Source organism: Mucilaginibacter angelicae (genome assembly GCF_042434235.1).
Classification (GTDB): Bacteria; Bacteroidota; Bacteroidia; order Sphingobacteriales; family Sphingobacteriaceae; genus Mucilaginibacter; species Mucilaginibacter angelicae.
This window is the reverse complement of sequence record NZ_JBHLTS010000072.1, coordinates 57,672-115,008: the sequence shown is the minus strand read 5'-3', so window position 1 is coordinate 115,008 and position 57,337 is coordinate 57,672. Positions and strand designations below refer to the sequence as shown.

At 42.8% G+C, this 57,337-nt stretch carries 57 protein-coding genes and 1 pseudogene (1 of these 58 running past the window's edge); 31 read left to right on the top strand and 27 right to left on the bottom strand.

Going from position 1 to position 57,337, the window contains the following annotated elements; translation table 11 throughout:
- A protein-coding gene (locus tag ACFFGT_RS23795; protein ID WP_377025010.1) for a SusC/RagA family TonB-linked outer membrane protein crosses the window boundary here: on the bottom strand, nt 1-3,242 show its 5' portion. Its footprint begins 34 nt before the window's first position; 3,242 of the gene's 3,276 nt are visible here — the first part of the coding sequence; it begins with the start codon at nt 3,240-3,242; its stop codon lies off the left edge, out of view.
- 228 nt (nt 3,243-3,470) lie between these two features.
- Here ACFFGT_RS23795 and ACFFGT_RS23790 point away from each other — a divergent pair, with 228 nt between their 5' ends.
- The 3 genes from ACFFGT_RS23790 (at nt 3,471) to ACFFGT_RS23780 (ending at nt 8,495) form a co-directional block, all read left to right on the top strand.
- Complete coding sequence (locus ACFFGT_RS23790) at nt 3,471-3,803, top strand: PadR family transcriptional regulator (RefSeq protein WP_091209926.1); 333 nt, start codon at nt 3,471-3,473, stop codon at nt 3,801-3,803.
- Between the two features lie 25 nt (nt 3,804-3,828).
- Entirely contained in the window at nt 3,829-5,511 is a 1,683-nt protein-coding gene (locus ACFFGT_RS23785) for a PspC domain-containing protein (RefSeq protein ID WP_377025009.1), read from the top strand.
- A gap of 536 nt (nt 5,512-6,047) precedes the next feature.
- Complete coding sequence (locus ACFFGT_RS23780) at nt 6,048-8,495, top strand: TonB-dependent receptor domain-containing protein (RefSeq protein WP_377025008.1); 2,448 nt, start codon at nt 6,048-6,050, stop codon at nt 8,493-8,495.
- A 140-nt stretch (nt 8,496-8,635) separates the two neighbouring features.
- Here ACFFGT_RS23780 and ACFFGT_RS23775 read toward each other — a convergent pair whose 3' ends face one another.
- On the bottom strand, nt 8,636-11,143 hold the full coding sequence (locus ACFFGT_RS23775) for a M14 metallopeptidase family protein (protein WP_377025007.1): 2,508 nt from the start codon (nt 11,141-11,143) through the stop codon (nt 8,636-8,638).
- 297 nt (nt 11,144-11,440) lie between these two features.
- Between ACFFGT_RS23775 and recQ the strand changes: the two genes are divergently transcribed.
- Both recQ and ACFFGT_RS23765 read left to right on the top strand, forming a co-directional pair.
- Nucleotides 11,441-13,612 (top strand): DNA helicase RecQ, encoded by a 2,172-nt coding sequence (gene recQ, locus ACFFGT_RS23770; protein ID WP_377025006.1) that lies wholly within the window; start codon nt 11,441-11,443, stop codon nt 13,610-13,612.
- Nucleotides 13,613-14,012: 400 nt separating this feature from the next.
- Complete coding sequence (locus tag ACFFGT_RS23765; RefSeq protein ID WP_377025005.1) at nt 14,013-15,371, top strand: UDP-N-acetylmuramoyl-tripeptide--D-alanyl-D-alanine ligase; 1,359 nt, start codon at nt 14,013-14,015, stop codon at nt 15,369-15,371.
- A 121-nt stretch (nt 15,372-15,492) separates the two neighbouring features.
- Here the strand turns inward: ACFFGT_RS23765 and ACFFGT_RS23760 are convergent, their stop codons facing one another.
- The 5 genes from ACFFGT_RS23760 to ACFFGT_RS23740 form a co-directional block, all read right to left on the bottom strand.
- Entirely contained in the window at nt 15,493-17,853 is a 2,361-nt protein-coding gene (locus ACFFGT_RS23760; protein ID WP_377025004.1) for an ABC transporter permease, read from the bottom strand.
- Between the two features lie 319 nt (nt 17,854-18,172).
- Nucleotides 18,173-20,542, bottom strand: a complete 2,370-nt coding sequence (locus ACFFGT_RS23755) for an ABC transporter permease (protein WP_377025003.1) — start codon at nt 20,540-20,542, stop codon at nt 18,173-18,175.
- A gap of 209 nt (nt 20,543-20,751) precedes the next feature.
- A complete protein-coding gene (locus ACFFGT_RS23750; protein WP_377025002.1) occupies nt 20,752-21,027 on the bottom strand; it encodes a hypothetical protein in 276 nt (91 codons plus the stop codon).
- 4 nt (nt 21,028-21,031) lie between these two features.
- Nucleotides 21,032-21,823, bottom strand: a complete 792-nt coding sequence (locus ACFFGT_RS23745) for an SDR family NAD(P)-dependent oxidoreductase (RefSeq protein WP_377025001.1) — start codon at nt 21,821-21,823, stop codon at nt 21,032-21,034.
- The gene (locus ACFFGT_RS23740; protein WP_377025000.1) at nt 21,820-22,806 is read right to left on the bottom strand and encodes an NAD-dependent epimerase/dehydratase family protein; all 987 of its coding nucleotides are present in this window, start codon (nt 22,804-22,806) and stop codon (nt 21,820-21,822) included. Before ACFFGT_RS23740 ends, ACFFGT_RS23745 begins: the two co-directional genes overlap by 4 nt.
- A gap of 80 nt (nt 22,807-22,886) precedes the next feature.
- Here ACFFGT_RS23740 and ACFFGT_RS23735 point away from each other — a divergent pair, with 80 nt between their 5' ends.
- Complete coding sequence (locus ACFFGT_RS23735; protein WP_377024999.1) at nt 22,887-23,300, top strand: TM2 domain-containing protein; 414 nt, start codon at nt 22,887-22,889, stop codon at nt 23,298-23,300.
- 8 nt (nt 23,301-23,308) lie between these two features.
- Here the strand turns inward: ACFFGT_RS23735 and ACFFGT_RS23730 are convergent, their stop codons facing one another.
- On the bottom strand, nt 23,309-23,470 hold the full coding sequence (locus tag ACFFGT_RS23730; protein ID WP_377025020.1) for a Txe/YoeB family addiction module toxin: 162 nt from the start codon (nt 23,468-23,470) through the stop codon (nt 23,309-23,311).
- 91 nt (nt 23,471-23,561) lie between these two features.
- On the bottom strand, nt 23,562-23,759 hold the full coding sequence (locus ACFFGT_RS23725; RefSeq protein WP_377024998.1) for a DUF2683 family protein: 198 nt from the start codon (nt 23,757-23,759) through the stop codon (nt 23,562-23,564).
- Nucleotides 23,760-23,833: 74 nt separating this feature from the next.
- Here ACFFGT_RS23725 and ACFFGT_RS23720 point away from each other — a divergent pair, with 74 nt between their 5' ends.
- The 3 genes from ACFFGT_RS23720 to ACFFGT_RS23710 are packed head-to-tail and all read left to right on the top strand — an operon-like array spanning nt 23,834 to nt 26,149.
- A complete protein-coding gene (locus ACFFGT_RS23720) occupies nt 23,834-24,931 on the top strand; it encodes a Nif3-like dinuclear metal center hexameric protein (protein ID WP_377024997.1) in 1,098 nt (365 codons plus the stop codon).
- Nucleotides 24,931-25,674 carry a zinc ribbon domain-containing protein gene (locus ACFFGT_RS23715; RefSeq protein WP_243484745.1) on the top strand — a complete coding sequence of 248 codons (744 nt, stop codon included), beginning with the start codon at nt 24,931-24,933 and terminating at the stop codon, nt 25,672-25,674. Before ACFFGT_RS23720 ends, ACFFGT_RS23715 begins: the two co-directional genes overlap by 1 nt.
- Complete coding sequence (locus tag ACFFGT_RS23710) at nt 25,640-26,149, top strand: ribosomal maturation YjgA family protein (RefSeq protein ID WP_377024996.1); 510 nt, start codon at nt 25,640-25,642, stop codon at nt 26,147-26,149. Before ACFFGT_RS23715 ends, ACFFGT_RS23710 begins: the two co-directional genes overlap by 35 nt.
- Here ACFFGT_RS23710 and ACFFGT_RS23705 read toward each other — a convergent pair.
- The 7 genes from ACFFGT_RS23705 to ACFFGT_RS23675 are packed head-to-tail and all read right to left on the bottom strand — an operon-like array spanning nt 26,146 to nt 30,306.
- Entirely contained in the window at nt 26,146-26,517 is a 372-nt protein-coding gene (locus ACFFGT_RS23705; RefSeq protein WP_377024995.1) for a type II toxin-antitoxin system VapC family toxin, read from the bottom strand. The genes ACFFGT_RS23710 and ACFFGT_RS23705 overlap by 4 nt on opposite strands.
- On the bottom strand, nt 26,492-26,677 hold the full coding sequence (locus ACFFGT_RS23700) for a hypothetical protein (RefSeq protein ID WP_377024994.1): 186 nt from the start codon (nt 26,675-26,677) through the stop codon (nt 26,492-26,494). Before ACFFGT_RS23700 ends, ACFFGT_RS23705 begins: the two co-directional genes overlap by 26 nt.
- Before the next feature lie 46 nt (nt 26,678-26,723).
- Nucleotides 26,724-27,794, bottom strand: a complete 1,071-nt coding sequence (locus ACFFGT_RS23695) for a PA0069 family radical SAM protein (RefSeq protein WP_377024993.1) — start codon at nt 27,792-27,794, stop codon at nt 26,724-26,726.
- Nucleotides 27,795-27,823: 29 nt separating this feature from the next.
- Entirely contained in the window at nt 27,824-28,465 is a 642-nt protein-coding gene (locus ACFFGT_RS23690; protein WP_377024992.1) for a response regulator transcription factor, read from the bottom strand.
- On the bottom strand, nt 28,431-29,261 hold the full coding sequence (locus ACFFGT_RS23685; protein WP_377024991.1) for a sensor histidine kinase: 831 nt from the start codon (nt 29,259-29,261) through the stop codon (nt 28,431-28,433). Before ACFFGT_RS23685 ends, ACFFGT_RS23690 begins: the two co-directional genes overlap by 35 nt.
- Nucleotides 29,222-29,881 (bottom strand): hypothetical protein, encoded by a 660-nt coding sequence (locus tag ACFFGT_RS23680; RefSeq protein WP_377024990.1) that lies wholly within the window; start codon nt 29,879-29,881, stop codon nt 29,222-29,224. The genes ACFFGT_RS23685 and ACFFGT_RS23680 overlap by 40 nt, the downstream gene beginning before the upstream one ends.
- A gap of 53 nt (nt 29,882-29,934) precedes the next feature.
- Entirely contained in the window at nt 29,935-30,306 is a 372-nt protein-coding gene (locus tag ACFFGT_RS23675) for a hypothetical protein (RefSeq protein WP_377024989.1), read from the bottom strand.
- A gap of 151 nt (nt 30,307-30,457) precedes the next feature.
- On the opposite strand from ACFFGT_RS23675, the gene ACFFGT_RS23670 reads away from it, so the two are divergent.
- Both ACFFGT_RS23670 and ACFFGT_RS23665 read left to right on the top strand, forming a co-directional pair.
- Nucleotides 30,458-30,802: a hypothetical protein gene (locus ACFFGT_RS23670; RefSeq protein ID WP_377024988.1), complete on the top strand. Its 345-nt coding sequence runs from the start codon at nt 30,458-30,460 to the stop codon at nt 30,800-30,802.
- A 59-nt stretch (nt 30,803-30,861) separates the two neighbouring features.
- Nucleotides 30,862-31,542 carry a hypothetical protein gene (locus ACFFGT_RS23665; protein ID WP_512700658.1) on the top strand — a complete coding sequence of 227 codons (681 nt, stop codon included), beginning with the start codon at nt 30,862-30,864 and terminating at the stop codon, nt 31,540-31,542.
- A 96-nt stretch (nt 31,543-31,638) separates the two neighbouring features.
- Here ACFFGT_RS23665 and ACFFGT_RS23660 read toward each other — a convergent pair whose 3' ends face one another.
- From ACFFGT_RS23660 to rsfS, 3 genes are all read right to left on the bottom strand, one after another.
- Nucleotides 31,639-32,277, bottom strand: a complete 639-nt coding sequence (locus ACFFGT_RS23660) for a LutC/YkgG family protein (RefSeq protein ID WP_377024987.1) — start codon at nt 32,275-32,277, stop codon at nt 31,639-31,641.
- Nucleotides 32,278-32,333: 56 nt separating this feature from the next.
- On the bottom strand, nt 32,334-34,448 hold the full coding sequence (gene ftsH, locus ACFFGT_RS23655; RefSeq protein ID WP_377024986.1) for an ATP-dependent zinc metalloprotease FtsH: 2,115 nt from the start codon (nt 34,446-34,448) through the stop codon (nt 32,334-32,336).
- A gap of 90 nt (nt 34,449-34,538) precedes the next feature.
- Entirely contained in the window at nt 34,539-34,913 is a 375-nt protein-coding gene (gene rsfS, locus ACFFGT_RS23650; protein ID WP_110586341.1) for a ribosome silencing factor, read from the bottom strand.
- 47 nt (nt 34,914-34,960) lie between these two features.
- Here rsfS and ACFFGT_RS23645 point away from each other — a divergent pair, with 47 nt between their 5' ends.
- From ACFFGT_RS23645 to pfkA, 4 genes are all read left to right on the top strand, one after another.
- On the top strand, nt 34,961-35,734 hold the full coding sequence (locus ACFFGT_RS23645; RefSeq protein ID WP_377024985.1) for a biotin--[acetyl-CoA-carboxylase] ligase: 774 nt from the start codon (nt 34,961-34,963) through the stop codon (nt 35,732-35,734).
- Nucleotides 35,735-35,753: 19 nt separating this feature from the next.
- Entirely contained in the window at nt 35,754-36,206 is a 453-nt protein-coding gene (locus ACFFGT_RS23640; protein WP_377024984.1) for a protein-disulfide reductase DsbD domain-containing protein, read from the top strand.
- A 23-nt stretch (nt 36,207-36,229) separates the two neighbouring features.
- On the top strand, nt 36,230-37,987 hold the full coding sequence (locus tag ACFFGT_RS23635; protein WP_377024983.1) for a protein-disulfide reductase DsbD family protein: 1,758 nt from the start codon (nt 36,230-36,232) through the stop codon (nt 37,985-37,987).
- A 144-nt stretch (nt 37,988-38,131) separates the two neighbouring features.
- Nucleotides 38,132-39,109 (top strand): 6-phosphofructokinase, encoded by a 978-nt coding sequence (gene pfkA / locus ACFFGT_RS23630; RefSeq protein ID WP_377024982.1) that lies wholly within the window; start codon nt 38,132-38,134, stop codon nt 39,107-39,109.
- Nucleotides 39,110-39,187: 78 nt separating this feature from the next.
- Here the strand turns inward: pfkA and ACFFGT_RS23625 are convergent, their stop codons facing one another.
- On the bottom strand, nt 39,188-39,724 hold the full coding sequence (locus tag ACFFGT_RS23625; RefSeq protein ID WP_377024981.1) for a 5' nucleotidase, NT5C type: 537 nt from the start codon (nt 39,722-39,724) through the stop codon (nt 39,188-39,190).
- A gap of 231 nt (nt 39,725-39,955) precedes the next feature.
- Here ACFFGT_RS23625 and ACFFGT_RS23620 point away from each other — a divergent pair, with 231 nt between their 5' ends.
- The 12 genes from ACFFGT_RS23620 (at nt 39,956) to ACFFGT_RS23565 (ending at nt 46,644) form a co-directional block, all read left to right on the top strand.
- Complete coding sequence (locus ACFFGT_RS23620) at nt 39,956-40,477, top strand: 30S ribosomal protein S16 (protein WP_377024980.1); 522 nt, start codon at nt 39,956-39,958, stop codon at nt 40,475-40,477.
- 119 nt (nt 40,478-40,596) lie between these two features.
- Entirely contained in the window at nt 40,597-41,124 is a 528-nt protein-coding gene (rimM, locus tag ACFFGT_RS23615) for a ribosome maturation factor RimM (RefSeq protein WP_377024979.1), read from the top strand.
- Between the two features lie 160 nt (nt 41,125-41,284).
- Nucleotides 41,285-41,755 (top strand): hypothetical protein, encoded by a 471-nt coding sequence (locus tag ACFFGT_RS23610; protein ID WP_377024978.1) that lies wholly within the window; start codon nt 41,285-41,287, stop codon nt 41,753-41,755.
- On the top strand, nt 41,752-42,189 hold the full coding sequence (locus ACFFGT_RS23605; RefSeq protein WP_377024977.1) for a hypothetical protein: 438 nt from the start codon (nt 41,752-41,754) through the stop codon (nt 42,187-42,189). The genes ACFFGT_RS23610 and ACFFGT_RS23605 overlap by 4 nt, the downstream gene beginning before the upstream one ends.
- Nucleotides 42,186-42,386 carry a helix-turn-helix transcriptional regulator gene (locus ACFFGT_RS23600; RefSeq protein ID WP_377024976.1) on the top strand — a complete coding sequence of 67 codons (201 nt, stop codon included), beginning with the start codon at nt 42,186-42,188 and terminating at the stop codon, nt 42,384-42,386. The genes ACFFGT_RS23605 and ACFFGT_RS23600 overlap by 4 nt, the downstream gene beginning before the upstream one ends.
- Before the next feature lie 16 nt (nt 42,387-42,402).
- On the top strand, nt 42,403-42,792 hold the full coding sequence (locus ACFFGT_RS23595; RefSeq protein WP_377024975.1) for a VOC family protein: 390 nt from the start codon (nt 42,403-42,405) through the stop codon (nt 42,790-42,792).
- A gap of 155 nt (nt 42,793-42,947) precedes the next feature.
- Nucleotides 42,948-43,319, top strand: a complete 372-nt coding sequence (locus tag ACFFGT_RS23590) for a VOC family protein (RefSeq protein WP_377024974.1) — start codon at nt 42,948-42,950, stop codon at nt 43,317-43,319.
- Nucleotides 43,320-43,389: 70 nt separating this feature from the next.
- Nucleotides 43,390-44,256, top strand: a complete 867-nt coding sequence (locus ACFFGT_RS23585; RefSeq protein WP_377024973.1) for a hypothetical protein — start codon at nt 43,390-43,392, stop codon at nt 44,254-44,256.
- Between the two features lie 75 nt (nt 44,257-44,331).
- Complete coding sequence (gene trmD, locus ACFFGT_RS23580) at nt 44,332-45,015, top strand: tRNA (guanosine(37)-N1)-methyltransferase TrmD (RefSeq protein WP_377024972.1); 684 nt, start codon at nt 44,332-44,334, stop codon at nt 45,013-45,015.
- Nucleotides 45,016-45,290: 275 nt separating this feature from the next.
- On the top strand, nt 45,291-45,857 hold the full coding sequence (locus ACFFGT_RS23575) for an RNA polymerase sigma factor (RefSeq protein ID WP_377024971.1): 567 nt from the start codon (nt 45,291-45,293) through the stop codon (nt 45,855-45,857).
- 44 nt (nt 45,858-45,901) lie between these two features.
- Nucleotides 45,902-46,393, top strand: a complete 492-nt coding sequence (locus tag ACFFGT_RS23570; RefSeq protein WP_377024970.1) for a hypothetical protein — start codon at nt 45,902-45,904, stop codon at nt 46,391-46,393.
- Nucleotides 46,394-46,398: 5 nt separating this feature from the next.
- The gene (locus tag ACFFGT_RS23565) at nt 46,399-46,644 is read left to right on the top strand and encodes a hypothetical protein (protein WP_377024969.1); all 246 of its coding nucleotides are present in this window, start codon (nt 46,399-46,401) and stop codon (nt 46,642-46,644) included.
- Between the two features lie 512 nt (nt 46,645-47,156).
- Here ACFFGT_RS23565 and ACFFGT_RS23560 read toward each other — a convergent pair.
- Entirely contained in the window at nt 47,157-47,927 is a 771-nt protein-coding gene (locus ACFFGT_RS23560) for a MerR family transcriptional regulator (protein ID WP_377024968.1), read from the bottom strand.
- Between the two features lie 239 nt (nt 47,928-48,166).
- Between ACFFGT_RS23560 and rplS the strand changes: the two genes are divergently transcribed.
- Nucleotides 48,167-48,514 carry a 50S ribosomal protein L19 gene (gene rplS, locus ACFFGT_RS23555; RefSeq protein WP_090532282.1) on the top strand — a complete coding sequence of 116 codons (348 nt, stop codon included), beginning with the start codon at nt 48,167-48,169 and terminating at the stop codon, nt 48,512-48,514.
- 1,220 nt (nt 48,515-49,734) lie between these two features.
- On the opposite strand, the pseudogene ACFFGT_RS23550 reads toward rplS, so the two are convergent.
- The 4 genes and pseudogenes from ACFFGT_RS23550 to ACFFGT_RS23535 all read right to left on the bottom strand — a co-directional run.
- A pseudogene (locus tag ACFFGT_RS23550) lies at nt 49,735-50,388 on the bottom strand (phosphatidylserine decarboxylase family protein); the annotation flags it as partial.
- Between the two features lie 26 nt (nt 50,389-50,414).
- Nucleotides 50,415-51,221, bottom strand: coding sequence for a phosphatidate cytidylyltransferase (locus ACFFGT_RS23545; protein ID WP_377024967.1), 807 nt, complete (start codon nt 51,219-51,221; stop codon nt 50,415-50,417).
- Complete coding sequence (locus tag ACFFGT_RS23540; protein WP_377024966.1) at nt 51,218-51,430, bottom strand: putative signal transducing protein; 213 nt, start codon at nt 51,428-51,430, stop codon at nt 51,218-51,220. The genes ACFFGT_RS23545 and ACFFGT_RS23540 overlap by 4 nt, the downstream gene beginning before the upstream one ends.
- Nucleotides 51,431-52,375 (bottom strand): CPBP family intramembrane glutamic endopeptidase, encoded by a 945-nt coding sequence (locus ACFFGT_RS23535; protein WP_377024965.1) that lies wholly within the window; start codon nt 52,373-52,375, stop codon nt 51,431-51,433. It lies immediately after the preceding gene.
- A 39-nt stretch (nt 52,376-52,414) separates the two neighbouring features.
- On the opposite strand from ACFFGT_RS23535, the gene dusB reads away from it, so the two are divergent.
- Nucleotides 52,415-53,407 carry a tRNA dihydrouridine synthase DusB gene (dusB, locus tag ACFFGT_RS23530; RefSeq protein WP_377024964.1) on the top strand — a complete coding sequence of 331 codons (993 nt, stop codon included), beginning with the start codon at nt 52,415-52,417 and terminating at the stop codon, nt 53,405-53,407.
- A gap of 45 nt (nt 53,408-53,452) precedes the next feature.
- Nucleotides 53,453-53,839 (top strand): Co2+/Mg2+ efflux facilitator ApaG/CorD, encoded by a 387-nt coding sequence (gene apaG / locus ACFFGT_RS23525; protein ID WP_377024963.1) that lies wholly within the window; start codon nt 53,453-53,455, stop codon nt 53,837-53,839.
- Between the two features lie 139 nt (nt 53,840-53,978).
- On the opposite strand, the gene ACFFGT_RS23520 is transcribed toward apaG, so the two are convergent.
- Both ACFFGT_RS23520 and ACFFGT_RS23515 read right to left on the bottom strand, forming a co-directional pair.
- A complete protein-coding gene (locus tag ACFFGT_RS23520) occupies nt 53,979-54,917 on the bottom strand; it encodes a YXWGXW repeat-containing protein (RefSeq protein ID WP_377024962.1) in 939 nt (312 codons plus the stop codon).
- 204 nt (nt 54,918-55,121) lie between these two features.
- Nucleotides 55,122-55,853 (bottom strand): zinc metallopeptidase, encoded by a 732-nt coding sequence (locus tag ACFFGT_RS23515; RefSeq protein WP_377024961.1) that lies wholly within the window; start codon nt 55,851-55,853, stop codon nt 55,122-55,124.
- 144 nt (nt 55,854-55,997) lie between these two features.
- Between ACFFGT_RS23515 and ACFFGT_RS23510 the strand changes: the two genes are divergently transcribed.
- Nucleotides 55,998-57,137, top strand: a complete 1,140-nt coding sequence (locus tag ACFFGT_RS23510; protein ID WP_377024960.1) for an NAD(P)/FAD-dependent oxidoreductase — start codon at nt 55,998-56,000, stop codon at nt 57,135-57,137.
- Nucleotides 57,138-57,337: the final 200 nt, after the last annotated feature.

Below are 57,337 nucleotides of genomic sequence, written 5' to 3'. Positions count from 1 at the left end.
CGGGTTGGAGGCAACTGGTAAGTGTTGATAATACCTGTACCGTTACCTGATGTTGCTGCGAACTCAGGATCGGAGAAGGTATTTGATTTTGGCCTGATCATAACAAGGTTTCTGCCTATGATACCAAATGAAGCCCTTTTGATAAACTTCACTGATTTTGTCCATTGTGAAATATCAAAGCTTAAGTTAGCTTCACGCAGTTTCCAGAAAGCAGCACTTGATGTATAAGCAGCAATAGAGTTATAATAAGCACCTGCATTCCAGAAACCCTGGTTACCATCAACAACAGTAGTGCTGGTGTTTGGTACATATACACCCGGAGATGTTTGGATCACAGAATTAGGATAGATGAATGCCTGGCGATCGGCAGATGCAGAAAGGTAAGATACACCTGCTGCTGTTGCTGAAGCTATGCCCTGGTTGTATACTACATAACCACTGCGGTATTCGCTCACTGCAGTAAGGGTAATAAATTTCCAGCTTGCAGTTGTTGTTAAACCTAATATATATTTAGGTGTTGTACGGCCTAAGTTAACCAGGTTTGAGTTGGTAATAGCATAACCTGTAACCGGGTCAACAACAACATGGCCTTGCGGGTCGCGTGTTACATCGGTACCGTATAATACCGGGAAAGGCTGACCAACCACCGCCTGGATAGCGGCTGCACCTTGTGATGCTACAGTAATTGATGATAAACCGGCAAATAATGATTTAACTTTTGAATTTTGGATAGCTAAGTTACCGCCAACATTCAGGTAAAAACCGTTTGATTCTTTAGTAAGCGCAGTTACATCTAATTTAAACTCGTAACCTGTATTTTCAACCTCGCCAATGTTTACAGTAGCATTGCTATAGCCTGTTGTTGGCGATGTTGTAATTGGCAGTGTTTGGTTAGTGGTATTACTTTTATAATAAGTAAAACCTGCATTGATCCTGCTGTTCAGGAAGCCCAAATCAGTACCAAACTCAATTTCTTTGGTTTTCTCCGGCTTAATAGTAGGGTTATTTAAGGTTGTGCTTACAGTTAAACCACCTGTGTTACCATATGGGAAACCAGTAGTTGGATTGAAGGTGTTAACCGTGCTATATGGTGCTACGTTGATATCACCCACCTGGCTGTATGAAGCCCTTAATTTACCATAGTTAATGATTCTATTGTTCTTTAACGCAGGAATAGCTTCGGTGAAAACAAATGAACCTTTTACTGATGGGTACCAGAATGAACGGATGCCGCTGGCCAGCCTTGAATCGTGGTCATTACGTATAGTACCTTCAATAAAGGCGAAGTCTTTGTAACCGATGGTTAAATCAGCAAAGTAACCTATCTGGCGTATTTTGCCTTCGGTTCTTGAGGTTGCCGGTGTACCCAGGATACTGCCAATGTTATAAAAATTATCAACCAGTAAGTTGGTACTGTTGTTTTGAACATTGTTATAATAAGCCTGCCATAATGAACTACCTACCAACAGGTTTGTTGTAAAGTCGTTAAAGAACTTTTTGTGGAAGGTTAAAAAGAAATCCTGCTGTAAACGTGAGTAACCTTGCGGGCCAGCTACAGCATTATTTGTACCTGCAGCCGGGTTGGTTATAGAACCGTCACCAAACTGGGTGATGTTTTGTACCTGACCAGGGATATAACCTGTTGAACCTCCGTATGATTGGCCCTGCGTGCCAAAACCGCCTGCAAACACATGATCAACACCATAATAACCTGCAGTTGGGTCAATCAGGTTACCATCAGCATCCTTTGTCTGGCCCAGCGCATATTTGCTGAACTGTACAGATGACCTTCTGTATTGTTGCTGACCGGTACCAAAGTTACCTGATAAACGGTAGCTTGCATCTAACCAGGTAGTTGGCGAGTAAGTACCGCCAAAGCTGCCGTTAAAGTGATCGGTACGGGTATCCACACGGTCATTTTTGATGATCCAGTATGGGTTTACACCGTATGAGTTAAAGTATGTGTTAACATCAGCAAACGGTTTTGTCGGGTCGCTGAATTTAGTTAACGGCACCCATGATGGAGTGTTGAAGATAGTGCTGTATAATGAACGGCCGCCATCTAATGTAGCACCGTCATAACCACCGCTGCCTACAGTATTGGTATAATCCTGTACATAGCTGGCGGTGAACTCGGCCTTAAACTTGTTATAAGTTTTTGCTGCCGATACACGTACACTGCTCCTTTTGTATTTATCATCAGGCAATACACCTGTTTTAAATAAATGGTTGGCAGTTAAGTTAAAGCTGTTGTTGGCATCACCTGATGAGTAAGAAAGGTTATTCTCTTCGCTGTGACCTGTATTGAAGAAAGCCAATCTTGGGTCAGTCTTGGGGGTCATGTAAGGGTAGCTTTGAGTAGTACCATCTTCCAACGGAATACCTAACTGCTGCATGTGACCATCATAAGCAGGGCCGTATGATTGGTTTTCGAAAGGAGCAGTAGCGGTAATGAAACCGGTAATAGGGTCCTGGAACGGATAACCTTCACCACCGTAACCACCAAACTTGGTTTGGAATTTAGGGAAGTAAGAGATTTTCTCTAACAGGTAGTTGTTGGTGTAAGTAACCTGTGGCGCACCAGTTGGGCTACCTTTTTTGGTAGTGATGATCAATGCACCGTTTGACGCATCCGAACCGTAAAGTGCGGCTGCACCGGCACCGTTAAGGATGTTCACAGATTCGATATCGTCAGGGTTGATGGTGTTTACCTCATTTGGAGAGATCGGCGTACCGTTTAATACAACCAGTGCATAGTTGTTACCAATAATGTGACGGCTGCCACGCAGGGTAAAACGGGTATTAGGGTTAACACCGTTATTGAGGGTACTTACCACCAAACCAGGTACCTTAGCAGTTAAGCCGTTGGTAAAGTTGGTTGGGTGTGCTTCGGTTAAGCTTTTTGCACTTACAGTTGTAGCTGCTGCACCTTGTTCTTTAGCCTGGCGTTTGATACCCAAAGCGCCTGTTACAACAACCTCGCCTAATGAACGGGCCGATGTTTCTAAAACAACGTTTACTGTGCTGCCTGTTGCTGATTTTTCAATGGTGGTGTAGCCGATGAAGCTAAAAACGAGGGTGGCATTTGCCGGTACACTGAGTACATACTTACCGGCCGGATTGGTTTGGGTACCGATGGTGGAGCCCTTTACCTTTACTGTTACTCCCGGAATGGGTAGGCCGTCGTCTTTGGCCGTAACCGTACCAGTAACTGTACGGTTTTGTGCGAATACTTGCGTCATAGACAACACAAGTAAGCACAAACTTACGAGTAGAAGTTTTTTCATTTCGTTAATAATAAGATCAGTTAATAGTTAATTAATCATAAAAGTAATGTTACGTTATCAAAAAGTCAAGTAATTTCTTTTAAAACGTCATTTTTTTTTCAAAAATCCAAGTTTTAGCTAAAAGAATAATAATTATAGTACTATGTATTGCATAATACAATCTAAAACATATATCTTTGTATTATGATCGTCGAAAACACCCAAACCCAAATGAGGAAAGGCATACTGGAGTATTGCATTCTCTCTATCATAGCAAAGGGCGAAACATATGCATCAGACATAATTGCTGAACTTAAGAAAGCCCAACTGCTTGTAGTTGAGGGTACTCTGTATCCTCTTTTAACCCGTTTAAAAAACAATGGCCTGCTCACCTATAACTGGGTGGAGTCAATTTCCGGGCCGCCCCGAAAGTACTATGTGCTCTCGGACGAAGGCCGCGCAGTACTTGAACAATTAGATAAAACCTGGCAGGAGCTGGTATTTGCTGTTCAAACAGCTATCGGAGAAAGAAAATAGAAAAACCTACAAATTCACTATAATCATGAACAAAACAATTATCATAAATATAAACGGCATGGTTTTTCATATTGAAGAAGATGCCTACGAAGTGCTGAAGAACTATATGACGGATGTAAAGCGTCATTTTTCTACTTCGGCCGATAGCCTGGAGATCACAACCGACATTGAAAACCGCATTGCCGAAATGTTTAACGAGATCCTGGCACGCGATGCCAAACAAGTTATTGTTGAGGCTGATGTTAAGGAGGTTACTGAGCAAATGGGCAGTGTGCAGGATTTTGAAACTGCAGAAACCGATGCCAAAAGCACAGGCGGCAATCCGTTTGAATATAATACCGAACGCCGCAGGCTTTTCCGCGATCCTGATGATCATCTTGTAAGCGGTGTATGCGCAGGTATTGCTAATTATTTTGATATTAACCCGGCCTGGGTACGGCTAACCTTTGTTATCCTGGTGCCTTTTGCCGCAATGGGCCTTATTATATATAGTATATTATGGATGGTGGTGCCCAAAGCCATTACCCGTGCCGACCGCATGGCCATGAAGGGCGAAAAGCAGGACCTGAAAGGTTTTAAAAAGAATTTTGAAGAAGAGTTAAGCACCGTACGTGAAAACCTTCAAAACTTTAAACACGAAGCCAAACCTTTTATTTACCAGGTGCGCGACCTCATCAGCGATATTTTTGAACACCTTGGCGCCTTTTTAAAAGGCACCGGCAGTTTACTTGCTAAACTACTGGCTGCAGCTGTTTTACTAACCTGCCTCGGCCTTACCATAGCGCTCATCGTTTCGCTTATCGCTTTATTTGCAGCAGGTAACATGGGCATCTATAACCTGTTCCCTTTCAATATAGCTAACCACCAGGCTAACGGCATATTTATGATAAGCGGCTTTTTGGTACTAACCATACCTTTATTAGCTATCATTTTATCAACAATCGGCTTCCTGTTTAAAAAAGCTTCATTTAACCGTTCAATCGGTACTACCTTATTATGTATCTGGCTGGCTTCATTAGGGGCGGTTTCTTACTACGGCGTAAAAACTGCCGCCGGCTTTCGCGAAGGTGGTAAATTCACGCAAACCATTAAGCTTAAGCCAACAGCTAATAATACCTATTATCTGCAGCTGAACGATACCAAGTATTTAAGTAACGAGGATAGTACCCGACTTAAAATAAATGAGCGCTTTAAAGGTATGATCATTTTAGATGATGACTTTAACGGCGATGACATGCCAAATCATAACGTTACCATCGATATTGAAAAAAGCGACGTGCCACAGCCTGTATTGATCGAAACTTTCAGCGCACGCGGCACCAACCTGGAGGAGGCGCTGATCAACGCACGCAGTGCGGCTTACCGTTTTGAGCAAAAAGATTCGGTATTGAATTTTGACCGTCACCTGGAAATGCCCCAGGGCTTTTTATGGCGCGGACAGGAATTGCACCTTACCCTAAAAGTACCGCTTAACGCTAAAATCATTATTGATCAAAAGCTCGACCGCAATATCAACTTTAATATATACGACTGCAAAGATCAGGGTAACAACAATAACGGTATCACTACCGCCACCTATATTATGACTGCAAACGGCCTGGAATGCAAAACCGATACCAGCAATATAACTGCCGACAAGATCATGGAAAAGATAAAAGCATCAAAAGACGCAGGAGTGCCTGATACAACCAATGCACCGGAACATTAAAAACCAACTGCCTGTGAAAGCCATTTTTAAATATATAAGCCTGCTAATTTTTAGCGGGCTTATTATACCTTTTTACTTTCTGTTTCAAACAAACGGCAAATCGCTTTTAAACAGCAGGATAAATAATGCCGGGACAAGCATTCCTGGTAAAAATGAAATGCCAATTACCTTCCGGATTATTAAGGATCTGGCAAAAAATTTAATGCCTGCATTAAAAAGTGAAAATAATCTGTAACCTACACCCCTGTTTTTGCATCTTAATGTAAAAGCAACACAATTACCATTTCCGGGTAATCCGGCAATATAAATTTAATAAACTTTAAAAAATGGCTTAAAGGCCAGGTGGGATTGCTTTGCCTAATTTTTAAATCAAAAAACAGGAACACTATGAAAACAATCGCCTATATCTCATAACTACTAAACACCAAACGCCGGAAAAACACGCCGGAAACTAAAAAAGCTTATTTACAAATTTTAAAAAAGAAGCAATTCTTTTAATGGCATTGTATTGCCCTTAATTCTAAACAACTCCAAAAATGAAAACTATCATACACAACATATTTTATACACTGCTGCTTGTTGCTATCAGCTGCAGTGTATCCTTTGCCCAGCAGGCCGCACCTGCCGCCAAGGTATCCGGGGCCTTACTCAACGAACAGGGCAAACCACTTGATTACGCCTCAGTAAGCCTTTTACGCGCAGCCGACTCAACCGTAGTTAAAGGTGCGCTCAGTAACGATGCCGGTGTTTATGTTTTTACCAACATTAAAGCAGGCAATTATATTATTAAAGCCACCGTGGTTGGATATCAAAAGGCAGTGAGCAAAAGCTTTACTGTGCCTGCCAATTCATCGCAGGTTACAGCACCAGCTTTAAATATGCATGCCGGCAGTACTGAGTTAAAGGCCGTTACCATTACCGCCACAAAACCCCTTATTGAGCGCAAGATTGACCGCACAGTAATGAACGTTGAAAACAGCGTACTGGCAGCAGGAAATACCGCCATGGAAATTTTAGAACGCGCGCCCGGCGTTACTGTTGATAAAGACGATAACATCAGCCTGAAAGGCAAACAGGGCGTAACCGTAATGATCAATGATAAGTTAACCTATCTTACTGCTGCACAACTGGCTACTTTGTTACGTTCAACCGATGGCAATACTATTAAATCTATCGAGATCATTACTAACCCATCGGCAAAATATGATGCGGCGGGTAATTCAGGGATCATCAACATCAAATTAAAAAAGAATACGCAATCGGGCACAAACGGCAGCCTTACCGTGGGCGGGGCAAAAAGCCAGTACTGGCGCGATAACAGCAGCCTTAACCTTAATCACAAACAGGGCAACCTCAATGTATTTACTTCGTTAAGCAGGGGCGATAACAAACGCGACCACGATATTGGCATCAACCGGATCATTACCGATACGCTTGGCAACAAAACTTATTTCAACCAAAAATCAAGCTTGCCAAGTGTCAACCATTATAATAACTATCGTTTAGGTGCCGACTATGACCTAACCCCAAAACATACTATCGGTTTTGTGGTGAGTGGTTATTCAAACAGTGAAAAGGCCCTTAATGATAACAGAACCATCATCGGTAAACAATTTGGAGTGGCCGATTCATCATTGCATACTACTTCGGATATCAGACAAACCTATAAAAACTTCGCCCTTAATCTTAACGACAGGTTGAAGCTTGATACCAGCGGCCAGGAACTGAGCATTGATTTGGATTATTCTAAATTCAAGAATAACTCAAATGCCATGTATAATACTGATTATTTTTTGCCGGATGGAAGCGTACAGCATGCACCGCAGATGCTCCGTAACCAAAGCCCATCAACCATAAGCATTTATACCGGCAAAGCCGATTATACCAAACCACTTACCAAAACCATTAAGCTGGAAGCAGGCGTGAAATTCAGCAGCGTTAAAACTGATAACGACCTGCAGGCCCAGATCTATGATAACGGGGCATACCGAAATGACACCACCCGTACCAACCGTTTTATTTACGACGAAAAAATTAGCGCCGGGTACTTAAACCTGAACAAGCAATTCAAAAAATTCTCGGTGCAATTAGGTTTACGTGCCGAGCAAACCCGGTCGACCGGTAACCTGATCGGCAGCACCCCGGTTAAGAGGAGTTATTTAAACCTGTTCCCAAGCGTATTCATTAACCAAACCCTTAATGATAAAAATGAGGTAAGCTTTTCATACAGCCGCCGTATCGACCGTCCTGGCTATGACGATCTGAACCCTTTCATTTATTACCTTGATCCATACACCTATTCGCAAGGTAACGCGTTCCTGAACCCGCAATACACTCAAAATTTTGAACTTAACTACACCTATAATAAAACCATCAACGTAAGCCTTGGCTACAGCCATACTACCGATGCTATCACCGAACTGATATTAACCGAAGGTAAACGCTCGTTCGAAACACACCAGAACCTGCAGACCCAAACAGGTTACAATATCAATATCAACACCCCGTTCACCATTACCAAATGGTGGGAAGGCAATGTTAACGCAACCGCGTTTTACCTGGGCTTTAAATCAGATACCCTTGCCGGACAGAAATTTAACGATGGGCAATGGGCATTCCAGGGCCGTACAACACAAACATTCAAATTTGCCGGCTACCGCTTTGAAGTAACGGGCGATTATCAATCGGCATTAACTTACGGCATTTACAAGATCAGGCCGCGTTACTCAGTAGATATGGGTGTCAGCAAATCATTCATGGAAAAGAAATTTAACATCAAAGCTTCATGCGATGACATCTTCAACATCCGCCGTAATGATTTAAGCAGCCAGGTGGTAAACAATAACTTTACCATCAAACAAAAGAATGATACCCGCGTAATGCGCCTCACTTTTACTTATAACTTCGGCAACAACTCCATCAAAATGCGCGAACACCGCAGCGGCGCCGATGACGAAAAAGGCAGGGTGAAGGGGAATAATTAATTAGCCCCCCAACCCCCTAAAGGGGGAGCTTTCGATTAGCATGTTGCAATGAATACAAAAGGCCTGATTCCAAATGGAACCAGGCCTTTTAATTATGAAAGCGATGTAGCTGCTCCCCCTTTAGGGGGCAAGGGGGGCAATTACTGCCCTACCATAAATACTGCGTTACTGAACAACAGCTTGCCGTTTTCCCAGAAACTGCGGAACAGCGGGTCATCAACCATATAAACTACCGAACCGCGGCCCATAGGCTGTACGCCAAGCAGCAAACCGTTGGTGATCTTCTTTTTTGATTCGGCGCCTACAAAGCCTGATACATAACCATCTTTTTTAATAGTGCCTACGTTCCAGCCATCATCGCCGGCAAAAAGATCATAGATATCGTCATTTAATTTTAACGAATAATAATAATCCGGCAAACCGAAACCAAGCGGATGGGTATTATCAAGGTTCAGCTTATAAATAGCGCCGGGGATAGATTCACTAAGCGCTAAGCGGTCGCGGTCGCCATAAAGCTTAACTATCTTATCCTTGTCCTTTTCTTTATCCTTGTCTTCTTTTTTCTCTTCCTTGTGTTTAATCAGGAAGCCCTTTTTATCAACCAATAAGGATACGGCGTTGTCAATCGCTATCAGCTTGCCACCGTCGCGGATCCAGTTCTGTAATTTATCCGAAGGAAAATCCTCATAACGGCCATCAGGACAAACCACCACATCAAAATCACCTAATTTGGTGCGGCCTAAATCCTGGTACCTTATTAAAGTAATGGGGTAACCTATTTGCGCTTCAAACAAATGCCAAACCTCACCCATGGCTTCAGAGTTTATACCATCGCCGGCAATTAAAGCAATTTTGGGTTGATGGATATACCTTACCGCATCCGAACCGATATCCGAACCTTTATCAACAAAACCTGTTGAAATTGGGGTGATCTCCTGGTTAAGTGATGCTGCCGTTTGCGTAACAACCTGGTCAAAATCGGCCTGGTCATTACCGGCACGGGTAACTATTAACGAACCTGCTGTAAACTGTTTACCTCCTGCTTCAAATGGTTTTTCGGCATAGCGTACTTTGATCTTCTTTTTAAGCAAAGCTGCCAGGAATTTGACATCATTAACCGATTGCCATGCCGATACATAAGCATAGGCATGCGTATTTACCAGGGGCTTAGGCTCGGCTACACTCCACTCGGCACTGGCTGGCTTAAAGGATTCCTTTAAGCCGTAAGCCTTTAAACCATATGCATATGGAAGCGACCATGCCGTAATATCATAAGTATTGGAGTCGGGGATAAATGTTTTGGGCTCCAGCAGCACATGCAGCAATACCGCTTTAGGCTGATAGGCATTAATTACCAGGTCATTGGCGCCCACATTATATTGCTCTGTTTTTTGGGTAACATAATTAAAGCCTAAAACTGCTTTATTAGCTAAACCAAAACCATACTGAATGCCATTGCGGCTCAGCATTTTTGCCAGCGCATTAATTTTATTGTTGTTATCGTTTTTGATAACGTAAGTTTTATAATCGCCCGGAGGGTTAGCGCGGCTGTTATCAAAAAACTTTTTGTATTCATCCAATAACTTTTGAGTATTCAACGAGGCTATTTCAAGCGTGCTTAAACTTGTTGAATGGTGATGGGCTACACGCTGCACTAAAGTAAGGGTATCACCGCTGCGGGTAACCACGGCCAAGCCTGCACTAATGCCGCCCTGCTCATACGTCATGCCGATGGAGCCGTTATATAAAGGATAGGTATCGCCATAAGATGGATACAACAAATCGAACTCATATTTGGTAAAATACATCCAGCCGTTTTGATCAAAATATTTGGCGTTGTTTTTACCAATGGTGATCTGAAACTGGCGCTGCCATGCGGTAATATCTTTATGATATGGTTCGGCGGCAGGGGCAAAATAATATGGCGCATTATAACCCTGCTCATGGTAATCAACATGTACCTGCGGCAGCCATTGGTTGTACAGCCCTACACGTGCCTGGGTTTCTTTTTGCTGCTGCCAGGCCCAGTCGCGGTTAAGGTCAAAGTAAAAGTGGTTCACCCTGCCGCCCGGCCATGGTTCAGCATGCTCACGCGATGTTGGGCTGGCATCGGGCGCAGCGCCAACTACCGAATTATAGAAATTCACATAACGGTCGCGCCCGTCGGGGTTTAAACATGGGTCGATAACAACTACCATATTTTTTAGCCAGGCTTTGGTAGCGGTATTTTCCGGATCAACCATGTCAAACAAAGTCCACATGGCAGCCTCACTTGATGCAGGTTCATTGCCGTGCACATTATAGCTTAGCCAGGTAACAACCGGCATGGCAGTGCTGCCGCCGCCGCTTTCAATCCCGGCCAGTTTAAGGTTATTATGACGAATCTCTTCCAGCCTGCCAATATTCTCGTCAGATGCTATAAACATAGCCAGCAATGGCCTGCCCTCATTGGTAGTACCAAACTGCTGCAGCTTTACATTTTTGGATGCCGATGCTACGTATTTAAAATATTCAACAATGCGGTAATGTGGCGTAAAATGCTCACCCAGCTTATACCCCAGGAACTCCTGCGGCGACTGAATTTTTTGCGCAAAAGTTGGGCAAAAAAAGCTTATAAATACGAAAAAGAGTAAATGTCTTTTTATCATAAATAAATAATAAATGTGTAGGAGAAAAGAGATAAGCTAATATGCATAAAATATTGGCAGATGTGCAAATTTCAAATGTGCAGATTATTTGAATGTGCAGATGTGCAGATTTCAGATTACCTGTACTACCACATATTAATGATAAGATATTTACTCATCTATCATTTGAAATTTGCACATCTGTAATTTACCCACCTATCATTTGCATATCTGCACATTTGCACATCTGTAATTTAAACTTTTTCATCTGAAATCTGCACATTTGCATATCTGCACATTTGAAGCTTATCTACAAACATGACACCTATCCAGGCCCTGCAAAAATATTTTGGTTATAGTGCCTTCAGGCATGAGCAGGAAGCTATTATTCAAAATATACTCAAAGGGCAGGATGTAATGGCGCTGATGCCTACCGGGGGCGGCAAATCGTTGTGTTACCAGCTGCCTGCAGTTTTGCTCGAAGGCCTAACCATAGTGATATCGCCGCTTATCGCCTTGATGAAAGACCAGGTGGATAGCCTTAATGTTAATGGTATCCCCGCAGCTTTCCTAAACTCCTCCTTAAATCCCGAAGAAACAAGGATCCTGGTAAACAGGCTCCGGAATAACGAGATCAAACTGCTTTACCTGGCACCCGAACGTTTGTTCAGTGCCGAAAGCAAGGAAAATAAGGAAAACAAGCTCATCCCCTTTTTAAAAACCCTGAAAGTTGCGCAGATAGCTATCGACGAGGCCCATTGTATCTCATCATGGGGGCATGATTTCAGGCCCGAATACCTGATGCTGGCCGGTTTAAAACTGGAGTTTCCGGGTGTGCCGGTCATAGCACTTACCGCTACGGCCGATAAACTCACTCAAAAAGATATCCTTGAAAAGCTGAACCTCACAAAGCCGGCAGTTTTTGTATCCTCATTTAACAGGGCAAACATCACATACCGCGTATCGCCCAAAAAGAACAGTTTTAAACAGCTCATCGCTTTTTTAAATGAGCATAAGGATGAATCGGGGATTATCTATTGTCTTTCCCGTAAGTCAACTGAAGCTTTGGCGGAAGATTTAAAAGATGAAGGCTTTTCTGCCGAGGCTTACCATGCCGGATTAACTAATGATGTGAAAGCCCGCAACCAGGAAGCTTTTTTGCGCGATGATATAAAGATCATTGTGGCTACTATAGCTTTTGGCATGGGCATCAATAAATCAAACGTGCGCTATGTGGTGCATGTCGATCTGCCTAAAAATATTGAAGGCTATTACCAGGAAACAGGCAGGGCAGGGCGCGATAGCTTACCATCCGAAGCCTTACTGCTTTACTCGCCCGGCGATGCTATGAAATTACAGGCATTTGCAAAGGTGGAGGGCAACGAACAGCAAAGTCGCATTATGCTTAACAAGCTTAATGACATGGTGAAATACTGCCAGCTGCTTTCCTGCCGCCGCCAATACCTGATGAGATATTTCGATGAGGAATTTCCGGCCAAGTGCGGCTCATGCGATGTTTGCCTTACCGAGTATAAACGTTTTGATGGCACGCTGATCGCTCAAAAAGCACTCTCGGCAGTGGCCCGGCTAAATGAGCGTTTCGGTGCCAATTATGTTATAGATTTTTTACGGGGATCAAAGAGCGATAAGATCCGCGAGGAACATAAACAGCTTAAAACCTACGGCATTGGTGCCGATATTAGCAAGGCCGACTGGCAGCACCACATCCGCGAGCTGGTAACCATGGGCTACCTGCAAACTGCGGGCGACGAATACCCGGTTTTAAAGCTTACCGCACTGAGTACGGATATTTTAAAAGGGGGACAAAAGGTTGAATTTATTGAGATAGAAAAGGTTGAAGAAGTACATCACGAAGAAAGCCTGCCATTTGAAGCCGAGCTGCTTAACCAGCTTAAGGAGGTTAGGCGCGGTATCGCTATCAATGAAAATGTGCCTGCCTATATTATAGTGTCAGACGCCACTTTGCAGGAAATGGCAACCTACCTGCCTCAAAGTTTAGATGAGCTGCGTTTGATCTCCGGCTTTGGCGACATTAAACTGGCCCGTTACGGGCGCGAACTGCTGGAGCCCGTTAAAACTTATTGCGCCGAAAAAGGCCTCGGTTCAAAAATAAAACAGAAATCGCCGAAACGGGAGCGGAAAGTAAAATCGCCTGGACAGACCAAATCTTCTTCGCGAAGCACTGATACCAAAGCCGAAACGTTTAATCTATATCGTTCCGGAAAAACCATTGCCGAAATAGCTGCCGAACGTGGGTTCACTACATCTACCATAGAAACACACCTGAGTTATTATGTGCAAAACGGGGATCTGGATATAACCGAAATAGTACCACAGCAAAAAATAGCTGCTATTTCCGATGCTGTTGAAAGTTACGGAGCAGAAAAGCTATCACCATTAAAAGAGATTTTAGGCGAGGATTATAGCTATGGCGAGATCAGGGCTGTGATAGACTGGATGAAGAGGTAGGAATAATTTAAATTTGCGTAAGACCTATGTCATTGCGAGGAGCGGGGTGGGAAAAGCCAGGGCGCGACGCGGCAATCGCATGCTACACAGAGCGGCTATACTTCCGTGCGATTGCTTCGTCTCTCAATGACATGTTGTAGAACCCAGACTTACGAAGTTTTAAAAACTTCGTAAGTCTTTAACCTTGCGCTCGTTTGCAACGAGCGCAAGGTATGTTAAAACCCATGTCATTGCAAGGAGGAACGACGAAGCAATCTCGTAGCTATTATACAGAGCGGACATGCATTGGCTACGGGATTGCCACGCTACGCTCGCAATGACATAGTTTTTTAATCTTGCACTCGCTACAAACAAACGCAAGATAATTGTACTTTTAATTTACGTTTGCCATTAAATACACATGACTACCACTACCCAACAACTTTACGATATATACCTCAAACACCCCATTATCAGCACCGATACCCGGAAGATAACACCGGGCAGTCTGTTCTTTGCCCTTAAAGGCGATAAATTTGATGCCAATACCTTTGCCCAAAAAGCAGTTGAAGCCGGCGCAGCCTACGTGGTAATTGACAACCCTGATTACAAACTGGGCGAGCAGTATTTATTGGTTGATGACGCGTTAACCGCTCTGCAGGATTTGGCCCGTCACCATCGCCGGCAGCTTAGCATTCCGGTTATTGGCCTTACCGGCACCAATGGTAAAACCACGACCAAAGAGCTGATCAATGCCGTACTGTCGCAGCATTTTAAAACCCAGGCTACGCAGGGCAACTTAAATAACCACATTGGTGTACCGCTTACCATATTAACTATTGGTGCCAGCCATGAGGTTGCGGTTATTGAAATGGGCGCCAATCATCAAAAAGAAATTGAGCTGCTTTGTAGTATCGCCCAGCCATCGCACGGCTTAATTACTAATGTGGGCAAAGCGCATTTGGAAGGTTTTGGAGGGATTGAAGGTGTGAAGAAAGGGAAAGGGGAATTGTACGACTTTATGGCGGCGCCCCCCCCGCCCCCTAAAGGGGGTGCTTATCGACATCATAGCATCACTTTCATTAATAGTGATGATACTGTTTTAATGGAGATGGCCGTGGCCCGCCGTTTACCTCATGTGGAGTATTACGGTACTGATGCTATTGATAACCTCATCAGCGGTGAACTGTTGGAGAACTCGCCATTACTTACTTTAGAGTGGACAAATAATAAAACCGGCGAAAGCCATCAGGTTAAAACCCAGCTTACCGGTACGTATAACCTGCCTAATATTTTGGTGGCTATCTGCATCGGTATATACCTGGGGCTGCCGGCTAACGAAATAAATGCCGGGATTGAAGGTTATCAACCTAAAAACAACCGTTCGCAAATTGTGCAAACGGCTACAAATACCCTCATTTGCGATTATTACAATGCCAACCCCAGCAGCATGTTTGTAGCTATTGAAAACGTGGGCAAAATTGAAGCAAAAAGAAAAGTGCTCATTTTGGGCGACATGTTTGAAATGGGGCCGGAAGCAGCTGTTGAACATGCATCGGTTATCCGCAAGGCTATGGATACCCCGGTTGATGAACGGATCTTTATCGGGAAGGATTTTTTAAGTCAGCAATCTGAAGCCGGAAACCAGGGACCGGCAACTTTTTATGAAACTGCCGAAGACGCTATTGCTGCCTTAAAAGCACAGCCTATAAGCGATTCAACCATATTGATCAAAGGATCGAGAGGTATGGCTTTGGAGCGGTTGGTTGAGTTGTTTTAAAATACAAATACAGCCTTTTGAAGCGTCATTGCTGTAAGGTACGAAGCAATCCCAAACTTTACAGGGCGGACCCGCTAATCGGGGATTGCTTCGTACCTCGCAATGACGGGATGTTGATTGACTATTCCCTCCTTAAACTATCAACCGGGTTAGCCAGCGCGGCTTTAACGGATTGAAAGCTGATCGTGACAAAGGCTATCAACACCGCAATAACCGCGGCTAATACAAAAGTTGTCCAGCTTATGCCAACGCGGTAGGCAAAAGCATCCAGCCAATGGCTCATGGCCAGCCAGGCAATTGGGAACGCCACAACAATTGCAATGAGCACCAGCTTAATAAAATCTTTGGCCAGCAGGGTAACAACGTTCCCTACTGTTGCACCCAAAACCTTCCGCACGCCAATTTCGCGGGTACGCACCTGGGCTGTGTAAGCCGCCAGGCCAAGCAGGCCAAGGCAGGAAATTAAAATGGCAATCCCTGCAAAATAGTTAAATAACGTTCCTTCCCGTTGTTCGCCCTGGTAAAGCTTATTGAAGATCTCATCCAAAAAAGTATAACTAAAAGGGAACTGGCCGTTGTACTGTTTAAACTGGATACCGGCAGCAGCAATGGCTTTCGGCACATCGTTACCCGTGGTTTTGATATAAATGGATCCATAACTATCCGGCTCATAATAAAATACCACCGGTGCAATTTTTTCGCGCATGCTGGCAAAGTGAAAATCTTTAACAACACCTATTATAGTACCATTAGTTTTACGCAGCCTGAAACGTTTGCCAATAGGATCTTTTAAGCCAATTTCTTTAACAGCCGCCTCATTCAATATAAAATGCGTACTATCACTCACCGAGCCATCAAAACTATGCCCCTCATGCATTTTTAATTTAAAGAAGGAGATAAAATCCTTATCAATTCCCTGCGGGTGCACAATAAAAGTTTGCCCAATGGCTTTGCCGTCCCAATCGTTATCGCCCGAAATACCGCCGTTGTTAACAATGTTCCCGGTTGACCGCGTTACGGCCTGAACACCCGGTTGTTTTAAAAGTTCGGCCTTAACAGCGTCATAATGACCTTTCATATCGCGCATCCAAAAACCAAATACATGGCTTTTATCATAGCCCAGATTTTTTGACCTGATATAATTAAGCTGGCTGGTTATCACAATGGTGCTGATAATCAATACTACCGAAAAGGTAAACTGTACCACTACCAGGATATTACGAAAAACCACATCGCCAATGCCGTTGGATATTTTACCTTTAAGTGCCTTTAATGGCTCAAAAGAGGACAGCAGCAATGCCGGATAAATACTGGACAATAAAAGTGTAGCTGCTATTGTTCCTGCTATCACGAGCCAAACATGATGATTGGCGATATTAAAGACCAGTTGTTTCCCTGCAATTTCATTAAACACAGGCATGGCGTTATAAATTACAAACACTGCCAAAACCGATGAAAGCACGAACAGCAAAGCGGTTTCGACTACAAACTGCATAAACAATTGTGTTTTTGCTGCGCCGATGATCTTGCGCATGCTTATTTCCTTGGCCCGAAGCATCGCCCGCGCGGTTGAAAGGTTAACGTAGTTAATACAGGCAATAATCAATATCACCAGGGCTATAATAATAAAAATGTGTACGGTGCTGATCCCACGGTCGGTACCATCGGCATTGTAAAGGTGCATTTTAGTTGCAGGCAGCAGCAGGTAATCGGCATCGGTATCTTCGGGTTTGCGTTTCAGGTGAACCTTGTTCAAATCGGCCGAGAGCTGTTTTATTGAAGTACCGGGTTTCAGCTGCAGATAAGTTTCATAATTGTAATTGCCGAAATCATGGTTCAGGTCGACTTTATAGTTGGTAAACATGTATTTGACATGAAAGCTCATCGGCATGATCATATCATAATTAATGCTTGAGTTAAGCGGAAAATCGTTAATAACACCTGATACCGTAAAGTTTTCTTTATTATCGGCCACAATGACTTTTCCCATAGCATCCGCATTTCCAAAATATCTTTTGGCTGTGCTTTTGGTGATCACTACTGAGTTATCGTTGATAAAAGGCTTTGCCTTACTACCTTCAATCAGCGGGAAATCAAAAACAGTAAACAGGGATGGATCTGCAAAACCTACCGCCTGCTCATTAAAAACTTTATCCTGGTATTTAAATAAGGAGAAAAACCAGTTATTGGTAAGGCGCACCTGGTTTTGCACGGCCGGCAATTCCTCTTTGGCCAACGGCCCCATCGGTGCCACCGTAACCTGCCAGATCTGCTTACTGGCACCTGTGCCTCCAAAAAGTTCTACCCTGTAAATATTGGATGCATTTTTATGAAAGCTATCAAAGCTAAATTCGTCCTGTACCCAAAGCAGGATCATGATCCCTATGGCGAGGCCCATCGTCAGACCGGCTATATTAATTACCGAATAAAATTTATTACGGATGAGGTTACGCCAGGCGGTTTTGATATAGTTCTTTAGCATAATAATATTGGCTTTATCAGGTAGTAAGCTAATTAAAATGATGCCAATATTTTAAACTGCTATTTATCAGAAACTTACAAAATACCAACATACTACATCGTTCATAAACGAACAATCGGTGTTCATTTATGCAACGGTGTTTTTAGAGATTAGTGGTTGGAGGTTAGAGATTGATTTGGGATTTGGAAAATATACTATTATTAATAATCTAAAAAGGTTAGTGCTACGGAAATATCCTTAAACACTAACCTTCTATATTTGCGACTGGCCCGTAATCTTCGGCCTTTATTTTCCTAAACTAACCGCTAACCTCCAACCACTAATCACCCGATCGCAAACTCTTTATTGGGTTAACACTTGCAGCTTTTACAGATTCATAACTAACCGTAAGCCAGGCAATACCTAAAGCCGCGGCTGACGCCACGAAAAATACCAGCCAGCTAACATTAATGTGATAAGCAAATCCGGATAACCAGGTATTTACAGCATACCAGGAAACCGGTAATGCTATACATATAGCTACCAGGATAAGCCTGGTTATACCTGACGATAATAGATATACCAGTTTTAAAACGGATGCACCTAATACTTTGCGTACCCCAATTTCTTTAGTACGTTGTTCGGCTATAAAAGCCGATAAGCCATATAAACCAAGGCAGGAAATGAAAATGCCGATAGCCGCAAACAGTTTAAAGATATTGCCCATCTGTTGCTCGCCGTGATAAAGGTTGGCCATTTGCTGGTCGACAAAATTAAAATTGAACGGATAGGCAGGACTGATTTCCTTACTTATTTTTTCCAAAGCTTCAATAGTTGCCGTGGTGGTTCCGGGTTTGGTGCGGATAACAACCGTGCCGCCACCTCCAGTTAAAGAAATGATCAATGGCTCGATAGCCGACTGGGCCGGTTTAAAATTAAAATCTTTAACCACCCCAATAATAACACTTGGTTTGTTATGCAATGTCATCGGCTTTCCTATCGCTGCCGCGGGATCGGTAAAGCCCATCGAACTCAGTAATTTTTGGTTAATGACACAATTATTCGAGTCGGTTTTGATGGACTCAGCAAAGAAGCGGCCAGCCAGTAATTTTAATCCGAATAAGCGGGCAAAGCTTTCACTCACATACATTGCCGGAGTCGGAAAACCTTGTGTTTTGGGATCTTTACCCGGCCATGAGGCGTTTGCGCCGGCCCCGATATCGATGGGAAGCTCGCTTGTGACAGCAAAATCACTGGTGAGCGGATTTCGTTGCAGCTCGCTTCTCAATAGCGCCTCTTTATTTTCCATATCCCCGTTCATTTCCATATATAAAAGGCTGGATTTATTAAAGCCGGGGTTCCTTTCTTTTACAAACTTGAGTTGTTGGTAAATAACCACTGTACCTATCAGCAACACAACCGAAACTACAAATTGGGCTACCACCAAAGTATGGCGGAAAAATAAATTGCCCCCCATTGATTTAACATTTCCCTTAAGCACTTTAACCGGGTTAAAGCCGGATAAGAACAGAGCCGGATAACTGCCCGATACCACCCCGGTTAATAAGGCAATGCCCAATAGACCAAGCCAAAGCTTCGCATCGGCAAAGTTAACGGCGAGCTGCTTACCAACCAGCTGATTAAACATCGGCAGCACTAAAATCACTATCCAGAGTGCCAGTAACAATGATATAAAAGCAATGAATACGGCTTCACTTAAAAACTGCAATATCAATTGAAACCTTTGCGCTCCGGCTACTTTCCGCAAACCAATTTCTTTGGCCCTTCGGGCCGAACGTGCCGTAGCCAAATTCATAAAATTGATACAGGCAACTGCAAGTATTAAAATGGCTACAATAAAAAACATCTTTAAGTACAGCGCATTACCATGCCCGGGCATATCCATCTCTATTGCCGGGGCCATGTGAATTTGAGTAATGGGCTGAAGATGGAACGCACTTTTCATTTGCGGCTCGTGCTTATGATAGATCTGAAAAATCTGGGTTTCCAGCTTTTTTAAATTGGCAGGGCTTGGATCAAAACTTTCATCCAACTGAACATAGGTATGGAAGTAGGGCGCTTCCCATTGATATTTTTCTACTTTGGGATTAGCCTTATATAAGGCTGCCGTTGGCATAACAAAATCGAACTGTAAATGTGAGGTAACCGGAGTGTTGGCTAAAACCCCGGTCACCATTACATTTTCGCTATTGTCTTTTCGTAAAAACTTACCAACAGGGTTTTGATTGCCAAAATATTTCGTGGCCGTTGCCTCGGTTATTAAAACGCCGTCTATCTGCTTTAAGGCTTCAGTACGATCGCCCTTTACAAGCGGGAATGAAGATACGTCCAGAAAATTCGGATCGGCATAAAGCACCCGGTCTTCTACAAACCTTTTATCGTTGGCTTCAAACAGGTAACTATTCGGACTTATACGTACCGTATTTTTAATAGCCGGCAATTGTACTTTTGCGGAGGCCGCCATTGCTGTGGGAGTACCGGCCATGGTTAAGCCATCAACATCCCAGTTTATGCGGTATAGTTGCGCCGCATTTTTATGAAATTTATCATAGCTTAGTTCATTTTGTACCCAAAGCAATATCAGGATACTTGCTGCCAGGCCAATGGCTAAACCGAAAATATTAATAATGGAGTAGACTTTGTCCTTAATTAAATTACGATAGGCAAGTTTAAAGTAAATTCTGATCATGGTTATGTAGGTTTAAAGGTTTACTAACAGAGGGCCTGCATAATATCGCTTTAAATTTCGTGCCATGATATAAATTACTAACAATGAACCTATTGAAAATCAAGACAAAATAATATTGTTCGGAAACGTTACAGCAGGTGTGCGGCTTTAAACGCCCAACTTATTCTGAAAATAGCTATTAAAATTGATTGACAGGAGCCGGAAGGCGATCAACCTTCAAAAACAGGAGTTATGATATTATGGTTCACCAGGATCCGCATCAGCATATCAACCGAAAAATCACGTGTAATATCAATACTGATAAAATCCCTTTCGCCATTCTTAACCTCGCAGGCGTCCCTGTCAAAATATAAAACCAATCCACGCATACTACCCGATATAATAACAATCCGTTCGTTATTGATCAGTTTAAAACTATTGCGGGTACGCTTAAAAAAGCTGCACAAGTTTTTAATATGCCGATAGGTCATTAATGAAATGATCATACTGTCAGCTTTTAATAATGGTGGCCAATCGCTGCCTGATAATGATATCTTTAATACCTGCAGGCAATAAACCGTTTAATAAAACAAGTACCCTGTTTATCCAACCGGGAATAATCTCTTTTTTTCCCTTCAGCAAACCATCCACTGCTATACGTGCTACGTGCCCGGGCTCCATAATGGTTGCCTTTGATATGCCCTTAAGTTTATTATTTATTACCAGCAGTTCGGGCTTGGTGTTGATGCCTCCGGGACTAAGCAGGCTGATCTTTACATTTGAGCCATGAAGCTCCAGCTGCAGGCATTTGGTAAAATACCTGATGAATGATTTGGTTGCGCCATAAACCTGCTTTTTAGGCACCACAAATAAGCCGCCCAAACTGCCTACATTTAATATATATGAAGTAGCAACAGCATCGGCCTGGGCCAGGAACAAGCGTGTAAGGAGCACAGGTGTAATCACGTTCAGTTCAATTTGCTTTTTGTAAAACCCAATGTTCAAATCTTCAAACCACGACCAGTTACCTAAACCCGCATTATTGATAAGCAGGTGCGCCGTAATTTGCTCATGACTAAGGTAATCAAAAATTGCCGGGTAACTTTCAGCAAGGGTTAAATCAATTTCCAGATAATTTACTTTAACCTCAAAATTTTTGCGGATAAAGGAGGCCAGCTCAGGCAGGCCTGATGCAGGCAGTGAAACCAGCACCAGGTTTATATGGCGCGATGCCAGTTCAATGGCAAATGATTTACCCAGTCCCTCACTTGCACCGGTAATGATAGCGGTTTGGTTCGTCATACGCCGGCTTGTTTAAGGTAGTTAACTGTTTTGTGCATCCCTTCGGTAAAAGGGGTTATCCGGTAACCCAGTTGGCTTATAGCCTTACTGCTGCTGTATTTTTGATCGTACTTTAAACGTTCGGCAAATTCCGGTAAAAAGAAGGGGCGCAAACCGGTAAGCTGTGTTTTCAGCTTTTCGAGATGACTGTAAAATTCAATTGCTTTTAAAGGCAGGTGAATGAGCCGTTGCTGCTTTCCGGATACCTGGTGCACGGTATTGAAAAAATCATTAAAACTGATGTCCTCGCCGCCTAAAATATAACGCTCGCCGCTGACCCCATGATTCATAGCAGCCATGTGCCCGTCAACCACATCACTTAAAAAGGCATAATTTGCTACCTGTTTACCGCTGCCGGGTATAAAGCGCCATTTGCCGCGCAAATAAGCCGACACCATTTTGCCAACGGTATTGCTTTCGGTAACCGGGCCTTCGCCATACACGCGTGATGGGTTTACCGTAACTACATGCAACCCTTGTTTAGTAAAACTTTGTACTTCAAGCTCGGCCAGGTATTTAGTGCGTTCATAAGCAATAGGGAAGCCCGCTATCCGCGGGTCATTCTCGTTCATGGGGTGTTTCACGGTAGGCCCCCATACGCCGCAGGTAGAGGTGTAAACTATTTTTTTTACCCCGGCATTGGCAGCAACTTCAAGCACATTGCGGGTGCCAATAACATTGATTTCATGGTAATCATCGGGGTTACGGCACCACATTTTGGCCAGGGCAGCTGTATGGTAAACCTGTTCGCAGCCCTGCATGGCCCGGCCCAGGCTTTGCCGGTACAGGATATTGCCCGTAACCGGCTCAATATTTTTGTGCTTTATTAAATACGGATGATCGGTATTGCGGCATAATGCTTTAACATCATAGCCCTGCATAGCCAGCAATAAGGTAAGCTGCCTGCCGATAAAACCTGTTGCCCCGGTTACTAAAACTTTCATACAGGTATTACAGCTATAAACAGGTTTACCCCCATCCCTTACAGTTAATTTTTTTTAGGATAATTTAACTATTAGGTTTAATGGCAGAATTATTTAAATTTGAAATAACTATAAAACAAGCCTTACCTAAAATGAACATGTACCAGGACCCACACAGCACATTTGCCGGTTTTTCGCCCGAAGAGCTGGGGTTTTTACAGCACGCAACACCCGATCTTACCGAAAGCCAAAAAAAGTATTTTTATATGGTTTACAGCAACAAGCGTAAAAACGCACAGGATATATTGCTGTTTACCCTCCTGGGCTTTGTAGGTTTTGCAGGCATACAGCGTTTCGTTTTGGGGCAGGTTGGCATGGGCATACTTTACCTGCTAACAATCGGTTTTTGCTGGATTGGTACTATTGTCGATCTGATCAACAATAAGTCGATAACCTTGGAGTATAATAAAAATATGGCTTATGAAAGCTACCAGATGGCCAAAATGAGCAGCTAAGACTTTTATTAATAATGTCCTTTTAAGGAATGGACCTTTATCCGGCCTTCCGCTTCCAGTACTTCGTAGACTATCCGATGTTCCTGGTTTATTCGCCGGGACCATAATCCTGTAAGGTTATGCCTGAGCATTTCCGGTTTACCAATACCGTTAAATGGGTCTTGGCTTATGGCCAGAAGTAATTGTTGAATCTTTTTCTGAATGATCTTGTTCCCTGATTTTTCCAGTACTCAATATCAAGCTGAGACTCTTCAGAATAAATTATTTCCATAGATCGTCGGTCTTGATCGCCTTGTATCTTCCGGCTTCAAAATCTTCCTTGCTGCGATTTATTTTTTTTTCAAATTCAGGGTCATATGTCGATTTTTCTTCCTCAAACTGGATCTTTAAAGCTTTCATAACCGCTTTTAAAGCATCCGACTTTTCTTTATTTTCAGGATGTGCAATTAAAATTCCCATACATCAAATTTACTGTTTTATTTTTTCTTTTATTTTAAGAACGATTTATTTAATAGATTAGCTTAATTGTATATATGAAATTATCTGCACTAACAGCTTACCTTGAAAGCCTTGCGCCACTTAATTACCAGGAAGATTATGATAACTCCGGCCTGATAGTTGGCAACCCCGAGCAGGAGATAAGCCAGGCGCTCATCTCACTTGATTGTACCGAGGCTGTGGTTGATGAAGCTATTGCTACAGGTTGCCAGGTGATCATATCGCACCATCCCATAGTTTTTAAAGGGCTCAAAAAATTCAATAGCAAAACTTATGTGGAGCGCGTGGTTGAAAAAGCTATCCGCAAAGGGGTTGCCATATACGCCATTCACACCAATCTGGATAGTATCATGACTGGTGTTAACGCCCGCATTTGCGAAACTTTGGGTTTAAAAAACAATCGCATATTGTTACCTAAGCATAACCTGATCAAAAAGCTGGTTACCTATGTACCCTTAAGCCATGCTGATGCCGTGCGTGATGCTTTGTTTGCGGCAGGAGCGGGCACCATAGGCAATTACAGCGAAACCAGCTTTAATGCCGAAGGTACAGGAACATTTAAGGGCAATGACGCAGCTAACCCTTATGTGGGCGAAGTTGGTAAACGCCACAAGGAAAACGAGGTGCGTATTGAAACCGTGTACCCGGCCAACATGGAAAGCAAGATCCTGATGGCCCTGATACTGGCGCACCCTTATGAAGAAGTTGCATACGATCTTTACAATTTAACCAACCAGCACCAGCAGGTAGGCTCGGGCATGATAGGTGAGCTGGAAATGCCCCTTAACGAAGAAAGCTTCCTGTTTCATGTAAAGGATAAGATGCGCACACACGTGATCAGGCATACTAAATTAATAGGCAAACACGTTAAAAAAGTAGCTGTTTGCGGTGGTTCGGGAGGCTTTTTGCTGAAGCATGCCATAGCCGCCGGGGCCGATGTTTTTATCACAGCCGATTACAAGTATCATGAGTTTTTTGATGCCGAAGGAAAGATAGTTATTGCAGATATCGGACACTTTGAAAGTGAACAATTTACGCAGCAATTATTGTATGAAATAATTAGAAAAAAATTCCCTATCTTTGCCGTCCGTTTAACAGAAGTAAATACAAACCCCGTCAAATATTTTATTTAATGGAACAAACCGTAGAACAAAAGCTTAAAGCTTTATACGAGCTACAAACTATCCACACCAAGATTGACAGGATCCGCCAGGTAAGGGGCGAATTGCCAATGGAAGTTGCCGACCTTGAGGACGATGTTGCAGGCCTTGAAACCCGCATACAAAAGATCAAAGGTGAACTTGACGATGTGGAAGATGATATAGTTACCCGTAAAAACCTGATCAAAGAAGCTCAGGCAAACATCAAAAAATACGAAGGCCAGCTTAACGAGGTTAAAAACAACCGCGAATATGATGCTATCTCAAAAGAAATTGAGATCCAGGGCTTAGATATACAGGTGAGCGAAAAGAAGATCCGCGAATACGGCTTCGAAATCACCAACAAAACACAGGTTTACGAAAAAGCACTTGCCGACCTGGAAGCCCGTCAGGCCGACCTTGATGCCAAGAAAGAAGAATTAGGCACCATTACTGCTGAAACTGAAAAAGAAGAAACCGAATTGAACGCACAGGCTGCAAAAGCAACCCAAAACATTGAAGAGCGTTTGTTAACTGCTTATACCCGTCTGCGTCAAAACGCTAAAAACGGCCTGGCAGTAGTAACTATCCAGCGTGATTCATGCTCTGGCTGTTTTAACCAGATCCCGCCTCAGCGCCAGTCAGACATCCGTCAGCGTAAAAAGATCATCGTTTGCGAACATTGCGGACGGATTCTTGTTGATGAGCAAATGGCTTTGGAAGCTGAAGAAGCATAAGCAACCACTTATAAAGTTAAATATATCAAAGGCACCCGATGGGTGCCTTTTTTGTTGCATTTATTTAACCGATATTTATTCCATGCCTAAGTCACGTCCTGTATACTTTGCACTTGTCATTATAACCATCATCCTCGGTCTGTTATCTCGCCATTTCAAATCCATCCCATTATTTATAGGTGATATTTTATGGGCAACCATGGTTTACTTTATTATGCGGTTCCTCTTTATCAGTAAGCCCGTCAAGTTCAATGTTATTGCAGCCTTGTTGTTTTGCTTCGCAATAGAGTTTAGCCAGCTTTACAAAGCGCCGTGGATAAATGATCTGAGGCATACTTTATTTGGCAGGTTAGTTTTAGGCGAGGGCTTTTTGTGGAGCGATTTGTTGTGTTATGTTATTGGGCTGGGAATGGGTGTTGAGATTGAAAGGCTATCCTTCAAACACAAAAAACAAAACCGAGTAAATCGGCTCTAAACCTCGTAGGCTATCAACTTCAAATTATTCACAGTCTTAAACTGTTTATCCGAAGTTATAAAAGGAAGATTAAAAGAAATCGCGGTAGCAGCTATTATAGCATCAGGAAGTTTTAAATTATATTTCCTTTTGATTTCAATACATTTATCCTTAAGATGATTGTTCATCGGAATTATTGAACAGTCATCCAACAAATTGAGAATTTCTTTTTCTTCCTTTTCCGTCAAATCTTTAAACCCGAGTAATTCAAGTTCTGTTATAAAGGAAATAAAGATGTTTTTACCATTTAATATTTCTGCTATAGTATCATTTCCATCAAGCAAATACAACAGGATATTTGTATCAACTAATATCTCTTTCCCACTCATTCCGTAGTTTATTTTGAATGGCCAAAGGATTTTCCTTCAAAGCAAGCTTTCCATTGTACTTTTTAGCATTAAAGCCCCCTGTAACAGGTTCCTTATAAAGTACGCTTTCAATCGCCTCTATATCTTTTTTGGATGCACCCTTTTTTAATACCAATACCATATTAATCCTTTCATAACAAATTTAACAAATTTTATACATATTCTCCTCAAAACATACTCGTCTGCTTACCTTTCCTCGGCACAAATAAACTATAATCATATTCCGGCATTTGCCTGTCGGCCATAAAGCGTTTACAGGCCATCCTGAACATCTGGTGAATGGACTCGGCTATTTTACCATCACCGCTCATCCGGCGACCGTAATCGCTGTCGTTTAGCTTACCATCATGCGTGGAGCGGATCATGTTCAGCACTTTTTCGGCACGATCGGGAAAAGCTTTGTAAATCCAGTCGCTGAAAATCTCGGCTATGCTGCCGTTCAGGCGTACCATGGTAAATCCCGCAGCTAAGGCGCCTCTATCGGCCGCTGCTTTGATGATATTGGGCACTTCATTGCTGTTTAACCCCGGAATAATAGGCGCCGCCATTACCCGCACCGGAATGCCCCTTTCAGATAATTTTTGTACTACTGACAGCCTGCCTGTTGCCGTTACCGTACGTGGCTCCAGCTTTTGCCTTAATTGTTCGTTAAGGGAGGTAATAGATACATTCACATGCACCAGGTTCAGTTTGGCCATATCGGCAAGCAGATCGATATCCCGCAAGATAACATTGTTTTTGGTGATGATACTTACCGGGTTCTTATATTTCCAGAACACCTCCAGCAGGCCCTGCGTTATTTTCAGGCTGCGCTCAATAGGCTGGTAACAATCCGTATTGCCCGAGAGCATAATGCAAACCGGCTTGTAATTTTTTTTGTTGAAATATTGCTCAAGCAGTTCGGGGGCATTGGGTTTGATGATAATCTTCCGCTCAAAATCAAGCCCGGCGCTAAAGCCATAATATTCATGACTATTGCGGGCGTAACAGTAAATGCAGCCATGCTCGCAACCCTGGTAAGGATTAATCGAGTACATATGGCTCAAATCGGGGCTGTTTGATTCACTTACTATTTTTTTTGGTGTTTCTTCAAAAAGCTGCGTGTTGGAATTTTCAAGCAGGGGCTCGTCAATACCCTCGATATGATCAAGTACATACTTGTTTTTCAGGAACTTATTGTGCGTATTTACCTGTGCACCCCGCCCCTTAAAAAAATCCGGATTTTCCTCATTTGACATTGAACAAATTTGCTAAATTAATTAGCAAATTACAATTCAATCAATTTATTTTTTATGCTGTATAAAACCAGTCCCACGCGGCTTTTGATCTGGAGTTTTTCAAAAAGCTGGTCGCGGTAACTATCAACGGTGCGTACGCTGATATTCATGGTTTCGGCAATTTCTTTGTACGTAAGCTCGGTGCCGGTAAGGCGAAGGAACTCTATTTCGCGTGGGTTAAGCTTGATGTTCTCTAACTTACTGTTAAAGTTGGTGATCAGATGGCGGGTTACAAACTCAGGATAGTAAAGTTCCCCTTGCGAAACCTTCAAAAGGGCCTCTTCAACTTCATAGGGTTCCGAATCTTTAAGCAGGTAGCCTTTCACGCCCATTTTTACCATGAGCAGCACCTTTTCGGCATCCTCAAACATGGATAATATGATGATCCTTACACCTGGATGCTTAGCCCTGAGCACCTGTGCAGCTTCAACGCCGTCCATAACAGGCATACTGATATCCAGCAATATTATATCAGGAACAATACCACTGCTTATAGTATTTACCAGTTCCTGCCCGTTTGCGGCCTCAAATAATATATTGTATCTTTTAAAATTGGTAACAAGAGCAGCCATACCACTCCTGAAGAGTCTGTGGTCGTCAACTAAGGCTATTTGAATGGGTTCCTTTAGCATAAATTTGTTGTACCAGGGGATTGAACGACAATTTTATCTGGCAACCCTTACCAGGCGAGCTGGTAATAATTACGTCCGCGCCTACTAAAGCTGCCCTGTTTTCAATGTTCCGCAATCCCGAACCGCCCTTATTATCAACCTTTTCGGTATTGAAACCAGCACCATCATCTTCGATGAGCAAATTAAACATTTGTGCAGTATAATACAAACTGATTTTAAGGTTAGCTGCTTTAGCGTATTTCAGGGTATTATTCACTGCCTCCTGAAATATCCTGAATATCACCAGCTCACGCTGCTCACCCAACCTGTATACATCGCCTTCAACATCAAAAATAACGTTGATAATACCACTCCGGGTTAAGCGATCTGTTTCGGTTTCAAGGGTTTTTATAAGCCCCTGTGAGCTGATATGTTCAAAACTCATGCTTTTGGAAAGATGCCTTAAATCATTAATGGTTTGCGAAACCAGTTCACGGTTTTCATTTACCCGTGCTTTTTTTTCATCATCGAGGCTATTGTTGAGCAAGCCAAGGTTCAATTTCACAAATGATAAAACCTGGGTAATATTGTCGTGGATCTCGCGGCTTATATCATTAAGCGTTTGCTCCTGGATCTCTATCTGGGTTTTAAGCATCTCCTGCTTAAATGAGGCTTTGAGGTGTTCTTTTTCAAGCAGGTTTTTATTTTGCTTTTTTTGATACATGAGCATAAAGCCGATGATAAATACACCAAGCAGCAACATGAGTGCTGTACCCGCTATGATAACGAGGATAACCTGTTCTTCCTGAAAGAGCATATAAAGGCAAATGATAATAAGAAATTCAACGCAAACGTTGTTAGGTTAAGCAGTGTTGCAGCTATCAGATAAAAATGATAATTATTTCGGTATACCATATAGCTGAACAATGAATAAAAAAATGTTGTGGTCACATAATTAAAAAATATCCCCGTTAACGCCAAAAACGGAGGATGTGTTATCAGTTCGATATACTCATCGCTGTCGTTATTCAAAAGGCGATAATAATAATTACAGACCATCCATATCAGGAACAGGTTTTGGATAACTGTAGCTGCAGTTGCCCTTTTCCAAATGCCTTGTATGAACAATATATCAAGTATCGATAGTAATATAATTACTCCTGCACCAATATAAACTTTCTTCCGTTTCTCCGGCCGCTCATCAAATCCCTGTATAAACCTGGTATAAAAAGCAAACAGCAGGATATCTTCAATATTATTACACCAGGCGTTTGAATGGTAAATATTTATCCAGCCAAAAATGTTTACAAAGTCGTAAACAACAAGAAAACTTAATAAGGCTAACAACGACTTAAAGTTCCTGTCGAGCGACCGGTATGTAAAAAGGCAGCAAACAAAAGCCACCACATCCATTACATAATAAAAATCCTCCAGCATGAATGCTAAAATAATACATATACTTCAGCATTCATGCAACAGGTTAATTTATTCTATGACTGGCACATTGGCGGGCATTCCCTTGTGCTTCGCAAGGCGGCAAGCCCGCTTACTGCCAGGTTTGCAACATCATCTGACTGTATTGCATCTACATGCTGATCCACGCCTTTACCTGCCACGGTACCAACAATAGCAACCGATGTTTGATGCGGAGCATTGCCATGATCGGCATCATGCACACCGAAGTGCAACCTTACGCCGGTTGCATCAGAAGGCAGATTGCTGATAAATTCTTTCAACTTATCAAGCGGGATCCAGGTAGACTCCGTGTCGTTAACACCGTGATGATCGTCAATAATTGTTTTACGGGTACTTTTGTACCGTTCTACCATTTCCCTGGCGGTTTTTAAGTCAATAGGTTCCATATAATTTCGGGGTACTTAAATTAAGTCCCCAAACTAATCAAATAATATAAAACAACCTATCCGTTATTTCACTGTTTTGCACCCCGTTTAAACACGGTAAAAGTATCCATCAACGTGCAACACAATACATGGTATTATATGTTAAAAAGCCATGCGTAAGTTTCTACAAAAGCTGTTAACAAAGCCTGTGGCGCGGCTGGCCGACAGGTTATCTTCCCGGCCCGATAAAAAAAGGGTAAATACAGCATTAAGCCGCTTATATAAAAATCTGTTAACCGGCTCCGGCAAAAAAGGCTTGGTGATACCTTTCGATGCAGAAAATGATAAATTCATCATCCTGTCCGATCAGCACAAAGGGGCGCGGGACGATATGGATATATTACCCTTGCCGAGAAAAACTATCTTGCCGCCCTTGATTATTACCAGAAGCAGCAGTTTTTCTACATCAATCTGGGGGATAGTGAAGAGCTTTGGGAAAACCTGTTCATCACCATAAAACGGCATAACAAAGCCACCTTTGAAAGCGAGAAGCAATTCATAACCCGTAAAATGTTCATGAAAATTTTCGGCAACCATGACCTGTACTGGGATAATGATCCCTTAGCCATGGCCGGCTTAAAGCAAATTTATGATGAGGTAATTAAAATATACGAGGGAGCAGTTTTACAAACCAAAATCAATGGCAAGCCTTTAAATATCTTTATGACGCACGGCCACCAGGGCGATTTGCAAAGCGACGGCAACTGGTTCAGCAAATGGTTTGTATCTGATATCTGGGCCCCCTTCCAGGCTTATTTAAAGATCAATCCCAATACACCGGCCAACAACGACCTGCTCAAAACCGATCATAACCGAATTATGTACGAATGGAGCTCGAAACAAAAAAACATGCTGCTTATAACCGGGCACACACATCAACCGGTTTTCAGATCGTTAACCCATCTCGAAAAGCTATACAACGATATAGCTAAAGCAAAGAAAGCCGGAGATGATAATCTGGCTGATGAACTAAGCAAACAGATTGTGAACAGGCAAACCAAAGGCGATGCAGCACCCGACTTCAGCACTTCAGACCCAAGTTATTTTAACAGCGGCTGCTGCTGTTTTGACGATGGCGATATCACAGGCATTGAAATAGCCGATGGCCAGATCCGCCTGATCAAATGGGAATACAACAATCTAAAGCAAAGTGAAAGGATAATACTGGAAGAATGTAAGTTGGAAGAGGTGTTTTGAGGAGGTGAAAGGCGAAAGGCGAAAGGTAGCAAACTAAAACAAAATCCCGTAAATCCTATAATCCCAAAAATCCAGGTTCAGAAAAAAAATCAGCGGTCACCCTTCCAGCATAAAAACAAAAAGCTCTTTAGGGCCATGAGCACCTAATACCAATGTTTTTTCGATGTCGGCGGTACGGCTGGGGCCTGTTACGGTGCTGATCATGGATGGCAGCTGGTTGCCGTACTTAGCTTTGATGAGTTTAAAACCATCTTTCAAATCCATAACCATTTGTGAGGTATAAGCCAGTACAATGTGCACCGATGGATAAATGCTTAACCTGCGGCCTGCCATGTTTCCGTTGGAGAGCAAAATGCTGCCGTTACGGGCAATTAAAGCCTCGCATAGCGTAAAGCCTACTTCGGCCTGTTCAAAATCTTTATCGGTTTCATAGTGGGGATATTCAAACTGGTTCAGGATCTCCTGCAGCTTTGGCTCCCAGCAATAAATTTTGTGCCATTTACGCTCTTCGGCAAGGGTAAGCAGGTTTTCGATAAACTGCAGCTCATCTTCACAAAAAATAAACTGACCGGATACATTGGTAAACTGCTCGGCGAAGATCACCTCCGGCATTTCTTCTGTCGGGGGATAAAGTGGCAGGTCTTCCAGCTGAGGGTATGGGTTATCCCTTTTCTCCAAAAGTGCCTTCCTTATTTTTTTAAGCAGTTTTTCTTTTGATGTGGTGATATCCCTCATGGCTAAAAAAGAAAAGCCACCAGCTTTGCCGGTGGCTTTATATTATAATTAAAAAATTAAAGTTTCGGATCTTCGCTATCTACTCTCGAAAGTTCAGGATTAGTAAGCGTTTCAGGAATGGCGTTGTTATCCACATCGGGGTTTAACGCGGCCTCGCCGTTTACAAACTTATCATAAGTTGTACGCTCATCAAACGGACGCTTGCCCAATATCTCTTCCAAATCACTTTGGAACAATACCTCTTTTTCCAGCAGCTTTTGAGCTATGCTCTCCAAGCCTTCGCGTTTTTCATTTAGCAGTACTTTAGTTTTTTGATAAACCTCATCAACTAATTTACGAACCTCGTTGTCAATCATTTCGGCAGTAGTGTCAGAGTACGGTTTGTTAAACTGGTACTCGCCCTGCGGATCATAGAATGAAACGTTACCAACGTTACCGTTCATACCATAGATTTTTGTCATGGCGTAAGCAAGTTTGGTAATACGCTCTAAGTCGCTCAATGCACCGGTAGAGATCCTGCCAAAAACAATGTCCTCGGCAACCCGGCCACCCATTGATACACTCATTTCATCAAGCAATTGCTCGGTGGTATATAAAAACTGCTCTTTTGGCAGATATTGAGCATAACCCAATGCAGCCACACCACGCGGAACAATAGATACTTTAACCAAGGGATCGGCATGTTCCAGGAACCAGCCTGCAATAGCGTGGCCGGCTTCGTGGTAAGCAACAATGCGTTTTTCTTCGGGAGAGATGATCTTATTTTTCTTTTCCAAACCGCCAATTACACGGTCAATAGCATCCTGAAAATCGGTCATATCAACCGACTCTTTATTTTTACGGGCGGCAATCAGCGCAGCTTCGTTACAAACGTTAGCAATTTCGGCACCTGCAAAACCAGGGGTTTGTGCCGACAATTTTTTGGCATCAACACCATCAGATAATTTGATAGGTTTTAAGTGAACCTTAAAGATCTGCTCGCGACCGACCAAATCCGGTTTATCGATAGATACCTGCCTGTCGAAACGTCCCGGACGCAATAAAGCCGAATCCAGTACATCAGGACGGTTGGTAGCAGCCAATATAATGATACCTGAATCGGTACCGAAACCATCCATTTCAACCAGTAACTGGTTCAGGGTGTTTTCGCGCTCATCGTTACCACCTACTATATTGTTTTTGCCACGGGCACGGCCAATAGCGTCAATCTCATCAATAAAAATGATACAAGGAGCTTTATCCTTTGCCTGGCGGAACAAATCACGTACCCGTGATGCACCCACACCTACAAACATCTCCACAAAGTCAGATCCTGACAGCGAGAAGAAAGGTACCTGTGCTTCGCCTGCAACAGCTTTAGCCAGCAAGGTTTTACCAGTACCCGGCGAACCTACAAGCAGCGCGCCTTTAGGAATTTTACCACCCAGGTTGGTATATTTTTTAGGATTTTTAAGGAAATCCACAATCTCCATTACCTCTTGTTTGGCTTCTTCCAAACCGGCAACATCATTAAATGTAACGGTTACCTGGGCTTCCTTATCAAACAGGGTAGCTTTTGATTTACCAATGTTAAAGATCTGACCACCGGGACCACCTCCAGAGCCACCGCTCATGCGGCGCATAATAAAGATCCATACACCGGCAAACAATATCACCATGATAACGCCCTGTACCAGCCAGTTTGATAACAGGCTTTCATGGCCCTGCTCAAACTGCAATGATACTTTCTGGTCATCCGGTACATCTTTTTGAGCATCGGCGATAGATTTTTTCAGGCTCTCGTATGAGGCATCTGTAAAAGTAAACTGCGGACCGCTGTTGCTGGTACTTGTATTGAAAAAGTTTTTGTCTTTAGATACGTTACTGGCAAAATACGGTTTTGATAAACTTTGTGGTTTAATATAAACATCGGCCATAACCAGGTCGCCGCTTTTATAAGCTACGATTTTTTGAACATCATTTGTACGAAGCATGTTAGCTTCAAATTCCTGGAAAGTAACCGGTTTGCCCGATCCGCCGTTCAACAAGGCCGGGATCAGCAAAAACGCCAGGATAACAATACCATATAACCACATGATATTGAATTTAGGCGGCTTTGGTGAGGGCTTCTTGTTCACAATTTTTCGGATAGGTCTTGGATTTTCTGATTTAGAATCTTTAATATCTTTCATTTCTTTTTACGAGCTCAAACTTACAATCTATAATTTAAATTTTACGCGGTAACAGTAAGACTATGCGTTGAGCCTTTTTGTGACGGATGTTTATGCACTTTTATAATATTTAATATCTGCATCGCCCCACAAATCTTCCACACCATAAAACTCACGTTTATCGGTCCTGAAAACATGGATCACAACATCCACATAATCAAGCAGTATCCACTCGCCATACTCGAGGCCCTCTTTGCGCCAGGGCTCGGTTTGGGTGGCTTTGAAAATTTCATCCTCAATGCTATTTGCTATAGCTTTTACCTGTGTCGACGAATCAGCATGGCAGATCACGAAGTAATCTGATACCGAACTGAATATATTACGAAGGTCTAACCTGATAATATCATTGCCTTTTTTCTCCTGGATACCATGTATTGCCAGCTCTGAAATATAGGCAGATTCACTTAACACTTTGTTTTTTACCATCAAAAAGAATTAGTTTTGAACGTTTTTGAGTATAAAATTATTACACTTTGCAAAATAACATATTTTCAGGATTATTTGTTGGTCAAAATTTAGTAACAATTAAACAAGTTGATTCAACAAATAGTTTTCTTAAAAACTTACTGTCAAATTCCAAGCCAGTACCTGAAGGTACGGTCATTATGGCAGAAGAGCAATACGCAGGCCGGGGCCAGCAACAAAATACCTGGCATAGCGAACCCGGAAAAAACCTTACATTCAGCCTTTTATTAAAACCTGATTTTTTGGCCGTTGGCGATCAGTTTGATCTGAACCGCGCTGCAAGTTTAGGTGTACATGATGCCTTGCAGCCCATATTGGGCAACGGGCTAAAAATTAAATGGCCCAATGATATTTATTACGGCGACAGGAAACTTGGCGGCATGCTCATTGAAAATACAATACATAGCGGGCAGCTCAGGGACTCTGTTATTGGCATCGGTTTAAACGTAAACCAGGAAAATTTTCCTCCTGGCGCTGCAAATGCCACCTCTGTCAAACAAATCTTACAAAAGGATTATGATTTAACCCTGTTATTATCGGAAATTTGCAAGCTTATTGAAGTTTACTACCTGAAATTGAAGGCCGGCGAAATTGAATTTGTAAGGAATGCTTACTTAAGCCGACTATACTGGTTAAACGAGGTTAAAAACTTTGAGTCAAACAACGGGATTTTCAATGGCACTGTAAAAAATGTATTGCCAAACGGCTTACTGGTTATTGAAGATACTAATGGGCAGCAACTTGAGTTTAACCTTAAAGAATTGAAATTTTTAAACAAATAATAAAAACTACAAAACACAAATGAAGAAACTATTGGTATTGGTAACCGCGCTCATCATCAGCGCCGGCGCTTACGCCCAGATCGAATCGCCGGTTAGGTGGTCGTACGCGGCAAAAAAGGTAAATGAAAAAGAAGCTGTGGTATTTTTAAAAGCTACCATACAAAACGGCTGGCACATTTATTCACAAACCGTAAAAGACGGCGGCCCAATAAAAACCTCATTTGATTTTACCCCATCAAAATTATATGCTGCTGTTGGCAAAACTACCGAGCCTACGCCGATAACCAAATACGAAAAGTCATTCAGCATGAATGTAAGCTATTTTGAAAAAGAAGTGGTTTTCAGCCAAAAAATCAGTTTAAAATCGCCCAAGGCAACAGCAGTTACAGGTAAATTAACTTACATGACCTGTAATGATATGAAATGCCTGCCACCGGAAGATGTTGATTTCACTATCCCTTTAGGTAAATAATTCAGCACACCTTAACAGTAGTCATGAAATTATTAAATAAAGGTGCTTCCCTGCGTGCCGGGCTTATCGCATTAATTACCCTGATCATCCTTAACATAGCCGGAGCAAATCCGGTTTATGCTGTACAAAAGAAAGCAGCAGATACTTCGGTATCGGCGGCCGATGTTACATTTACAGAGATCCCTACTGCTGCTGATAGCTTAGCGATCAGGAAAAAGCAAGCAGATTCGGTAAAAAAGGCAGAAGCGGCAAAAGCTTCAAAAACAACTACCTCTGCTTCAAAAACAGCCGAAAAACCAAAATCACTTTGGCAAATCTTTATTGAAGGCTTGTTAGGCGGCTTCACTGCGGTAATTTTGCCTTGTATTTATCCTCTATTGCCTTTAACAGTAAGCTTTTTTACCAAAAAAAGTGGCAGCAGGAGCAAAGCTGTCATGCAATCGCTTATTTACGGTATATCAATCATTGTAATTTATGTTACGTTAGGCTTGCTGATCTCCATAATTTTCGGGTCGGATGCGCTTAATGAGCTGGCCACAAACGGCATATTTAATATTTTCTTCTTTTTACTGCTCATTGTATTTGGTATTTCCTTTTTGGGTGCCTTTGAAATTGTGCTGCCAAGCAAGCTGGCCAATAAGTTGGATGAAAATTCGGACAAAGGCGGTCTTGCGGGAATATTCTTCATGGCAGCAACGCTTGTTGTGGTTTCATTCTCTTGCACCGGTCCAATTATAGGTACGCTGCTGGTTGATGCTGCATCAAAAGGCGACCGCCTTGGCCCGGCAATGGGCATGTTCGGCTTTTCGCTGGCCTTAGCTTTACCGTTTACCATATTCGCTTTATTCCCTTCGGCACTGAAAACCCTGCCTAAATCGGGCGGGTGGTTGAACAGCGTTAAAGTTGTATTAGGTTTTCTTGAGCTGGCATTTGCATTGAAATTTTTATCAAATGTGGATCTTGCCTATCACTGGAACTGGTTTGACCGTGAAATATTTTTATCCTTATGGATAGCTATTGGTTTGATGATCGGGCTTTACCTGATTGGCAAAATCAAGTTTTCGCACGACAGTGATGTAAAATACCTTACTATTCCGCGTACCTTCCTGGCAATAATTGTATTTGCGTTTGTTATTTATATGATCCCGGGCTTGTGGGGAGCGCCATTAAAATCGATAAGCGCATTTTTACCTCCGGAGGCTACACAGGATTTCAACCTTTCAAGTATTCCGGATGGTTCAGGTTCTGCATCGGCTACACCATCGGCAGCTATACCGGCAAGCATTGGCGAACGCAAGTATGCAGAGAACTATACCCGTATTAAAACCAAAGGACTGGATGCATGGTATGATTACGACCAGGCACTGCAGGTTTCAAAAGCACTGCACAAACCGATACTAATTGACTTTACAGGCTTTAACTGTGTTAACTGCCGTAAAATGGAAGCCAATGTATGGTCGGACCCGCAGGTGTTTAGCCGCATAAAAAATGATTTTGTATTGCTGCAGCTGGTTGTTGACGACAAAGCCGAATTACCCGCAGCAGAACAGTTTGTATCAGATTACAGCGGTAAAAAGATCACAACACTTGGTGGTAAATGGAGCAATTTGGAAGCTAAGCGCTTCAACTCAAATTCGCAGCCGTTATATGTAATGCTTGATAGCGAAGGCAACTTACTTAAAGATGCTTCGGGTGCCGAAATACCAACATCACCGGCTAATTATGACATATCCAGTTACCTTAAATTTTTAGACAGCGGCATAACTGCTTACAAAAAATAGAGATCGAGTTAAAAAAATAAGTGTAAATTCGCGCAAAATTCAAATTCCGCGTTTTATTGGTTAGGCGGGGTTTAAATAACGAACAATATTTATTACCCTAATTAGTTATGAATGGGTTAGCCTGTTCATAACCAAAACAAAAAAATGACTCAGATCAAAAATATCGGCGTTTTTACTTCAGGTGGCGACGCACCGGGAATGAATGCTGCCATCAGGGCGGTGGTACGTGCCGCTATGTATTACGGAATTGAGGTTACAGGCATCCGCCGCGGTTACGATGGTATGGGCAAAGGCGAATTTGTTCCTATGAACCGTAAATCGGTTTCAAACATTATACAGCGTGGGGGCACTATACTTAAAACTGCAAGGTGCGATAATTTCAGAACGCCCGAAGGCCGTAAAATTGCTTATGAACAACTGATAAAAAACAAGGTTGATGCTTTAGTTGCCATTGGCGGCGATGGTACATTTACCGGCGCTAAAGTTTTTGGCAGCGAGTATGATATCCCGGTGGTTGGTTTACCCGGCACAATTGATAACGACCTTGTAGGTACCGATTTTACCATTGGTTATGATACTGCTATCAACACTGTTGTTGATGCTGTTGATAAGATCAGGGATACTGCCGAATCGCACGATCGTTTATTTATTGTTGAGGTAATGGGCCGCGACTCGGGCCTGATCGCTTTACGTACCGGTATTGCTACCGGCGCCGAAGCCATCCTGATCCCCGAAAGTAAAACCGGGCTCGAAGGTTTATTGAACCGCCTTGAATTTGGCCGTAAAGACAAAACATCGCGCATTGTGATTGTTGCCGAGGGCGAAGATGCCGGCGGCGCGTTTGAAGTAGGCAGGTTGGTACAGGATAAGTTCCCTAATTACGATACCAGGATTTCTATTTTAGGCCACATACAACGCGGTGGAGCACCAAGCTGTATGGACAGGGTATTGGCAAGCCGTGTTGGCGCTGCTGCCGTTGAAGCCTTAAGAGATGGGCACCGTAATGAAATGATAGGCCTCATCAATGGTGAAATTGCTTACACTCCGTTTGAGCATGCTATTAAACATCACCAGGGCATTGATCCAAACATGATTAAGCTGGTTGAAATGCTTTCCATGTAATTTCAGCTAAAACGATAAATAAAAACAGCCCTGATTTAATTTAAGTCAGGGCTGTTTTTATTTGATCAAAGATGCTGCCTACAATAATTTAGCTGCAACCTCCTGCCAGGTATTTACCCGCTCGTAATCGGTAAGCAGCATGTTATGCGGCGAGGTATATAGGATCTTCCGGCCGTTAAATGTGGTAAAGTTTTTAATGCGGTCGTCAATCATGATATCAACATCTAAAATCTTGTGCCCGCAAAAAATAATGTTTGTCCACGAGATAAAAGGGAAATGCTCCTCAAGCCAGGCCTGCTTATCCTCTAATGAGTATTTAAACTCCATAGCCGCCGATGCTATATATACATCATATTTTTCATGCAGGGCTCTCACCACTTCCTGCGCATCGGGCATTACGGGGATATCCCTGAAAAAACCGCGTTCGTTAATATAAACCCGTAAGGTTTCGCTCAAATGCGGCGGCAAAATCTCCCTGAATTCCCGGCCTTCCATATTGCCCAGGCTAATTTCTTCATTATGCCTTTCTTTATACATGCTGATGAATTTGCCAATGGTATCGGCAATAACTTCATCCATATCAATAGCTATCCGTGTTTTTCTGTTGATGCTCATGGCGGGTAAGTTCCGATTTTTTTAAATTACTGCAATGTTAAGTTTAAAAAAACAGCCCAAAACGGCAGTTTTATAGATAAAAACAACCACTCACCTAATCAACTCAATCAACCACTCACTCAAAAGATAAATAATTAATTATCAAGCATTTTAAATTTTAATAATTATTTATACCTTTGCATCCCCGCAGAAAGAACTCCGGGGATAATGTTGAATACATAAAAATTTACAATGGCAACTAAGATCAGACTACAAAGACACGGTAAAAAAGGTAAACCTTTTTATTACATCGTGGTAGCAGACTCACGCGCTCCACGTGATGGACGCTTCATTGAGCGTTTAGGTTCATACAACCCAAACACTAACCCCGCAACTATCGACATCAATTTCGACAAAACTTTAGATTGGGTTAACAACGGTGCCCAGCCTACCGATACTTGTCGTGCTATCCTTTCATACAAAGGTGTGCTGTACAAAAAACACTTACAAGGTGGTGTTAAAAAAGGTGCTTTAACCGAAGAACAACTGGAAACCAAATTTGCTGAATGGCTTGACCAGAAAGACAGCAAAATCACCGGTAAAAAAACCAGCTTAAACGTTGCTAAAGACGAAGCCCGCAAAGCTGCTTTAGCTGCTGAAGCTAAAAAGAGCGAAGAAAAAGCTGCTGCTATTGCTGCTAAAAACGCTCCTGTTGCCGAAGAAACCGAAGCTCCTGCAGAAGATGCAGCAACTGAAACTGAAAGCGCAGAATAATTTATTTGAAATCAACGTACAACAACAGGCATTTTGTCTTTGATTATTACGCTTGATTTCGTGAATCCTGATAATGGCGGAGCAAATAGCTTCGCCATTATTGTTTAACCCTATTTTACATGAAAACTGAAGATCATTTCAGGATAGGCAGCGTATTAAAAACCAAAGGCTTAAAAGGCGAGCTGCAGATATACGTTGATTTTGACGGCATTGAAAACATTAAGTTCAATGCAGTATTTATTGATATTGCCGGCAAGCTGATCCCTTATTTTGTATCGTCGATAAAATACCTGCAAAAAAACAATGCCTACCTTAACCTGGAGGATGTTGATACTATTGAAAAAGCATCGGTACTGGCTAAACGTGATATCTATCTGCCAAATAAATTAAAGCCCAAAAAGAAAAAAGCCGAATTTACATTGAATGATGTGGAAGGCTTTATCGCTATAGATGAAACACACGGCGAACTGGGCGAAATAATAGCTGTACAGGAATACCCTCAGCAATTAATAGCTACTGTGCTGTATAAAAATAAAGAAGTGCTTTTCCCGCTCAACTTGGAGATCATTAAAGGGATAGATATTGAAGGCGGCGAAATTTACATTGACCTGCCGGAAGGATTGCTGGATATTTACCTGGAAGGATAGTTTTTTTAGATACAAGAATTTAGAATAAAGAAATAAAACCCCCCAATGCCCGTGTCCCCACGGGCATTTTCCGTTACATAGAATTTCAAAAAATATTTTGTCAAATATATTTGACATTTGTAAAGTTTATTTTACTTTTGGTAAGCCAAACTTTACAATTATGAAATCACGTATCTTATTTCCGTCAAATGCCCGGTTCCTGGGGCTGTTTTTATTTTTAGCAGGAATTGCCTTTTTTATTTATTCGCAAAACAGCTCAAAAGAGATCTTTGTATGGCACAGTTTCTCAACGGGAAACAGTTTTTGGGGTGCTTCCAGAGATGAATCTTTTGATGATGAGATCCAGTTGCTTATGGTATTATCAGGCTTAATTTTATTGGCGTTTTCAAAAGAAACCGTTGAAGATGAGCATATAGTACAACTCCGGTCAGACTCATTGCAATGGGCGGTTTATGTTAACTATGCTGTTTTCGCGGTACTCATCTTCGCCTCCTATGGCATTACTTTCCTGATGTTTACTATGTATAATGTATTAACCCTGCTGGTGTTTTTCATTATCCGTTTCAGGTGGAAGATGTTTTTATTGAACAGGGGCTTAACAACAGAAGTTAAGGGGGCCATACAATCATGAAATCACGCTTTTTATTCCCGCACTGGTTCAGGTACCTGGGGCTGGCCCTTTTCCTGATCCATATCCCTATTGTGATGTTTAAAAAAGAAATGGGTTTCAGTATGCATGACGAACCCGTAAGCGACAACCTGTTTAACAGCCATCACATCTTTTTCATGACGACGACTTTACTTATGGCCGTAGGCTTGTTCTTTATCGCTTTTGCCAAAGAGCGGATAGAGGACGAACAGATTTTCAAGCTCCGCCTCGATTCGCTGCAGTGGGCTATTTACGTAAATTATATACTTTTGGTGGTGAGTTTAATATTAAGTAAAGACACCGAACATATTTTGTTTTTAAATTTATTGGTACCGCTTGTGTTTTTCATTGTACGTTTCAGGTGGAAAATTTTTCAGAACAACCGCCTCATCAATAAGGAAGAGGGGCAGGCATGAAAAATAACATCCGGGTTGAGCGCGCTATCAAGAACATCACCCAGGCCGAGCTTGCCGAGCTTATCGGGGTATCGCGGCAAACCATTAATACCATCGAAAGCAACCGGTATGTGCCATCTACCGTGCTGGCTTTAAAAATAGCCCGCGTATTTGGCAAACCAGTTGAAGAGATTTTTTCGTTAGATAACGAGGATTAACCAAACCAATATAACCATGGCAACAAAACCAAGCTTCGCACCTCAGTTAGCCATTCCGCATGGTGTAACCGATATCAGCTTTTACATTAACGCTTTAGGAGCCGTCGAGCTCAGGCGTTTCAGCAATGACGATGGCAGCATCCATGTGTCAGAACTTTCGATAGATGGCACCCTGTTCCACCTGCACGAGGAAACGGAACGAACTGCCGTACTTTGTCCCGATACAATAAAGGCCACGAGCGTAACCATCGGTCTTTTTGTGGATGATGTGCACGCGGTAATGGAACAGGCAAAACAAGCAGGTGCAAAAATAGCTTCCGAAGTAACGGACTGGGACTATGGCTACCGCCAGGGAGATTTTGTTGATCCTTTCGGGCATCGATGGATGATTGAGAAGGCGATTTAAATACAGCATTTTATAAACATGTCATTGCCGCAGCGCGGCAATCGCACGGAAGCATAGCCGCCCTGTATAGCATGCGATTGCTTCGTCGTTCCTCCTCGCAATGGCATAAATGACATAATTTTAGCACAGATTTTATCACATTAACCAATTCCCCCATGGCAAAGCAACCCACCTACGGCAACGGCAAAATATGCTATATCGAAATCCCGGCCATTGATATCAACATATCATCAAAGTTTTTTCAAACAGTTTTCAACTGGCAGATCCGCACTAATAATGAAGGTTTTGCTTCATTTGATGATGGCGTGGGCGAGGTAAGCGGCATGTGGGTAACCGGCCGCGAACCGATGGGCAAAGCCGGATTACTGATATCTATTATGGTTGATGATGCCGAAGCAACACTTAAACTAATAGAAGCCAGCGGCGGCACAATCGTTCAACCAATAGGCAAAGATTTCCCGGAGATAACAGCGCATTTTACCGATCCGGCTGGTAATTTATGGGGAATTTATCAGCACAGGGGATAAAAAAGTTCCTGTTTACTTATACCATCCTGCACATCAGTACGTTATGCGTTAACTAACCTAATCTCAATCAATGCTGTTCCCCCGCTACTTCAAAATCATCGGACTGATCCTGGCAATTCCATCATTGATATTGGGACTGATGTTTCAGTCTGCCAATTATGTTATCCCATTCCTCAATTATGGCGGAAGAAGCCGAAGCCAGATTTTTACGCCTCCCGGGGCAAATAATATGACGGACGAACTGGTCACCACAGCATTAGTACTGGGGTTGCTTTTTATTGGCTTTTATAAACAAAAAAACGAAAGCCCTGCCATTCAAAACCTCAGGCTCAAAGCCTTGTTCTGGGCCGTTTTAGTGCAAGGCTTCTTAGCTTCCACACTGTTGATCGTATTTAATTCCGGCATTTTTAAATTCGATTTTATAAGTAAATACAACAGTACTGTTTTTAACCTGATATTGAATAACAACCTGTTTATATTGCTCATCATCTTTTTATCCCGATTCTATTACCTGCTTTATGGCAACAAGGGGCAATCAAAACTACGTTACATTTCATTTCGTCCGCTCATTTTAGCAAGCCAGGTAACCGCTGTTATACTGTTCATCCTCACCCTACTCGCTTCGTTTGATATTTTGCCTATTAACCAATGGGATAAAGCAATTTTCTTTTTACCGCCAGCAATTCTTATCTGGGTTTGGTCGGGAGAGAAAACAGAAGATACAGTTATTGAAAACATCAGGCTAAAAGCAATGCTGTTAAGCGTAATTTTCAACTATAGCTTATTTGTTGTACTAACATGGGTTATTTATAGTATTGATTATCTCGCTGTATTATGTATCAGTATAGCATCAGTCCCATTAATTTTCATTCCCATTTTTTACTGGCTTAAATTCCGGCATAAACAAAGCGCGGTCCGGGCATTTTCAGCATCATAAGCTAACGAAATTACGCCAATACCTCTGCACATTTGAAATCTGCACATCTGCACATTGATTTATTATCTTTGCGCCATGCGTTTCGATATCATCTCTGTTTTGCCCGGTTTGCTTGAAAGCCCTTTTGCACATTCTATTTTGCAGCGTGCGCAAAAAAAGGGTATTTCTGAAATTGTTGTACACAACTTACGCGACTATTCTACCCAAAAGCAAAAAAGCGTTGACGATTATCCTTACGGCGGCGGCAGTGGCATGGTGATGACCATCCCACCGTTTGCGGCATGCATCGAAAAATTAAAATCAGAGCGCGATTATGACGAGATCATTTTCATGTCGCCCGATGGCGAAACGCTGAACCAGGCTATCGCCAACCAACTTTCTATCAAAAAAAATATCATTATCCTTTGCGGTCATTATAAAGGCATCGATCAGCGCATCAGGGACATTTATGTTACCCGCGAGATCTCGATAGGCGATTATGTACTTTCGGGCGGAGAACTGCCCGCAGCTGTACTGGTTGATGCCGTAGTGAGGCTCATCCCCGGTGTACTGAGCGATGAAACATCGGCCCTGTCCGATTCCTTCCAGGACGACCTGCTGGATGCCCCGGTTTATACCCGCCCGGCCGACTGGAACGGGCACAAGGTACCCGAGATCCTTTTGAGCGGCAATACCCCCGAAATAGAAAAATGGCGGCACGAGCAGGCGATAGAGCGTACAAGGACACGCCGGCCAGATTTGCTGAATAGGGGCGAGTAGTTAGTTTTAAGGTGGATAAACGATGGCTTGGTAATATTTAGGAGCAGGGGACAGCGCGATTCCCTCCCCTGGGAGGGTGTAGGGAGGGGTTTCTTCGATATACTTAATTGTATAAAAAGTTGTATAAACCCCTCCCTGCTATCACACTTGTCAACCGCACCCCTCCCCAAGGAGGGAATTAAAGAGCGTTCAAACCACACTCACTTAATCAACCAAAAACCCTAAATTAGATTGCAACCAAACAATGCATCCTGCATTATAGTGGCGTTGCAGCTATGAACCCTAACCACACCGAAGCCCAGCTTATTGAACAATGCCGAACCGATCCGGCTGCTTTCGGGCAGGTGTTCGACCGCTGGTATAAACCTGTATTTGGCTACATCATGCGCCGCTGCGGTGATTATGACCTGGCCAGGGATATCGCAGCCGAAACTTTCCTCAAAGCCTTTTTGAAGATAGGCTCATTTAAATGGAAGGGTATCGGCCTGTCGTCATGGCTTTACCGTATTGCTACTAACGAGCTTAACCAATATTACCGCAGCAGCAAATACAAACCCGAGTCGTTACAGCAATTACTGGAAAACCCGCAGATGGAAAAGCTGCTGCATGACCATGCCGGCAATGAACGCGAAATGATGGAGCAGGAGCTGAAAGCCTTTGATGATTATAACCGGATCCGCCAGAACCTGCTTAAGCTTGATATTAAATACCAGGAGGTAATTTCCTTACGCTACTTTGAGCAGAAAACCAATACCGAGATCAGCGAGATCCTGGATAAAAATGAAGGCACGGTAAAATCATTGCTTTCGCGCGGACTGGAGAAATTAAGAAATATGCTTTAACCGCTGCAACCAAAATTAACTAATGCATTATAAGGGTAATTAACATGAAAGATCAAGACGAATTTTTAAAGCAAATGGAAAATTTAGAAGTACCCGATGTAAACCCATCCCAACATCAGCACATGGTAAAAATGGCCATCATGAATGCCGGCCGCTCGGCAGCCTTGGGCCTGTGGCTGGTGATAGTGCCCTGTTATTTTTTGATATGCGTATTCATGTATTATCACTTCCACATTAACGCAAACTGGTTTAGCGCTATGTTCAGCATGATGGTACAGTTGGAAAAAGTGCCATATATTGATTATATCGGTCCGCTGGTGTTATTTATCCTTCCTATTGTTTGCATAATTATCAACCTGCTTTCCATCATTCATGTACAGGTAAAGCAAATTGACCCCGACAGGCGCAAAGTAAAAGAGGTTAACATCAGTATCAGGTTAAAACTGTGGAATATTGTACTGATCCTCATCAGCCTTGCCATTGTATTCGTGTTCATCAATTTTGCCATGACAGAAAACATATCCATCAAAAATTAATTATCATGAAATTAAACTGGTTTACCCGCAAAGGGATCATTTACCTGCCTGTATCCATTATTGGCTGGGTTATATTTGCCATGGCGCTTGCCTATGCTGTTTTCACTTTTATTGATATTGATAAACACTCCCATTCGGTTAGTGATACCCTCATCAATTTTGTATTCAACCTGCTATTGATTGGGTTGGTATACACACTAATTGCTTATTTTACTGAGAAAAAGCCGGTGCCGGAGACTGCCAAAAAATAAAATTCGGGTTTGATCTTAAGCAAGACAATAACTGTTCGAAAGAAAAAAAGCGGCGGATTGTGCGATTCCCTCCCTTGGGAGGGTGTAGGGAGGGGTTCGCCGGCAGACTTATCTGCTTTAATGACGCATAAACCCCTCCCTGCCAATGCACATCCCACCTCACCCCTCCCCAGGGTTTAAGTTTACCCATAAAATTGCTTGTCGTTTAAACAGCAAGGCGTCGTGTTTTGCCCCTCTGGGGCAAGAATATTATATAATTTTACCAGCTACAAACCTTTTGCACCTCTGGTGCATCTGTCCTTGGGCAATTAATACCTGTTTATTAAATTATAAAAATCCCCCAGAGGGGGAAAAGGTTTGTAGAAAAAAACGCCCCATCCCTTACCCGAGCCCCAGAGGGGCTCAACTCACGCACTTTACCCAATTTGACTATTGATTTTGTGGGTTAACTTAAACCCCAGGGAGGGAATAAATAATCCTCCAAACACCTATGGTCTACAGCACGATAATCCCTACTTCAATTTCGTATCAGCAAAATACAGCATACCGCTACGCATAAAAGATGCAAATTCCGGATCAGGGTTGCCATCAGCAGCAGTATACCTTTCATCGGTTACATATAGTTCGGCTAAGCCTTTGTAAGTTTCGGCCTTTAGGTCGGTAGGATCGGTAACGCCCCAGAAACTGCGGATATTGGTATAATGCCTGGCAATTTGTTCCTGCACCTCATCGCTTTCGGGCAGATAGTTTTTAAGAGACTGAAGCCTTTGGGCAATATCTTTTTGCTCTGCTTTCAGTCTTTCTATATCAAGCTTTCCTGTTTCAAGCAGCGCTTTTTCTGAGCGGGCAACTACATCCTCGCCCCATTTATCGGCGGCCTCTTTACGCCACACGGCGGCCTGTTCTTTAGGCATGCCTTCATACAGTTCTTCAATGCTGGTCATTTGTTTATTATTTAGGTTACTGATTGTTTTGTCGATGGTATTCAATAGCTTGCTAATTCTTTCGCGCCGCGCAAGCAAAGCTGTTTTATGATCACTAAGTGCTTTGCCAATATCAAAACCAGGATCATTCATGATCTCTTTTATTTCCTTAAGCGGAAAATCAAGCTCACGGTAAAACAATACCTGTTGCAGGCGTAGTAATTCATCCTCGCCATATTGCCGGTAGCCGGCCCTGGTACGATTGCCCGGCTTTAACAAACCTATTTTATCGTACAGGTGCAGCGTACGCACACTTACCCCGGCAAGCTGTGCTATTTGTTTAACAGAGTATGTTTTCATCCGCATAAAATGATTGATCACAAAGCTATGGTATGACCTAAGGTTAGGGTCAAGTACTTTTTAAAAAAAGTTTTGACAAGCGGTAAACTCCGGCTTGCTATCCACCAAAACCACAACCCGCTGTTAATAAAAAAACTAAATGTGGAAATTTTTAAATTTGGCTTTCATTTATTGAAAATAATCCCTATACTTGCAATCCGATTTTTACGGGCTAAAAATCGCATTAAGAGCTTAAAATCATGGATTTAGTAAAATTTGTTGAAGAGCAATCAGTAGAAAAAAAGCAGCTTCCATCCTTCAAAGCTGGTGATACTGTAAGTGTTCACTATAAAATCAGAGAAGGAAATAAAGAACGCGTTCAGGTTTACCAAGGTGTTGTTATTCAGCGTAACAGCGTTGGTGTAAGCGAAACTTTTACTGTGCGTAAAGTATCAAATGGCATTGGCGTTGAGCGTATCTTCCCTGTTAACTCTCCAAACATCGATAAGATCGAAGTTAACAGCGTTGGTAAAGTTCGTCGTTCTAAATTGTACTACCTGCGTGCCCTTACCGGTAAAGCAGCTCGTATCAAATCAAAACGCGTTTAATTTACCCAACCGTTTAGCGGTATATAAAATATTAAAAGGCCTTTCTGAATTAATTTCGGTAAGGCCTTTTGCTATATGATGGTTTTTAAACTGCCAGCATGGTAATTAATTGATTTTCAAACAGAACCTCAGACTTACGAAGTTTTAAAAACTTCGTAAGTCTTCAACAGCTTGTAACCCACCAAAACTACTGCCGCGGGTTTATGACCATAGGTGTTCGGAAGATGAAGATCGATTGGGAATGTTGGTTTAAAAACCCATCTCATTGCGAGGAGGGACGACGAAGCAATCTCGTAGCTATACAGATCGGACATGCATTGGCTACGAGATTGCCACGCTTCGCTCGCAATGACATATTTTTTAAATTAAAAATAGAGATAATTTCATCTTCCGAACATTTGTGGTTTATAACCCGTGGTGTTACATACCTTAAGCTTTCAGCTTAAGATACACGTTGAAGCTAAAAACTACAACAATACTGAATCACGGGTTATGCCATCGTTAAACCCGCGACAGTATTTAAAAACCCACGTCATTGCGAGGCACGAAGCAATCACCGACTTTACAGGGCGAACCTACATAGCGTCTCTGCTAATCGGGGATTGCTTCGTACCTTATAATGACGTGATTGTAAGTCATTGATTATTAGGTATATTTTTTGATCTATATTATAAATATGGGCGTTGCCTGCGGCCCGTGCTATCCGCTCATACTGCACAGGCATTAGCCACAAGGCCGGTATCCGCTACTATCACTAACGCGTCCCCCGCACACCATCGCTAAAATATATATTTAACGTCATCACGGTTTTTTTCAGGATTTTCCTGATGGTTACTCGCAATGACGCTTTTATAGTGCCTTTATTAAAAACAACTTTTCGAGAGTGCACAAAAAAAGCAGATGAAATAACCCATCTGCTTTTTCATATTAATTGTAGATATTAATTATTCGCTATCTGCCTCTTTAACTGCATCACCACTATCAACTTTCTTAGCTTTTGGCGCTGTAGATTTTTTGGATGGCTTTTCCGTAGCACCCTCTTCTGCAGCCGGGCTTTCCACCACTTCAGGCTGATCAACCACCAGCGATGGGCTTGGTGTAATGGTATTCATAGTCGGCGTTTCCTCTACCAAAACAGCAGGTTCAACCGGTGCGGCAGGAGGTTCAGGAGAAACAATTGCAGCAGGCTTCTTAGCTTCCTTTACAGGCTCCGGATCAACCAGTTCGGCTAAAACGGTACGACCGCCTTTTACTACATCACCAATGTTCACCAATATTTTAGTACCCAGCGGCAGGAAAACATCCACCCTCGATCCAAACTTAATAAAGCCAAACTGCTGGCCCTGATCAACAATATCACCTTCTTTCACATACCATACAATACGACGGGCCAACGCGCCTGCTATCTGCCTGAACAATACGGTTACACCTTTACTGTTTTCAATAGCGATGGTTGTACGCTCGTTTTCTGTTGATGATTTTGGGTGCCATGCCACCAGGTATTTGCCTTTATGGTATTTAAAATAACTTACAACGCCCGCAATAGGGTTACGGTTAACGTGCACGTTAACCGGCGACATGAAAACCGAAAGCTGAATGCGTTTATCTTTTAAAAACTCGGTTTCTTCAGTTTCTTCAATTACCACAACCTTGCCATCGGCCGGGCAAAGTATGGTATTTTCGGCTGTTTCAATATCAAAGAAAGGACTGCGGAAAAACTGCAGGATGATCAAGAATAAAGCACCCGAAAAAATGTAAACTATCCATTTTAATGTGTGCGCGGCAGGCATGTAAAACTGGATCAGCGCATTCAGCACAAAAATGAACAGAATAGTAATAGCGAGTGAGGTATAGCCTTCTTTATGTATGGTCATTATTTATTTGTTTTAATACAAAACTACTAATTTGAAATTAAGTACAGGTATGCATATACAATTGGAGCAGCCATCAGCAAACCGTCGAACCTGTCGAGCAGGCCGCCATGCCCCGGTAATATGCCCCCCGAATCTTTTACGTTGAGGCTGCGCTTGAACATGGATTCGACCAGATCACCCATGGTGCCAAAATTTGAGATGATGAGCGACATGATGATCCAATCAAAACAATTGTACTCTGTATAAAAACGGCTCAAAATATATGCCGCAAACGCACAGATCAGGATGCCGCCGATAAAGCCTTCCCATGATTTTTTAGGCGAATGCCTTTCAAACAGCTTATTGCGGCCAAACTTGCTGCCCACCAGGTAAGCACCAGTATCATTGCTCCACAGCATAATTAAAAAGCCAAGCGGTACGTGAAAGTTAAAAACCCCATCGCCCCGCGTAAAGGCCATGGCATGGAAAAATATAAAGGGTACAACAGCCATCAACAAGCCCAGGTAAGTAAAGCCGATATTAGTGAATGGTGCTGTAGATTTTTTATATAACTCGCCTATTGGGATAAAGCTAAGCAGCACGGGTAGCAGGATAATGTATTTATATGCCGGAAAATAGCAGTTAGCCGCAAAAAAGAAAAATAGGATTACGCCGGCAATTGCACCTGTAAAGCGTTCGGGTTGCATACCGCCCTGTTTAACGAGCTTGTAAAATTCCAGCAGGCAAAACAAGCTCAGTAACAGGTAAAACACACTAAAAACATATGGGCCTAACAAATTAGACCCAATCATTACGATAATAAAAAATAAGCCCGTTATGGCGCGTTGTTTCATATATTAATTTGATTGAGGATCATGATCTCAATAGCTTTGCTAAAATCCTCCTGGTGAATGTAAACCTCTATCTCGCCAAAGGTGCGATGCGATGAATCCTGTTTATTAAGCAAAACAGTATCAATATGATGCCCGGTAAGCATCTGCTTAACAATTTCTGATTGGTAAAAATTAGTTGAAGTAAAAATTTTGACCCAGTTTTTTTCCATTTAACTAAGCAGCGGGCTTTTTCCTTTTGCAGTATTTCTGTACATAAAAAGCAAAATTAAAATAATTATCACGCTTAACGCATAGCTCTGGTAATTAAATACGTGCTGATCGTTAGGATCAAGCGTTATTTTTTTCTGCTGATACAGGTAAAGGATCACAACCTGGGTAGCATTGTTTAAAAAATGTGCCCAAACACTTGTCCAGATGCTACCGCTCCACATTACAAAATAGCCGAAAAACACACCCAATGCCACACGCGGCAAAAAGGTAAAGAATTCCATATGAAAAGCACTAAACAGAATTGCAGTGATCCAGATAGCAGCATGTGGATTTTTTGTTAGCCTGATCATGATGGTTTGAAGCGCCCCCCTGAATAAAAACTCTTCGGCAATGGCAGTTAATAAACCAACAACCAGCACGGCAAAAAGCATATCCCATACGGTGTTCATCTGCAGCATAGCCTCGGTTGCTTTTACTGCCTGGGCTTCCATAGCACGCAAAATATCTTCAAGGCCTTTTAAAGAAGCCGGCAATGCCAGTTTCTGATTAACATTTACCAGCACCTCCATAACCGGCGATGAGCAGATCATGATAGATAAGATGAGCAGCAATAGCACCGGCGGGAATTGAAAAGTGGCCTTCAGATAGTCTGCAGGTTCTTTTACAATAAAACGGGCAAAAATCAAAGGGGCAATAAACAGGGGCAAGGTGGTGCTGATGATCTGCAATGTCCATAAGGCCGCGCCAATATGCGGGTTTTGAGTATTAAAACTGATAGTATCGCCAAGGGTTTTGGTGCCGAATACTAATCCGATAATACCGGCAGCTATTAAACCGCACACAATCAGCATCCCTATGGTTAGCGCAATTAGTATTATAGATTGTAAAAACGGAGTTATTTGACTTCCCTGTGGCTGAGGGGCTTGAGATGGGGCTTTTATCATTCGATGTAAAATTCGTATTTTTGCAGGCTAAAGATAAGGATGTCTGTACAAATAGGAAATATTGATTTAGGGGAGTTCCCGCTGTTGCTGGCGCCGATGGAGGATGTGAGCGATCCGCCCTTCCGTTATGTATGCAAGCAAAACGGCGCGGACATGATGTATACAGAGTTTATTTCAAGCGAAGGCCTGATCCGCGATGCGGCAAAAAGCAGGCAAAAGCTTGATATTTTTGAGTACGAAAGGCCTATCGGCATTCAGATCTTCGGCAGCGATATCGACCATATGCGCGAAGCTACAGAGATTGCCTCTCTTGCCGGCCCCGACCTGATGGATATTAACTACGGCTGCCCGGTAAAACAGGTGGCCTGTCGCGGCGCAGGTGCAAGCTTGCTACAGGATATTGATAAAATGGTTGCCATGACCAAAGCGGTTGTTGAGGCAACACACTTACCGGTGACTGTAAAAACCCGCCTGGGTTGGGACGATAATACCAAAAACGTTTATGAAGTTGCCGAACGCCTGCAGGATGTAGGGATCAAAGCACTTACCATACATGGTCGTACCCGCGCACAAATGTACAAAGGCGTGGCCGACTGGTCGCTGATCCGGGATATCAAGAAAAATCCGCGTATAAAAATCCCCATTTTCGGCAATGGCGACATCGATTCGCCCGAGAAGGCAGCCGAGTGGCGCATGCAATACGAGGTTGACGGCATGATGATTGGTCGCGCAGCTATCGGTTATCCGTGGATTTTTCGCGAAATAAAGCACTATTTTAAAACCGGTGAATATCTTGATAAGCCAACAATTACCGAACGCATTGCCGCCTGCAGCGCTCATTTACATAAATCAATAGAGTGGAAAGGCCCTAAAACGGGCATTTTTGAGATGCGCAGGCATTATTCTAACTACTTTAAAGGGATAGATCACTTCAAAGAATTCAGGATGCGCCTGGTTACTGCCGCTGATCTTGAATCAGTTAACCAGATCCTGGCCGAGATTGAAGAAAAATATGCCATTGAAATGGCTTAATATTTGCTCCCTTTCCATATATTTGAAATAAACGATACTTGTCACATGGTTACCACTATAACTGAGGGTGTTAAGGTTTCCATCGAAACCATATATCAGCCGGAGTATTCAAACCCGGCAAACGATCATTTTATGTTTGCTTACAAAGTAAGCATCGAAAACATGACCAACTACGCCATCAGGTTGATGAGCCGTCACTGGTATATATTTGATTCAAACGGTGCAAAGCGCGAAGTGGAAGGCGAAGGAGTAGTAGGTCAGCAGCCTGTTATTGAACCAGGCCATACCCATGAGTACGTATCAGGCTGTAACCTTAAAACAGATATGGGCAATATGAAAGGCGAATACCACATGATCCGCCTGCTCGATAACGCCACATTTAACGTTCAAATCCCTGAGTTTTATTTAATAGCACCGTACAGGTTAAATTAGTCGCCCCCCGGCCCCCTGAAGGGGGAGTTTTTGAATTGCCCGTTTTTTATGCTAAATAAAAAGAAAGCCGGATGATTTTCATCCGGCTTTTGATTTTATATTATCGCTATTGTTCCCCCTTTAGGGGGGTAGGGGGTTCCTAACGTTGTCTTTCCCTGTGCGGTTTCTCTTCATGTGCGGCCGGAGCTTGCCTGCGGGGGGCTCTGTTACTATGTTGCCCTGCAGGCCTTGCACCACCATTATTTACAGCTGCGACATTTGTCCTCCTGACGGGAGAGTGGCTGTTACCCGAATTATCAGCGGGAGGGGCAGCATTAACATTGTGAGCCGGGCTATTCCCTGCATTCGCTCTTACTGGTGATTGAGACCGGTTTCCTTCCGATGTAAAACGGCTTCCGTTAACCCTGTTCATGGCTGCGGTAGACGGGTGGCCATTGTTATTTCTTGCAAACTGGCTTTGGTCTTTCACCGCAACCTGCCGGTGACTAATTTGATCTGAAGTTGGCTGTACGTGCTCTTCCTTTTCGGCGGCACGTTCCTGTGGACCCGGCTTAGCAGTTACGCCACCCGGCCCGTTAAAGCTATTGTTATTAACGGTAATATTATTAACAACTGTTTTATTGATATAGGTATTATGTACAACCGTGTTATTAACATTCACAACGGCAGTATTGTACTGAAATGAATTACCGGCCCAGCGACCGCCAACATAACCGCTACCTCCGTAACCGTAGCCATAATTTACCCCTCCGTAAAATCCGATATGATGGCCCCAATATCCTTCATGGTAAACATAAACGGCGCCGTCATAACCCCAGTAACCGGGTGTCCACAAATAACCAACTGCCGGTGGACTTACCCATACTCCCGGCACCCAGTAATATCCGCCATCCTGGTCATAAGCCCAATAACCCGGTGTCCACAAATATCCGTCAACAGGGCAGGGTGGCTGTGTATAAGTTGGCAGTACAGGCGGTGCTATATTTACAGAGATCCCTATACTAACTTGTGCATAGGTTTTAACAGATGCTGCTGACATTACCAAAAGCACCATAAATACGCATGTTATCTTTTTCATAATCTATGATTTTGGTCAAACCTACCTGTGTAACATGAACATCACATTAAGTTTCGGCCGGTTAAATGAACAGATCATGAAGATTCCCCCCGGCCCCCTAAAGGGGGAGAGTAAGCGTCACTCTATGAAATACAAAGGCCTGTTTCCGAATAGAACAGGCCTTTGTATTTTACAATAATCGTTCCCCCTTCAGGGGGTTAGGGGCTAATTTCGTCTGTTGTTAAACAAAAACGAAGCATAATAAACCAGCGTAGCCAAAGCGCTCAACGCGGCAACTACGTAGGTCATGGCAGCCCACCAAAGGGCATCTTTGGCCATTTCATGTTCCTGTCCGGTTTGTACTACGGCATAATTGTTATCTAACCAGGCCAAAGCACGGCGGCTTGCGTCAAACTCAACCGGCAGGGTTATAAAGCTAAAAAATGTAACCAGTGCCAGCGCAGCAACACCAATAGCCAAAACATAAGGGTTTCCAGAGAAGAACAGCAGCATGATGCCGATAAACAAAGTCCACTGAGTAATGGTTGATGCCACATTAATGGCAGGTACCATTGCCGACCGGAAACTTAACCAGCCATAAGCTTCGGCATGTTGTACAGCGTGGCCGCATTCGTGCGCGGCAACGGCGGCGGCGGCAATGCTGCGGCTGTAAAAAACATCGGTGCTCAGGTTAACCGTTTTTGTTTCGGGGTTATAATGGTCGGTAAGCTGTCCTTCAACGCAAATTACCTGTACATCAAATATACCATGGGCGCGCAGCATTTTCACGGCTACTTCCTGACCCGATAAGCCAGACATTAAGCCAATTTCAGAATACTGCTTAAATTTACTCCTGAACCTCCATTGTACAATGAAGCTTACCAGGGCAACAATAATCATCAGGAACCAGGCCGAGTTCGGCGCTATGTATCCCATAATTAATGATATGTGATTCATATGATATTGATAAATATTTATTTAAAACTAAGTAGGTTGAAACCTTGCAAACGTTACAGCTCCTGTTCAAAAATTATTCCGCTTTATTTAAAGCCCCGGTAAACAATTACCTTTTTGCATCCCGATTCTTTACTTTTGACATCAATGGAGCCATCATTTTCATACTGGGAACGCAGCGCATTTACCGATAATGCCGACGTAATTATCATAGGCAGCGGCCTTGTGGGTTTAAGTGCAGCCCTGCATTTAAAAAAACAGCAGGCATCGCTAAAAGTTTTAGTGCTGGAGCGCGGCTTTTTACCATCGGGCGCCAGTACTAAAAACGCTGGTTTTGCCTGTTTTGGTACAGTTTCTGAACAAATTGAGGCAATAAATCACTCTTCCGAAGCCGAAGCCATGCGCCTGGTAGCTTACAAATGGAAAGGGCTGCAGCGTTTAAGGCAAAACCTGGGCGATGCACAAATTGACTATCATCAGCATGGCGGCCATGAGCTATTTATGGATCATGAAGAAAGCCACGCGCATGACTGCATCGACAAAATAGATCATCTCAATAAATTATTGCAGCAGGCTATTGGCCGGGCTGACATTTATTCAGTAGCTGATGAAAAAATTTCAGCATTTGGCTTCAGTAAAGTGAAGCATATCATATACAATCCGTTGGAAGGGCAGATCCATACCGGCAAAATGATGCGTGCTTTACTGTATAAAGTATATGAACTGGGTGTATTGGTACTTAACAATTGCAGCATCACTGCTCTTGAGCAGGAAGATAAGCATATCAGGTTAATTACATCGCAAGGCATTTTTAAAGCGGGCAAAGTAATTTTGGCTACCAACGCTTTTGCAAGCCAGCTCTACCCCGGGCTTGATATAGTGCCCGGCCGTGGGCAGGTAATGGTTACTAAACCCGTTGCCGGGCTAAAGCTTAAAGGCACTTATCATTTTAACCAGGGCTACTACTATTTCCGCAATATTGATAACCGTGTATTGTTTGGCGGCGGCCGCAACCTCAACTACAAAGCCGAAGAAACCTGGGATTTTGGACATACCGACGAGGTTAAACAGCAATTGATAACCTATTTGAACGAAGTTATCCTGCCAGGACAAAATGTAGAGATTGATTACTGGTGGAGCGGCATCATGGGTTTCGGGCAGGAGATCAGCCCGATAGTAAAACAAGTACAGCCCGGCATTTTCTGTGCTGTGAGGTGTAATGGCATGGGTGTGGCTATGGGGAGTTTAGTGGGAGAGGAAGTGGCAGAGTTGGCGCTTAATTCATAAAACACTGAATACATATTCGATGTTTGTCATGCTGAGTGTTTAAATCCGTTGGACTCTGAAGGTGCAATGACATCTCCACCACGTCATTGCGAGGCACGAAGATAACCGACCGTAGGGAGCTCATTAATACCTATAAAAATCAAATTATAATTATTAATAATCCCCGACAGGCAGGTAACGATCTTTGTTCTATTAACTAA

Bases quoted from the DNA above. Each gene is read 5' to 3' on its own strand.
- ACFFGT_RS23790 (WP_091209926.1), top strand. From the start codon at position 3,471: ATGATCGTCGAAAACACCCAAACCCAAATGAGGAAAGGCATACTGGAG.
- ACFFGT_RS23785 (WP_377025009.1), top strand. From the start codon at position 3,829: ATGAACAAAACAATTATCATAAATATAAACGGCATGGTTTTTCATATT.
- ACFFGT_RS23780 (WP_377025008.1), top strand. From the start codon at position 6,048: ATGAAAACTATCATACACAACATATTTTATACACTGCTGCTTGTTGCT.
- ACFFGT_RS23775 (WP_377025007.1), bottom strand. From the start codon at position 11,143: ATGATAAAAAGACATTTACTCTTTTTCGTATTTATAAGCTTTTTTTGC.
- recQ (WP_377025006.1), top strand. From the start codon at position 11,441: ATGACACCTATCCAGGCCCTGCAAAAATATTTTGGTTATAGTGCCTTC.
- ACFFGT_RS23765 (WP_377025005.1), top strand. From the start codon at position 14,013: ATGACTACCACTACCCAACAACTTTACGATATATACCTCAAACACCCC.
- ACFFGT_RS23760 (WP_377025004.1), bottom strand. From the start codon at position 17,853: ATGCTAAAGAACTATATCAAAACCGCCTGGCGTAACCTCATCCGTAAT.
- ACFFGT_RS23755 (WP_377025003.1), bottom strand. From the start codon at position 20,542: ATGATCAGAATTTACTTTAAACTTGCCTATCGTAATTTAATTAAGGAC.
- ACFFGT_RS23750 (WP_377025002.1), bottom strand. From the start codon at position 21,027: ATGATCATTTCATTAATGACCTATCGGCATATTAAAAACTTGTGCAGC.
- ACFFGT_RS23745 (WP_377025001.1), bottom strand. From the start codon at position 21,823: ATGACGAACCAAACCGCTATCATTACCGGTGCAAGTGAGGGACTGGGT.
- ACFFGT_RS23740 (WP_377025000.1), bottom strand. From the start codon at position 22,806: ATGAAAGTTTTAGTAACCGGGGCAACAGGTTTTATCGGCAGGCAGCTT.
- ACFFGT_RS23735 (WP_377024999.1), top strand. From the start codon at position 22,887: ATGGCAGAATTATTTAAATTTGAAATAACTATAAAACAAGCCTTACCT.
- ACFFGT_RS23725 (WP_377024998.1), bottom strand. From the start codon at position 23,759: ATGGGAATTTTAATTGCACATCCTGAAAATAAAGAAAAGTCGGATGCT.
- ACFFGT_RS23720 (WP_377024997.1), top strand. From the start codon at position 23,834: ATGAAATTATCTGCACTAACAGCTTACCTTGAAAGCCTTGCGCCACTT.
- ACFFGT_RS23715 (WP_243484745.1), top strand. From the start codon at position 24,931: ATGGAACAAACCGTAGAACAAAAGCTTAAAGCTTTATACGAGCTACAA.
- ACFFGT_RS23710 (WP_377024996.1), top strand. From the start codon at position 25,640: ATGAGCAAATGGCTTTGGAAGCTGAAGAAGCATAAGCAACCACTTATA.
- ACFFGT_RS23705 (WP_377024995.1), bottom strand. From the start codon at position 26,517: ATGAGTGGGAAAGAGATATTAGTTGATACAAATATCCTGTTGTATTTG.
- ACFFGT_RS23700 (WP_377024994.1), bottom strand. From the start codon at position 26,677: ATGGTATTGGTATTAAAAAAGGGTGCATCCAAAAAAGATATAGAGGCG.
- ACFFGT_RS23695 (WP_377024993.1), bottom strand. From the start codon at position 27,794: ATGTCAAATGAGGAAAATCCGGATTTTTTTAAGGGGCGGGGTGCACAG.
- ACFFGT_RS23690 (WP_377024992.1), bottom strand. From the start codon at position 28,465: ATGCTAAAGGAACCCATTCAAATAGCCTTAGTTGACGACCACAGACTC.
- ACFFGT_RS23685 (WP_377024991.1), bottom strand. From the start codon at position 29,261: ATGCTCTTTCAGGAAGAACAGGTTATCCTCGTTATCATAGCGGGTACA.
- ACFFGT_RS23680 (WP_377024990.1), bottom strand. From the start codon at position 29,881: ATGCTGGAGGATTTTTATTATGTAATGGATGTGGTGGCTTTTGTTTGC.
- ACFFGT_RS23675 (WP_377024989.1), bottom strand. From the start codon at position 30,306: ATGGAACCTATTGACTTAAAAACCGCCAGGGAAATGGTAGAACGGTAC.
- ACFFGT_RS23670 (WP_377024988.1), top strand. From the start codon at position 30,458: ATGCGTAAGTTTCTACAAAAGCTGTTAACAAAGCCTGTGGCGCGGCTG.
- ACFFGT_RS23665 (WP_512700658.1), top strand. From the start codon at position 30,862: ATGAAAATTTTCGGCAACCATGACCTGTACTGGGATAATGATCCCTTA.
- ACFFGT_RS23660 (WP_377024987.1), bottom strand. From the start codon at position 32,277: ATGAGGGATATCACCACATCAAAAGAAAAACTGCTTAAAAAAATAAGG.
- ftsH (WP_377024986.1), bottom strand. From the start codon at position 34,448: ATGAAAGATATTAAAGATTCTAAATCAGAAAATCCAAGACCTATCCGA.
- rsfS (WP_110586341.1), bottom strand. From the start codon at position 34,913: ATGGTAAAAAACAAAGTGTTAAGTGAATCTGCCTATATTTCAGAGCTG.
- ACFFGT_RS23640 (WP_377024984.1), top strand. From the start codon at position 35,754: ATGAAGAAACTATTGGTATTGGTAACCGCGCTCATCATCAGCGCCGGC.
- ACFFGT_RS23635 (WP_377024983.1), top strand. From the start codon at position 36,230: ATGAAATTATTAAATAAAGGTGCTTCCCTGCGTGCCGGGCTTATCGCA.
- pfkA (WP_377024982.1), top strand. From the start codon at position 38,132: ATGACTCAGATCAAAAATATCGGCGTTTTTACTTCAGGTGGCGACGCA.
- ACFFGT_RS23625 (WP_377024981.1), bottom strand. From the start codon at position 39,724: ATGAGCATCAACAGAAAAACACGGATAGCTATTGATATGGATGAAGTT.
- ACFFGT_RS23620 (WP_377024980.1), top strand. From the start codon at position 39,956: ATGGCAACTAAGATCAGACTACAAAGACACGGTAAAAAAGGTAAACCT.
- rimM (WP_377024979.1), top strand. From the start codon at position 40,597: ATGAAAACTGAAGATCATTTCAGGATAGGCAGCGTATTAAAAACCAAA.
- ACFFGT_RS23610 (WP_377024978.1), top strand. From the start codon at position 41,285: ATGAAATCACGTATCTTATTTCCGTCAAATGCCCGGTTCCTGGGGCTG.
- ACFFGT_RS23605 (WP_377024977.1), top strand. From the start codon at position 41,752: ATGAAATCACGCTTTTTATTCCCGCACTGGTTCAGGTACCTGGGGCTG.
- ACFFGT_RS23600 (WP_377024976.1), top strand. From the start codon at position 42,186: ATGAAAAATAACATCCGGGTTGAGCGCGCTATCAAGAACATCACCCAG.
- ACFFGT_RS23595 (WP_377024975.1), top strand. From the start codon at position 42,403: ATGGCAACAAAACCAAGCTTCGCACCTCAGTTAGCCATTCCGCATGGT.
- ACFFGT_RS23590 (WP_377024974.1), top strand. From the start codon at position 42,948: ATGGCAAAGCAACCCACCTACGGCAACGGCAAAATATGCTATATCGAA.
- ACFFGT_RS23585 (WP_377024973.1), top strand. From the start codon at position 43,390: ATGCTGTTCCCCCGCTACTTCAAAATCATCGGACTGATCCTGGCAATT.
- trmD (WP_377024972.1), top strand. From the start codon at position 44,332: ATGCGTTTCGATATCATCTCTGTTTTGCCCGGTTTGCTTGAAAGCCCT.
- ACFFGT_RS23575 (WP_377024971.1), top strand. From the start codon at position 45,291: ATGAACCCTAACCACACCGAAGCCCAGCTTATTGAACAATGCCGAACC.
- ACFFGT_RS23570 (WP_377024970.1), top strand. From the start codon at position 45,902: ATGAAAGATCAAGACGAATTTTTAAAGCAAATGGAAAATTTAGAAGTA.
- ACFFGT_RS23565 (WP_377024969.1), top strand. From the start codon at position 46,399: ATGAAATTAAACTGGTTTACCCGCAAAGGGATCATTTACCTGCCTGTA.
- ACFFGT_RS23560 (WP_377024968.1), bottom strand. From the start codon at position 47,927: ATGAAAACATACTCTGTTAAACAAATAGCACAGCTTGCCGGGGTAAGT.
- rplS (WP_090532282.1), top strand. From the start codon at position 48,167: ATGGATTTAGTAAAATTTGTTGAAGAGCAATCAGTAGAAAAAAAGCAG.
- ACFFGT_RS23545 (WP_377024967.1), bottom strand. From the start codon at position 51,221: ATGAAACAACGCGCCATAACGGGCTTATTTTTTATTATCGTAATGATT.
- ACFFGT_RS23540 (WP_377024966.1), bottom strand. From the start codon at position 51,430: ATGGAAAAAAACTGGGTCAAAATTTTTACTTCAACTAATTTTTACCAA.
- ACFFGT_RS23535 (WP_377024965.1), bottom strand. From the start codon at position 52,375: ATGATAAAAGCCCCATCTCAAGCCCCTCAGCCACAGGGAAGTCAAATA.
- dusB (WP_377024964.1), top strand. From the start codon at position 52,415: ATGTCTGTACAAATAGGAAATATTGATTTAGGGGAGTTCCCGCTGTTG.
- apaG (WP_377024963.1), top strand. From the start codon at position 53,453: ATGGTTACCACTATAACTGAGGGTGTTAAGGTTTCCATCGAAACCATA.
- ACFFGT_RS23520 (WP_377024962.1), bottom strand. From the start codon at position 54,917: ATGAAAAAGATAACATGCGTATTTATGGTGCTTTTGGTAATGTCAGCA.
- ACFFGT_RS23515 (WP_377024961.1), bottom strand. From the start codon at position 55,853: ATGAATCACATATCATTAATTATGGGATACATAGCGCCGAACTCGGCC.
- ACFFGT_RS23510 (WP_377024960.1), top strand. From the start codon at position 55,998: ATGGAGCCATCATTTTCATACTGGGAACGCAGCGCATTTACCGATAAT.